Annotated in this window: 58 protein-coding genes (1 of these 58 cut by a window edge); 48 read left to right on the forward strand and 10 right to left on the reverse strand. The window is 70.0% G+C overall.

Features of this window, described 5'->3' with window-relative positions; genetic code table 11:
- Positions 1-356 precede the first annotated feature (356 nt).
- Together CF8_RS22490 and CF8_RS08810 are read left to right on the forward strand one after the other, a co-directional pair.
- On the forward strand, positions 357-473 hold the full coding sequence (locus tag CF8_RS22490; RefSeq protein ID WP_198016984.1) for a cold shock domain-containing protein: 117 nt from the start codon (positions 357-359) through the stop codon (positions 471-473).
- A 766-nt stretch (positions 474-1,239) separates the two neighbouring features.
- Entirely contained in the window at positions 1,240-1,719 is a 480-nt protein-coding gene (locus tag CF8_RS08810) for a cytidine deaminase family protein (RefSeq protein ID WP_010832773.1), read from the forward strand.
- A 169-nt stretch (positions 1,720-1,888) separates the two neighbouring features.
- On the opposite strand, the gene CF8_RS08815 is transcribed toward CF8_RS08810, so the two are convergent.
- On the reverse strand, positions 1,889-2,989 hold the full coding sequence (locus CF8_RS08815) for a tyrosine-type recombinase/integrase (RefSeq protein WP_010832774.1): 1,101 nt from the start codon (positions 2,987-2,989) through the stop codon (positions 1,889-1,891).
- Positions 2,990-3,647: 658 nt separating this feature from the next.
- Here CF8_RS08815 and CF8_RS08820 point away from each other — a divergent pair.
- Positions 3,648-4,001 carry a hypothetical protein gene (locus CF8_RS08820; RefSeq protein WP_036490617.1) on the forward strand — a complete coding sequence of 118 codons (354 nt, stop codon included), beginning with the start codon at positions 3,648-3,650 and terminating at the stop codon, positions 3,999-4,001.
- Positions 4,002-4,244: 243 nt separating this feature from the next.
- On the opposite strand, the gene CF8_RS08825 is transcribed toward CF8_RS08820, so the two are convergent.
- The 3 genes from CF8_RS08825 to CF8_RS08835 form a co-directional block, all read right to left on the reverse strand.
- The gene (locus CF8_RS08825) at positions 4,245-4,742 is read right to left on the reverse strand and encodes a hypothetical protein (protein WP_010832776.1); all 498 of its coding nucleotides are present in this window, start codon (positions 4,740-4,742) and stop codon (positions 4,245-4,247) included.
- A gap of 79 nt (positions 4,743-4,821) precedes the next feature.
- The gene (locus CF8_RS08830) at positions 4,822-6,417 is read right to left on the reverse strand and encodes a phytoene desaturase family protein (protein WP_010832777.1); all 1,596 of its coding nucleotides are present in this window, start codon (positions 6,415-6,417) and stop codon (positions 4,822-4,824) included.
- Positions 6,414-6,848, reverse strand: coding sequence for an SRPBCC family protein (locus CF8_RS08835; protein ID WP_036490619.1), 435 nt, complete (start codon positions 6,846-6,848; stop codon positions 6,414-6,416). The genes CF8_RS08830 and CF8_RS08835 overlap by 4 nt, the downstream gene beginning before the upstream one ends.
- Positions 6,849-7,056: 208 nt before the next feature.
- On the opposite strand from CF8_RS08835, the gene CF8_RS08840 reads away from it, so the two are divergent.
- Together CF8_RS08840 and CF8_RS08845 are read left to right on the forward strand one after the other, a co-directional pair.
- Complete coding sequence (locus CF8_RS08840) at positions 7,057-7,926, forward strand: iron-containing redox enzyme family protein (protein ID WP_010832779.1); 870 nt, start codon at positions 7,057-7,059, stop codon at positions 7,924-7,926.
- Positions 7,923-8,129 (forward strand): CDGSH iron-sulfur domain-containing protein, encoded by a 207-nt coding sequence (locus CF8_RS08845; protein WP_036490623.1) that lies wholly within the window; start codon positions 7,923-7,925, stop codon positions 8,127-8,129. The genes CF8_RS08840 and CF8_RS08845 overlap by 4 nt, the downstream gene beginning before the upstream one ends.
- Before the next feature lie 5 nt (positions 8,130-8,134).
- Here CF8_RS08845 and CF8_RS08850 read toward each other — a convergent pair whose 3' ends face one another.
- Together CF8_RS08850 and CF8_RS22500 are read right to left on the reverse strand one after the other, a co-directional pair.
- Positions 8,135-8,770, reverse strand: a complete 636-nt coding sequence (locus CF8_RS08850) for a methyltransferase (protein ID WP_010832780.1) — start codon at positions 8,768-8,770, stop codon at positions 8,135-8,137.
- Positions 8,767-8,910, reverse strand: a complete 144-nt coding sequence (locus CF8_RS22500; RefSeq protein WP_198016985.1) for a GPGG-motif small membrane protein — start codon at positions 8,908-8,910, stop codon at positions 8,767-8,769. The genes CF8_RS08850 and CF8_RS22500 overlap by 4 nt, the downstream gene beginning before the upstream one ends.
- A gap of 143 nt (positions 8,911-9,053) precedes the next feature.
- On the opposite strand from CF8_RS22500, the gene CF8_RS08855 reads away from it, so the two are divergent.
- Positions 9,054-10,847 (forward strand): ABC transporter ATP-binding protein, encoded by a 1,794-nt coding sequence (locus tag CF8_RS08855; protein WP_232211602.1) that lies wholly within the window; start codon positions 9,054-9,056, stop codon positions 10,845-10,847.
- A 115-nt stretch (positions 10,848-10,962) separates the two neighbouring features.
- On the opposite strand, the gene CF8_RS08860 is transcribed toward CF8_RS08855, so the two are convergent.
- Positions 10,963-11,781 carry an SGNH/GDSL hydrolase family protein gene (locus CF8_RS08860; RefSeq protein WP_010832782.1) on the reverse strand — a complete coding sequence of 273 codons (819 nt, stop codon included), beginning with the start codon at positions 11,779-11,781 and terminating at the stop codon, positions 10,963-10,965.
- 183 nt (positions 11,782-11,964) lie between these two features.
- On the opposite strand from CF8_RS08860, the gene thrS reads away from it, so the two are divergent.
- From thrS to CF8_RS08880, 4 genes are all read left to right on the forward strand, one after another.
- Positions 11,965-13,959, forward strand: coding sequence for a threonine--tRNA ligase (thrS, locus tag CF8_RS08865; RefSeq protein WP_010832783.1), 1,995 nt, complete (start codon positions 11,965-11,967; stop codon positions 13,957-13,959).
- Positions 13,960-14,031: 72 nt separating this feature from the next.
- On the forward strand, positions 14,032-14,991 hold the full coding sequence (locus CF8_RS08870) for an AurF N-oxygenase family protein (RefSeq protein ID WP_010832784.1): 960 nt from the start codon (positions 14,032-14,034) through the stop codon (positions 14,989-14,991).
- Positions 14,992-15,062: 71 nt separating this feature from the next.
- Entirely contained in the window at positions 15,063-15,773 is a 711-nt protein-coding gene (locus CF8_RS08875; RefSeq protein ID WP_010832785.1) for a TetR/AcrR family transcriptional regulator, read from the forward strand.
- Positions 15,770-16,255 (forward strand): HIT family protein, encoded by a 486-nt coding sequence (locus CF8_RS08880; RefSeq protein ID WP_010832786.1) that lies wholly within the window; start codon positions 15,770-15,772, stop codon positions 16,253-16,255. Before CF8_RS08875 ends, CF8_RS08880 begins: the two co-directional genes overlap by 4 nt.
- A 6-nt stretch (positions 16,256-16,261) precedes the next feature.
- On the opposite strand, the gene CF8_RS08885 is transcribed toward CF8_RS08880, so the two are convergent.
- Both CF8_RS08885 and CF8_RS23460 read right to left on the reverse strand, forming a co-directional pair.
- Complete coding sequence (locus tag CF8_RS08885) at positions 16,262-17,404, reverse strand: N(5)-(carboxyethyl)ornithine synthase (protein ID WP_010832787.1); 1,143 nt, start codon at positions 17,402-17,404, stop codon at positions 16,262-16,264.
- Positions 17,401-17,532, reverse strand: a complete 132-nt coding sequence (locus CF8_RS23460) for a hypothetical protein (protein WP_269634810.1) — start codon at positions 17,530-17,532, stop codon at positions 17,401-17,403. The genes CF8_RS08885 and CF8_RS23460 overlap by 4 nt, the downstream gene beginning before the upstream one ends.
- 107 nt (positions 17,533-17,639) lie before the next feature.
- Here CF8_RS23460 and CF8_RS08890 point away from each other — a divergent pair, with 107 nt between their 5' ends.
- The 18 genes from CF8_RS08890 to CF8_RS08975 all read left to right on the forward strand — a co-directional run bounded on the left by CF8_RS08890 (position 17,640) and on the right by CF8_RS08975 (position 33,980).
- Entirely contained in the window at positions 17,640-18,395 is a 756-nt protein-coding gene (locus tag CF8_RS08890) for an inositol monophosphatase family protein (protein ID WP_010832788.1), read from the forward strand.
- Between the two features lie 9 nt (positions 18,396-18,404).
- Positions 18,405-19,058: a phosphatidylinositol phosphate synthase gene (gene pgsA, locus CF8_RS08895; RefSeq protein ID WP_332248905.1), complete on the forward strand. Its 654-nt coding sequence runs from the start codon at positions 18,405-18,407 to the stop codon at positions 19,056-19,058.
- A 42-nt stretch (positions 19,059-19,100) separates the two neighbouring features.
- Positions 19,101-20,006, forward strand: coding sequence for a pyridoxal 5'-phosphate synthase lyase subunit PdxS (pdxS, locus tag CF8_RS08900; RefSeq protein ID WP_010832790.1), 906 nt, complete (start codon positions 19,101-19,103; stop codon positions 20,004-20,006).
- Between the two features lie 72 nt (positions 20,007-20,078).
- Complete coding sequence (locus CF8_RS08905) at positions 20,079-20,930, forward strand: acyltransferase family protein (RefSeq protein WP_010832791.1); 852 nt, start codon at positions 20,079-20,081, stop codon at positions 20,928-20,930.
- 122 nt (positions 20,931-21,052) lie between these two features.
- Positions 21,053-21,577 carry an alternate-type signal peptide domain-containing protein gene (locus CF8_RS08910; RefSeq protein ID WP_051204175.1) on the forward strand — a complete coding sequence of 175 codons (525 nt, stop codon included), beginning with the start codon at positions 21,053-21,055 and terminating at the stop codon, positions 21,575-21,577.
- A gap of 11 nt (positions 21,578-21,588) precedes the next feature.
- Positions 21,589-22,287, forward strand: a complete 699-nt coding sequence (locus tag CF8_RS08915) for a hypothetical protein (RefSeq protein ID WP_156887194.1) — start codon at positions 21,589-21,591, stop codon at positions 22,285-22,287.
- 17 nt (positions 22,288-22,304) lie between these two features.
- Positions 22,305-23,456 carry a hypothetical protein gene (locus CF8_RS08920; protein ID WP_156887195.1) on the forward strand — a complete coding sequence of 384 codons (1,152 nt, stop codon included), beginning with the start codon at positions 22,305-22,307 and terminating at the stop codon, positions 23,454-23,456.
- A gap of 10 nt (positions 23,457-23,466) precedes the next feature.
- A complete protein-coding gene (locus CF8_RS08925) occupies positions 23,467-24,033 on the forward strand; it encodes a signal peptidase I (RefSeq protein WP_198016986.1) in 567 nt (188 codons plus the stop codon).
- Between the two features lie 11 nt (positions 24,034-24,044).
- Positions 24,045-24,692 carry a pyridoxal 5'-phosphate synthase glutaminase subunit PdxT gene (gene pdxT / locus CF8_RS08930; protein ID WP_010832796.1) on the forward strand — a complete coding sequence of 216 codons (648 nt, stop codon included), beginning with the start codon at positions 24,045-24,047 and terminating at the stop codon, positions 24,690-24,692.
- Positions 24,692-25,477, forward strand: a complete 786-nt coding sequence (locus CF8_RS08935; RefSeq protein ID WP_010832797.1) for a YebC/PmpR family DNA-binding transcriptional regulator — start codon at positions 24,692-24,694, stop codon at positions 25,475-25,477. Before pdxT ends, CF8_RS08935 begins: the two co-directional genes overlap by 1 nt.
- A 91-nt stretch (positions 25,478-25,568) precedes the next feature.
- Complete coding sequence (ruvC, locus tag CF8_RS08940) at positions 25,569-26,099, forward strand: crossover junction endodeoxyribonuclease RuvC (RefSeq protein WP_010832798.1); 531 nt, start codon at positions 25,569-25,571, stop codon at positions 26,097-26,099.
- Positions 26,096-26,695, forward strand: a complete 600-nt coding sequence (gene ruvA / locus CF8_RS08945) for a Holliday junction branch migration protein RuvA (protein ID WP_010832799.1) — start codon at positions 26,096-26,098, stop codon at positions 26,693-26,695. Before ruvC ends, ruvA begins: the two co-directional genes overlap by 4 nt.
- A gap of 4 nt (positions 26,696-26,699) precedes the next feature.
- A complete protein-coding gene (gene ruvB, locus CF8_RS08950) occupies positions 26,700-27,788 on the forward strand; it encodes a Holliday junction branch migration DNA helicase RuvB (protein WP_010832800.1) in 1,089 nt (362 codons plus the stop codon).
- Positions 27,789-27,894: 106 nt separating this feature from the next.
- The gene (yajC, locus tag CF8_RS08955; protein WP_010832801.1) at positions 27,895-28,218 is read left to right on the forward strand and encodes a preprotein translocase subunit YajC; all 324 of its coding nucleotides are present in this window, start codon (positions 27,895-27,897) and stop codon (positions 28,216-28,218) included.
- Between the two features lies 1 nt (position 28,219).
- Positions 28,220-29,854, forward strand: a complete 1,635-nt coding sequence (secD, locus tag CF8_RS08960; protein WP_010832802.1) for a protein translocase subunit SecD — start codon at positions 28,220-28,222, stop codon at positions 29,852-29,854.
- The gene (gene secF, locus CF8_RS08965; protein WP_010832803.1) at positions 29,854-31,086 is read left to right on the forward strand and encodes a protein translocase subunit SecF; all 1,233 of its coding nucleotides are present in this window, start codon (positions 29,854-29,856) and stop codon (positions 31,084-31,086) included. Before secD ends, secF begins: the two co-directional genes overlap by 1 nt.
- Positions 31,087-31,118: 32 nt before the next feature.
- On the forward strand, positions 31,119-31,637 hold the full coding sequence (locus tag CF8_RS08970) for an adenine phosphoribosyltransferase (protein WP_036492705.1): 519 nt from the start codon (positions 31,119-31,121) through the stop codon (positions 31,635-31,637).
- Positions 31,638-31,742: 105 nt separating this feature from the next.
- Positions 31,743-33,980, forward strand: coding sequence for a RelA/SpoT family protein (locus CF8_RS08975; RefSeq protein ID WP_010832805.1), 2,238 nt, complete (start codon positions 31,743-31,745; stop codon positions 33,978-33,980).
- Here the strand turns inward: CF8_RS08975 and CF8_RS08980 are convergent.
- Positions 33,977-35,212: a DUF349 domain-containing protein gene (locus CF8_RS08980; protein WP_010832806.1), complete on the reverse strand. Its 1,236-nt coding sequence runs from the start codon at positions 35,210-35,212 to the stop codon at positions 33,977-33,979. The genes CF8_RS08975 and CF8_RS08980 overlap by 4 nt on opposite strands.
- Before the next feature lie 80 nt (positions 35,213-35,292).
- On the opposite strand from CF8_RS08980, the gene CF8_RS08985 reads away from it, so the two are divergent.
- The 20 genes from CF8_RS08985 to aroB form a co-directional block, all read left to right on the forward strand.
- Positions 35,293-36,003: an MBL fold metallo-hydrolase gene (locus CF8_RS08985; protein ID WP_010832807.1), complete on the forward strand. Its 711-nt coding sequence runs from the start codon at positions 35,293-35,295 to the stop codon at positions 36,001-36,003.
- A gap of 1 nt (position 36,004) precedes the next feature.
- Positions 36,005-37,360 (forward strand): histidine--tRNA ligase, encoded by a 1,356-nt coding sequence (gene hisS / locus CF8_RS08990; RefSeq protein ID WP_010832808.1) that lies wholly within the window; start codon positions 36,005-36,007, stop codon positions 37,358-37,360.
- Positions 37,357-39,144 (forward strand): aspartate--tRNA ligase, encoded by a 1,788-nt coding sequence (aspS, locus tag CF8_RS08995; RefSeq protein ID WP_010832809.1) that lies wholly within the window; start codon positions 37,357-37,359, stop codon positions 39,142-39,144. The genes hisS and aspS overlap by 4 nt, the downstream gene beginning before the upstream one ends.
- 213 nt (positions 39,145-39,357) lie before the next feature.
- Positions 39,358-40,386, forward strand: a complete 1,029-nt coding sequence (locus tag CF8_RS09000) for an ABC transporter permease (protein WP_010832810.1) — start codon at positions 39,358-39,360, stop codon at positions 40,384-40,386.
- A gap of 69 nt (positions 40,387-40,455) precedes the next feature.
- Positions 40,456-42,228: an ABC transporter substrate-binding protein gene (locus CF8_RS09005; protein ID WP_084622839.1), complete on the forward strand. Its 1,773-nt coding sequence runs from the start codon at positions 40,456-40,458 to the stop codon at positions 42,226-42,228.
- 120 nt (positions 42,229-42,348) lie between these two features.
- On the forward strand, positions 42,349-43,359 hold the full coding sequence (locus CF8_RS09010) for an ABC transporter permease (RefSeq protein ID WP_010832812.1): 1,011 nt from the start codon (positions 42,349-42,351) through the stop codon (positions 43,357-43,359).
- Positions 43,356-44,456, forward strand: coding sequence for an ABC transporter ATP-binding protein (locus tag CF8_RS09015; protein ID WP_010832813.1), 1,101 nt, complete (start codon positions 43,356-43,358; stop codon positions 44,454-44,456). The genes CF8_RS09010 and CF8_RS09015 overlap by 4 nt, the downstream gene beginning before the upstream one ends.
- Positions 44,453-45,703, forward strand: coding sequence for an ABC transporter ATP-binding protein (locus CF8_RS09020; protein ID WP_010832814.1), 1,251 nt, complete (start codon positions 44,453-44,455; stop codon positions 45,701-45,703). The genes CF8_RS09015 and CF8_RS09020 overlap by 4 nt, the downstream gene beginning before the upstream one ends.
- The gene (locus tag CF8_RS09025) at positions 45,704-47,074 is read left to right on the forward strand and encodes a replication-associated recombination protein A (RefSeq protein WP_010832815.1); all 1,371 of its coding nucleotides are present in this window, start codon (positions 45,704-45,706) and stop codon (positions 47,072-47,074) included. It abuts the gene before it with no gap.
- Positions 47,075-47,076: 2 nt separating this feature from the next.
- The gene (locus tag CF8_RS09030; RefSeq protein ID WP_010832816.1) at positions 47,077-47,649 is read left to right on the forward strand and encodes a class I SAM-dependent methyltransferase; all 573 of its coding nucleotides are present in this window, start codon (positions 47,077-47,079) and stop codon (positions 47,647-47,649) included.
- A gap of 31 nt (positions 47,650-47,680) precedes the next feature.
- Positions 47,681-48,160: a hypothetical protein gene (locus tag CF8_RS09035; protein ID WP_010832817.1), complete on the forward strand. Its 480-nt coding sequence runs from the start codon at positions 47,681-47,683 to the stop codon at positions 48,158-48,160.
- Complete coding sequence (locus CF8_RS09040) at positions 48,160-48,426, forward strand: DUF6167 family protein (RefSeq protein ID WP_051204176.1); 267 nt, start codon at positions 48,160-48,162, stop codon at positions 48,424-48,426. The genes CF8_RS09035 and CF8_RS09040 overlap by 1 nt, the downstream gene beginning before the upstream one ends.
- On the forward strand, positions 48,413-51,076 hold the full coding sequence (gene alaS, locus CF8_RS09045) for an alanine--tRNA ligase (RefSeq protein ID WP_010832818.1): 2,664 nt from the start codon (positions 48,413-48,415) through the stop codon (positions 51,074-51,076). Before CF8_RS09040 ends, alaS begins: the two co-directional genes overlap by 14 nt.
- Before the next feature lie 3 nt (positions 51,077-51,079).
- Complete coding sequence (gene ruvX, locus CF8_RS09050; protein ID WP_010832819.1) at positions 51,080-51,538, forward strand: Holliday junction resolvase RuvX; 459 nt, start codon at positions 51,080-51,082, stop codon at positions 51,536-51,538.
- Entirely contained in the window at positions 51,535-52,683 is a 1,149-nt protein-coding gene (mltG, locus tag CF8_RS09055; RefSeq protein ID WP_051204177.1) for an endolytic transglycosylase MltG, read from the forward strand. The genes ruvX and mltG overlap by 4 nt, the downstream gene beginning before the upstream one ends.
- Positions 52,683-53,504 (forward strand): shikimate dehydrogenase, encoded by an 822-nt coding sequence (locus tag CF8_RS09060; protein ID WP_036490629.1) that lies wholly within the window; start codon positions 52,683-52,685, stop codon positions 53,502-53,504. Before mltG ends, CF8_RS09060 begins: the two co-directional genes overlap by 1 nt.
- Entirely contained in the window at positions 53,501-54,193 is a 693-nt protein-coding gene (locus tag CF8_RS09065) for a prepilin peptidase (RefSeq protein ID WP_010832822.1), read from the forward strand. Before CF8_RS09060 ends, CF8_RS09065 begins: the two co-directional genes overlap by 4 nt.
- A 43-nt stretch (positions 54,194-54,236) precedes the next feature.
- Positions 54,237-55,415 (forward strand): chorismate synthase, encoded by a 1,179-nt coding sequence (gene aroC / locus CF8_RS09070; RefSeq protein ID WP_051204178.1) that lies wholly within the window; start codon positions 54,237-54,239, stop codon positions 55,413-55,415.
- The gene (locus tag CF8_RS09075; protein WP_010832824.1) at positions 55,412-55,912 is read left to right on the forward strand and encodes a shikimate kinase; all 501 of its coding nucleotides are present in this window, start codon (positions 55,412-55,414) and stop codon (positions 55,910-55,912) included. The genes aroC and CF8_RS09075 overlap by 4 nt, the downstream gene beginning before the upstream one ends.
- On the forward strand, positions 55,909-56,549 hold the 5' portion of the coding sequence (aroB, locus tag CF8_RS09080) for a 3-dehydroquinate synthase (RefSeq protein ID WP_010832825.1). It continues 469 nt past the right edge of the window; only the first 641 of its 1,110 coding nucleotides appear in the window; it begins with the start codon at positions 55,909-55,911; its stop codon lies beyond the right edge, outside the window. The genes CF8_RS09075 and aroB overlap by 4 nt, the downstream gene beginning before the upstream one ends.

Here is a 56,549-nt window from a genome sequence, read left to right on the forward strand (position 1 = left end):
CGACCTGGGCCACGCCAGCAGCCTGCCGACACCGTATGGCCCCCGGTGGCCCGCTGCGGCGACCGGTGCGGACCAGCCAGCGGCCGACGCATCTTCCCCGGACATGGCCGCACTGCAGCGACACCTCCTCCAACGATCCCAACAGCGATGCGACCCGCCATCTGGACCCAGCGCGCCCCCGACCGGCTCACCATCGCGCTAGCCAGCGGGCGTGCCATGACACGGTCCACCCCACGACGACGGTTGCCGCTGTGCTCACTCATCCGGACGTACCGACAGCGGATCCCGCACTGGCACGCTCCGCGAGCCGATCGACTTATGACGAGCGAACGCTTCTGCGGACTAGGGTCGCGATGGTGAGCGACGACCTGGACGTACGCCGTCCCGACCTTCTCGACGTGGGTCGCACCGGTACGGTGAGGTGGTTCAAGCAGGAGAAGGGCTACGGCAGGATCACCGCCGACGATGGATAGTTGCTCTTCGTCCACTTCTCGGACATCGTCGCTGAGGGTTACCGGTCGCTCGGCGCAGAGCAACGCGTCGGCTTCGTATGGCGCGGCGAGATCATGGATCACGGTCGCCACAACACTGAAGACGTGCGCGTCCTTCGATAGGGCCTCCGAGTCGTCGCGGCCAGCTCACGTCCGCAAGACGATCGGCTACGGGTGACGGTGGGGCGCACGAGTTCGCATCACCTGTGACCCGGGGCGATCTCGGCGCAGGGAGTGCAGCGCGTGTAAGCCTAGGTTGAGCAGCGCGCTAGCTGCCGCCAGCAGGACGGTCGAGCTGGAGCTGTCCACCACCCCCGGGGCCAGCAACGGCCAACCCCACGGTGATCCGAGCGCGATCAACCACAAGGCGGCTAGGCCTGCGCCGATATTGGCGTCTGGGGTTCTGCTGACGGTCAGTGAGAGTACGAGGTAGGCGAGTCCGAGGAGGACCAGTGCGAGGTGGATGAGTAGGAGAACCCGACGGCTGGTCATGAGCCATACCCTGCAGCGTTCGGGGTGGTCGGGCCTGTGCCCGCATACTCATCATCCTGCAAATGCCGGTGTCACTGGAGTCAAACGCTCAGGGCCGATGATTTTCGGTTGAGGATCCGCGGAGGGACGAGGCGGTTCAACCGTTCAGCCCCGGCGTCGCCGAAAGCGGATCGTCTATCGGACGGGCCGACGGGGTCTCCTGCGCGCCGAGCCCGCGTGGGTTGTCGTAGCCGCGGGCGTGTGCCATCGTCACCGAATGCCGCTGCCGCCCTCCGCCCGGGATCTCACCGACGATGAGCGGGAGCTGGTCGAGCTGGCCCGAGAGACGATTGACGCCAACACCGACGCCGGTCCCGAGGAGGACGGCGTCCATACGATGGGTGCGGCGGTGCGCGCGGCAGACGGGCGCATGTTCGCCGGGGTGAACCTGTATCACTTCACCGGTGGGCCGTGCGCCGAACTGGTCGCTCTGGGTGCCGCCCGCGTCGGCGGAGCAGGCGAGATCACCGCGATTGTGGCCGTCGGAAACCACGGGCGCGGCGCAGTCGGCCCCTGTGGCCGTGACCGACAGGTGCTCTTCGACTACCACTCGAATATCCGAGTGATCTTGCCGACCGGCGAAGGTCTGAAGAGCGTGCTCATCACCGACCTGATGCCGCTGGCCGCCCTGTGGACCGTCGAGGGCGGCACCCAACCGTACGACCCCACAAACTTTCTCGGTCCGCCATCCCGGTAGCGGATCCGTGTTCGGGACGCACAAGCCACTCCCGTCCCGCTCTTGGAGTCAGCGATCGCGCGCGCTGGTTGAGTCGGTTACGGAGAGCGCTGCGTGGCGTGACCAAGTGCAGGACAGGGACGGAAGTGTCTCGTTAGCCCTTCGTTAGCCCCCTGACGTTGGCTCTCGGTCAGAGGCTCTTCGTTGCCAGGTTCGACAAGGCCTGGGCGATCACCTTGTCGCGGTCCTTCGCGGCGTGCTGATACCGCAAGGCCGCGCCGGCGGTGGAGTGTCCGAGGCGGGCCATCAGCTCGGCCAGCGTGGCACCCGTGCTCGCGGCCAGGACCGCGCCGGTGTGGCGGAGGTCGTGGAACCGGAGATCGGGTCTGCCGGCTTCCTCGCGCGCCTTGTAGAAGACCCTGTAGAGGGTGGCGGGCGCCAGGTGCTTCGTCGGGTCGCCCGCGGATGGGAAGAGCAGACCGTCCCGGCCTCCGGTGATGTTGTCGGCCAGGTGCGCCTTCACGATGGGGAGCAGGTGCGGCGGGATCGAGACGTCGCGGCTGCCAGCGTCGGACTTCGGTGTGCCGATGATGAACTCACCGTTGACGCGGACGACGGCTCGGCGGATCTTCACGACGCCGTTGGTCAGGTCGAAGTCGTGGCGGCGTAGTTCGGTGATCTCACCGAAGCGGAGTCCGCACCATGCGGCCAGAAGGATCATGAGCCGGTAGCGCTCGGGCATCGCCAGAGTCAGGGCCTCGAGCTCGGGCAGGGTGGCGGGGCCGATCTGCTTGACGCGCTTGGTGTTGCCCGCGCCCCGGATGTGGCAGGGGTTGAATTCGATGAGTCGGCGTTGCACAGCGTCGCTAAGGATTGTCCTCATGAGGCCGTAGGCGTGCGCGTTGGCTGTCGGGGTCGAGTCGCCCATCCGGTAGTGCCAGTCGTCGATCAGGTCGGCCGTGACGTGCTTCAGGGCGACGTCGCCGAACGTCGGGAGGATCCGCGCGTCGAGGATCTTGCGATAGTGGTAGCGCGTGCGCGGCTTCAACTGGCGGTGCGTGAGCCAGCGCTCGGCGTGCTCCCCGAATGTGAGTGGCGCCTTCGTCGTCGGCGGTGTCCAGTCCTCGTTCTTGATCTCGCGGCGTCGATCGGTGAGCCACGCCTCGGCATCCTCGGCCGTCTCGAACGTGACCGGGGCGATGTGCCGGATCGTGTCGGGGCCGAGGTAGGACGCTTGGTAGCGCTTGCTGGGAAGCTTCCTGATCGCACCGAATCCGCGCCTGCGTGGCATGTCCGCTCCCTAGTTCGTGCAACAACGTGCAACTAGGATGGCAAAACATGTGTGCTTCTGTCCACGCGCCCTAGCGATAGATGGTCCTGTTTCTGCAGGTCAGAGGGCTTTTGTCCACTTTTGGCCAGTATCGCCGCATACGCTGGAATAAGATTCGAACCCAGTATCGCCCACCCACGTTCGTGCACATCAGAGGCCGTTTCCCGTCGGGGAGGCGGCCTCTCGTGCATCTGGCGAGCCCCGTTCGGCTCGAGCGACTTCGCGTGCCCGGGGCGCCCGCGACCACATGGGCAGCGGCCATGTCGAAGCGCCTGCATCTCGCAAACTGGGCGGTAACCCGGTGCTTGGCGTGATCCGTCTCACCTACCCGCGGGTAGTCATGGAAGTGTCCGTAACTTGCGGCCTTGATGCAGGTTGAGAATGCTGTAAACCCGCATCCGGGCTGCTCCACCCCTCCCAGGTAAGTCGGCTCGGCGCCCAGCCCGGCCAGCTCGGGCTGGGCGCAACAGCCCATCTGTCGCCGAATCACCCGTCCACGTGGCAGACCAGCACTCGACCAACTCTTGGGAGAAACATGTCGCCGAGCTCCGATCAAGACCTACGCCCGGTCCAGACGCCGATCGCGGCCCAGGAGACCCCAACGAGTGCCGTTGAGCGGATGCTCGAGCTGGCTGGCCTCACCGCCGACCGGCTCGTCATCGACGCGGGGACGGAGGCCGAATCGCTGGTGAGCGCCGCACAGGCCAAGGCTGACGCGATCCTGGAGGCCAGTCGCAACGAGGCGGATCGGGTCGCAGCCGAACTGGCCAGCCGCAAGTCGGAGCAGGCCGCCGCGCTCGACCGCGAGCGCGTCACGGCACTGGCCGATCTGAGCGATGAGAAGACAACCCTTGAGACACAGATCGCCAAGCTGCGTGAGATGGACAGGCGCCATCGCAGCCAGATGCGACACCTCCTCACCGAGCAGCTCTCAGTGCTTGATGAAACCGCTCACGAGCCATCCGCTGGCTGACGGAGAGACCGTCTCGTTGGGCCGAAAGCTCACTGCGATGACCGCGCCCATGGGCCCGGTTGCACGCGACGTACTGCTTCGCGGTCTCAGCGAAGGCGCGGCCGACCTGCGCGGTCTTCTTGACATGCGCAACGCTCTGCCCTGTGTCGAGAGCGGCGTCCTCCATTAGCTCCGATAGCGCCCTCGCCGAACAGATGCCGCACCGCTCGAAGGGCTAGAGGGGGACCGGCCGGCGCTGCCGACTCACGAGCGGACTGAGCGCGACCAGGAGCACGACGCCGCGAGCGGGAGCAGATCGAGTTCCACGATGATCAGCACGAACCCGACGAGCGCGAGCCAGGCGCTGGAGCGCGGCGCGACCCCGGATCGACCGGCGAGATGGAGCGTGGCGACGAAGCCCAGGACGAACGCGGGCGGGCCGATCAACTTCAGGACGTCCGGCATGCTCGCCCAGTCCTTGAAGTCGGGCGACAGGTCGCCGACGATGACCCAGACGAAGAGAGCGGCACCGAGCACGGTCGTGGCCGTGGTCATCAAGGCGATCCTCGTCGCGACGGTGCGACCGATCGCGACGGTCAGAGTCGCGAACGCGATGAACGCGATGAGGAACGCAGAGTGGCCGAGGTCCCAGGCCAGGCCGGGGCCGTGGTGTCCGTCGCGGCCGTCGAGCCAGCGCAGGACGCTGTAGACCAACAGTCCCGAGGGGGCGATCAGCGCGGCAAGGCGGGTCGTCATGGTCATCTGCTGACTCTCTGCCCTGCTGGCGGAACGGCGCATCGGGGAACGCCCCCGGCTGCCCCTCCTCCTGGTGGCCGGACCCTTAGGGGCTCGCCACACGTCCGGGAAGCACCCGCCGCAGCCGGTCGTGCGCGAGCGCGGCCCGGGCGGCGTTGTCCCCGCAGGCGCCGTGGACCCCTCCGCCCGGATGGGCGGAGGCGGAGCCGAGGAAGAGACCCCGCACCGGCGTCTCGGCCCGCCCGAGCCCCGGCAGCGGACGGAGCACCAGCTGCTGGTGGAGCTGGGCGCTGCCGCCGTTGAGGGAGCCGCCCACCAGGTTGGCGTTGCGCGCCTCCAGCTCCCGCGGACCCAGGATCCGTCGCGCGAGCGCAGCGTCGCCGAAGCCGGGCGCCAGCCGTTCGAGCCGGGCCTGCATGCGATCGGCGAAGCGCTCGCAGTCGTCGCGGTCCCACACCCCACGGATCCCGCCGTCCCCGCCGTCGCTGCTGGTGTGTTGCGGGACGTGCGCGTAGGCCCAGAAGGACTCGGTCCCGGCGGGGGAGCGGGTGGCGTCGGCAGTGGTCATCTGGCCGGAGAGCATGAACGGAGAGGCGGGTACGGCGCCTGCCTGCACCTGCGACATGGCGAGCGCCATGTCGGCCACCGAGTCGGCGACGTGGACGGTGCCGCACGCCGTGTCCGGCGCGACCTGCCACGGGACGGGGCGGGCCAGCGCCCAGTCGACCTTGACCGTCCCGGGGTCGAGCTCGAACGTCTCGAGAGACCTGAAGACCCGTTCCGGCACGTCGGAGCGCTCCAGCAGGCGCGTGTAGAGCGTGGGCGCGAGCACGTCGGCGATGACGGCTCGCCCAGCGGCGTACCTCTCCCCACCGATCGTGCGGACCGCGACGGCGCGACCGCGCGTGACCTCGACGTGCTCGACCTCGGCGTCGGTGCGGATCTCACCGCCACCGGCCAGGAACCGTCGGGCCAGCGAGCGCGAGAGCCCGCCGGCACCGCCCTCGGGGACGGGGAAGCCGACCGTCTGCCCGAGCATCGCCAGCAGCAGCCCCATCAGGCCGGAGCCCGGCGAGTCGAGGGGGATGTCCGCATGCGCGGAGTTGCCGGCGAGCAGCAGGCGCGCGCCCTCGCCACCGAAGCGCTGCCGGACCAGGGTCGTGGCCGGGGTGAGCAGGGTCTTGACGAAGTCGAGGCCGCCGACGTGCCGGAGCGCGGCCAGCAGCCCGACCCCGTGGCGCACGGGTGGGAAGGGCGTGAGCAGGGCGCCGATGAGGTGCGGACCGACGCGGTCCCACTGCTCGCAGAGCTCCAGCCACGCGCGGCCGTCGCCGGGTTGCAGGTCGTCGAGCCCCGCCGCCGTGAGCTCGCGGTCGCGGTGCAGCACCGCCCAGCTGCCGTCCTCGAAGGGGTGGCCGAGCACGGCGGGCGCGTGCTGCCACACCAGCCCATGGTCCTCCAGGTCGAAGGACGCGATGGTGGGGGAGATGGCGGCGAGCGGGTGGAACGCGCTGAACGTGTCGTGCACGAAGCCCGGGTGCACCTCCCGGTCGCTGCGCACGGCACCGCCGACCTCGGGCTGGGCCTCCAGCAGGAGCACCGACCACCCGGCATCGAGCAGCCTGTTGGCTGCGACCAGGCCGTTGGGCCCGGCCCCGACCACCACCGCGTCCCAGGTCATCGACGTCCTTCGGCGACGAACGCCAGGCGCCGGAGGGTCTCGGTGTTGCGCCACTTCAGGCCCAGCGAGCGCGCGGGCCGCGGCACGAGCACGCCCGGCCCGGAGACGGGGTCCTCGACGATGCTGACCTCGGTCTCCGCGCCGACCGGGCTCAGCGAGATGACCACCCGGGCCTCGCCCATCGGCCAGGCGCGAGCGCGCAACGTCAGGCTGTGGTGCGGCCGGCACTCGACGACCTCCGTGTAGTCGTTGATCAGCGCGGGCCAGACACCGACGGAGTGGTGCAGCCTGCTGCCGGCGGCGGGCCAGTCGTCGTCGACCTCCCGCATCCGCGAGGCGCCCACCACCCACACGGGGAAGAGCCAGCCGTCGCTCAGGGTCTCCCACATCTGCTCGGGGGTGACGTGCATCCGTCGGGTGTTCTCGGCCATCACAGCTCCTTGGAGGTCCGGGGTCGGGGTGTCCTTGCGATGGCCGGTACCCGACAAGGCGGTGACCAGTCGTCCGAGGTCACGCCTGATCTGTCGATTTCGGGGTACAACTTCATCCATGTATCTCCCCAAGCCACGCGGAAGCCTCAGTGAAGCGGCCTTCGACCTCTTGCGGTCCCTGCCCGATGGCCAAGCTGCCGAGACAGGAGTGAGCGTCCAGCCGGACAGCATCGAGGACGCCGACCTCACGCTCTGGGCGGTGCACGAGCTGTCGTACGGCGGGTTCGAGGACGTCCACGACCTGGCCGAGACCAGCCCGCCCGTGCTGTTGCTGCGCGCGCGGCTCGAGACCGACCTGGAGGCCCGGCTCCGCGACCGCTGGCCGGGCGCCCAGCCGGCGCCGACCGACGTCCCTGCGGAGCTGGTGCGCCTGGTCGCGGAGGACGACGGTCCCTCCCTCGCCGAGCACGTCCACCGGCGCGCCGACCTCGACCAGGTGATGGAGCTGCTGCGACAGCGCTCCGTCTACCACCTCAAGGAGGCGGACCCGTCCGCCTGGGTCGTGCCCCGGCTCCCGGTCCGGGCCAAGACCGCCCTCGTGGAGCTGCTCTTCGACGAGTACGGCGACGGCGACCCCAACCGCCTGCACGCCCACCTGTTCGCCCAGGGACTCGAGGCCGTCGGCCTGCGGTCCGACTACGGCGCGTACGTCGACGACGCGCTGCCCGAGGTGTTCGAGATGAACAACGCCGCGAGCATGTTCGGCATGCAGCGCCGGCTCCGCGGGGCCGCCATGGGACACCTCGCCGCCTTCGAGGCGACCAGCTCCCTGCCGTCCCGCCGCATGGTGCAGGGGTTCGCCCGGCTGGGGCTGCCGACGGAGATGGTGCGCTACTACGACGAGCACGTGGAGGCGGACGCGATCCACGAGCAGACGGCCCTCCGCGACATCTGCGGCACCTTGGCCGAGGAGCAGCCGGAGCAGGCGGGGGACATCCTGTTCGGCGCCTTCACCTGCCTGGACCTCGAGGCGCGGTTCGCCACGGCGATGCTCGACAGCTGGGGAGTCGCGTCATGAGTCCCCAGGCGTTCGAGCACTCCGAGGTGGTCCTCGTCCCGGACGGGCCGATGCTGGTCCGGGGAGTGCGCAGCATCGAGGACGCCGACGGTCGCGTCCACGCCGTCGAGCGACCGGTCGTCGCACTGTGCCGCTGCGAGAAATCGAGCCGGCTGCCGTGGTGCGACGGCACGCACAAGGTGATCGCGCGCAGGGGCGACTGAGCCGGCTACTCCGCGCTGGCGGCGTCCCGGTCGATCCGCACCAGCACCCCGCGCTCCTGCTGGCGCACCTCACTCAGCGTCAGGGCGTCGGCGAGGTGCAGCTCCTCGTCCGCGAGGACGTCGGCCTGCTCCGTGGTGCCGAGCTGGAGCAGCGCCGAACCCCCGGGCGCGAGGTGCCGGCGGATCACCTGGAGGCAGGCGCGCGCGACGTCGAGGCCGTCAGGACCGCCGTCGATCGCCGACAGCGGATCCTCGGGGAAGCGTCCGGTGTCCAGGCGCGGCACCCACGGCGGGTCCGCGATGACGAGCGCGAACACCTCGGTCGGCCCCACGGCGCTCTCCAGCGGGGCGTGGCGCACGTCGACCTGCTCGGCCAACCCGGCCGCGAGCGCGTTCGTGCGGGCGAACTCGCAGGCCACGTCGCTCGCGTCCACGCAGACCAGCGGACGCCCGGAGCCGGCGACGGCCAGCAACCCGATCTGCCCGGCGCCCGAGCACAGCTCGAGCACCGGTCCGTCCGGCGCCGTACGCAGGATCTGGGCAGCCCACTCGGACTGGGCCACCGTCCACTCGCGTGGGCGCAGGACCCGGTGGTCGAACGCGATCGCCAGCGATCCGAAGGCCAGGCTCTCGGTCGTCACCTGAAGATGCTGTAGCCACCCGGGCCGACGAGCAGGCCCACGACGATGAGCACCGCTCCCATCACCAGCTGTCCGCGCACCAGGGAGACGATTCCGGCGATCACCAGGATCGCGGCGATGATGAAGAGAAGTGTTGTCATGACGCACCTTCTATCTGTGGGGAGTCGTGCGCCGCGGATGGCGCAGGTGGCTGCTGCCACTTGCCGTACCCACCACGCGGCGCTGCATACCGTCGAGCCTACGGTTGCTGCCGCCGAACCCCGACGTTTCGATGGAGGACCGCGTGTCCCAGGCCGTCACCCATGACGCCGACCAGCCCCTGCGCGCGCTCTGGAAGCGCTACCGCGCCTACCGCGGCCGCTTCATCGCTGCCGTCGTGGCCTCGACGGTCAACAAGGTCGCCGACGTCATGCCCGAGCTGCTCATCGGCGCGGCGGTCGACGTCGTCGTACGCGGCGACGCCTCCTTCATCGGCGACCTGCTCGGCGTCGAGTCGCGCTACGCGCAGCTGGGCTGGCTGGCGGTCATCAACGTCGTCGTCTGGGTCATCGAGTCCGCCACGCAGTACGTCGCCGACGTGCTGTGGCGAGGTCTCGCCCAGGGAGTCGAGCACGACCTGCGGGTCGAGGCCTACGACCACGTGCAGCACCTCGACCTCGGCTGGCACGAGTCACGCCCGGCCGGCTCGACGCTGGCCACGCTGAACGACGACGTCAACCAGCTCGAGCGCTTCCTCGACATCGGCGCGCCCGCGATCCTCCAGACCGCGCTCAACATCCTGCTCGTCGGCGGCGTCTTCGCGGTCGCGTCCGGCCAGCTGCTGGTGCTGGCGTTCTTGCCGATCCCCGTCATCGTGCTGGGCTCGCTGGTGTTCCAGCGGCGCCTCGAGCCGCTCTACGTCCGGGTGCGGTCCGCCGTGGCCGACCTGTCCGGGACGCTCAGCGCCAACCTCGCGGGCATCGCCACGATCAAGGCGTTCACGGCCGAGGACCGCGAGCGCGACCGGGTGGCAGCCGTGTCCCGTGCCTACCGCGACGCCAACACCGTGGCCATCCGCTCGTCCGCCGCGTTCGTCCCGCTCGTCCGGATGGCGATCCTGGCCGGCTTCACCTGCACCCTGCTGCTCGGCGGCTGGGCGGCGCTGCGCGGCGACCTCGAGGTCGGCCTCTACTCCGTGCTGGTCTTCATGACCCAGCGACTGCTGTGGCCGCTCACCGACGTCGCCGAGGTGCTCGACCTCTACCAGCGCGGCCGGGCCTCGGCCAGCCGCATCCTCGGCCTGCTCGAGGAGCCCGTGACCGTGCCCGCGGGCGCGACCGCCCTCGCGCGACCGGTGGCCGGGCGGATCGAGCTGCGCGGCGTGCGTTCGGGGTACGGCGACGGGCCGGACGTGCTCCACGACATCGACCTCGTCGTCCCTGCCGGCGAGACCCACGCGATCGTCGGCGCCACGGGCTCGGGCAAGTCGTCGCTGCTGCGCCTCGTGCTCCGCTTCGACGACGCGCGCTCGGGCCAGGTGCTCCTCGACGGCCAGGACGTCCGCGAGCTCGACTGGGACTCGCTGCGCGGGTCGATGGGCTATGTCGCGCAGGACGTCTTCATGTTCGCCGGCTCGATCGCCGACAACATCGCCTACGGCCGGCCCGACGCGACGCGCGAGCAGATCCGGGCCGCCGCCGAGGCAGCTGCCGCGCTCGACTTCATCGAGGCGCTGCCCGACGGGCTGGACGCGTGGGTGGGGGAGCGTGGCGTCACCCTCTCCGGCGGCCAGCGCCAGCGCCTCGCCCTGGCGCGGGCCCTGCTGCGCGACCCGGCCGTGCTCGTGCTGGACGAGGCGACCAGTGCCGTCGACAACGAGACCGAGGCCGCGATCCAGCGCTCGCTGCGCCAGGCGACCGCCCAGTGCACCGCCCTCGTCGTGGCCCACCGGCTCTCGACCGTCCGGCACGCCCACCGCATCTGGGTGCTCGACGCCGGGCGGGTCATCGAGGGCGGAACCCACGACGAGCTGCTCGCGCTCGACGGTGCCTACGCCGCCCTGTGGCGGGTGCAGACGGGCGAGCTCACCGCCCGCTGAGCTGTCGGACGTCCGCCGGGAGGTCCGACGAGGTGGCTGCCGGGGCGACCGGATCGTCGGACGTTGCGATCAACGTCCGACGATCCGGCGGTTGGCAGCCGGTGGTCCAGCTCGATCAGCCGATGACCGCGCGCACCAGCGGGGTGTAGCCGTTGGCGTAGCCGCTGCGCGACGGGTGGTAGGCGTCGGCCAGGTTCCAGGCCTTGCCGTTGACCCAGGGGTCGCTGGCGCAGATGTCGTGCCCGCCGAACGGGGAGATCGCCGACTTGTAGGTGAATCCAGCGGCGGCGACCCGGTTCGAGATCTTCGACTCCAGGTTGGTCACCACGGAGTTGATCGACGTGCGGTTGGCGGTGCTGATGCCGTCCGCGGCCAGGCACGAGAGGTTGGTGCCCAGCGGGTTGGGGTAGCCCAGGACCACGACGGTGGCCGTGGGGGACGCAGCCTTGATCCGGGCGTAGGTGCCGTCGAGGGCGGCTCCCAGCTGGTTGGCGATCTTGCCGTTCGCGGTGTCCGCCGCCGCCTGGCACTGGGCGTCGTCGTTGTAGGCCCAGCAGCTCGTCAGCAGGTTGACGAAGCCGATGTCGTTGCCACCGATCGTGATCGTGACGAACTTCGTCGTCGAGGCCAGCGCGCTGATCTGGTTGTTGTTGACGTCGGTGGTGGTGGCACCGCCGCACGCGACGAACGTCAAGGCCGTGTTGGGGCGCTGCTGGGCCACGAGGTAGGGGTAGGCGTAGGTGTTGCGGTTGCAGAAGAAGTCGAGGTTGGTCGAGTTGGCGCCGTTGCCGGAGGAGTAGGAGTCGCCGAGGGCGACGTAGCCGTCGGGGGTCGCCGCTTTGGCAGCCTGGGCGCCGGGGGTGGCGAGCGCGACGAGTGCCGTGGCACCCGCCACGAGGAGGGCAAGGGTGTTGCGCAGGGGAGTGTGACGCATCGGGGGTGTGTCTCCTAGCGATAGTTGGTGCGCGTGAGCATGGTGGTGCGCGTCACACCGTGTCGAGGGCACTTGCCCGTTTTGAGACGCCGTCGGCCCCAGCGGCAAACTGGGGTGAGCCGGGACGAGACCGGCCGATAGCATCGGCACCGTCCGTTTCTCGCACCACTCAAGGAGCACCACGTGTCCGACATCAAGGTCGTCCGCATCCACGCTGGCCAGCGTCAGGAGCACTCGACCACGACGGGCACCAAGGCCTGGGAGCTCTTCAAGGACGACGCCGACGTCATCGCCGCCCGGGTGGGGGGAGACCTCAAGGACCTCGCCTACGAGCTCCGGGACGGTGACGAGGTCGAGGGCGTCGACATCGCCAGCAACGACGGCCGCGACATCCTGCGCCACTCGACCGCCCACGTGATGGCCCAGGCCGTCCAGCAGCTCTGGCCCGAGGCCAAGCTCGGCATCGGCCCGCCGGTGGAGAACGGCTTCTACTACGACTTCGACGTCGAGACCCCGTTCGTGCCGGAGGACGTCACCAAGATCGAGTCCGCGATGCGCAAGATCATCAAGGAGAACCAGCGCTTCGAGCGCCGGGTCACCACCGACGCCGACGCGATCAACGAGCTCCAGGACGAGCCCTACAAGCTCGAGCTGATCGGGCTCAAGGGCGGCGCCGGGGCCGACGACACCGAGGGTGCGAGCGTCGAGGTCGACAGCGGTGAAGGTGCCGAGCTCACCATCTACGACAACATCGGGCGCAACGGCGAGGCCAAGTGGTCCGACCTGTGCCGCGGCCCGCACATCCCGACCACCAAGCGGATCCCCGCCTTCAAGCTGATGCGGACCGCAGCGGCGTACTGGCGCGGCGACGAGAAGAACAAGATGCTCCAGCGCATCTACGGCACCGCTTGGGAGACAAAGGAGGCGCTCGACGAGCACCTCCACCGCATCGAGGAGGCCGAGCGCCGCGACCACCGCAAGCTCGGGCGCGACCTCGACCTGTTCAGCTTCCCCGACGAGATCGGCTCCGGCCTCGCGGTGTTCCACCCCAAGGGCGGCGTCATCAAGCGGGTGATGGAGGACTACGTCCGCCAGCGCCACATCGAGGAGGGCTTCGACTACGTCGGCACCCCCCACATCAGCAAGGAGGGGCTGTTCCACACCTCCGGACACCTGCCCTACTACAAGGACACGATGTTCCCGCCGATGGAGTTCGAGGGGTCGGACTACTACCTCAAGGCGATGAACTGCCCGATGCACAACCTGATCTTCCGCTCGCGCGGACGGTCCTACCGCGAGCTGCCGCTGCGGCTGTTCGAGTTCGGCTCGGTCTACCGCTACGAGAAGTCCGGCGTCGTGCACGGCCTCACCCGCGTCCGCGGGCTGACCCAGGACGACAGCCACTCCTACGTCACCCCTGAGCAGGCGCCCGCCGAGGTCAAGCACCTCCTGGAGTTCGTCCTCGGCCTGCTGCGCGACTTCGGCATCGACGACTTCTACCTCGAGCTCTCGACGCGCGACGACGCCAAGCCCGACAAGTTCGTGGGCACCGAGGAGGAGTGGGCGGTGGCCACCAAGGTGCTCGAGGACGTCGCGATCGACTCCGGCCTGGAGCTCGTGCCCGACCCGGGTGGCGCGGCGTTCTACGGTCCCAAGATCTCCGTGCAGGCACGCGACGCCATCGGCCGCACCTGGCAGATGTCGACGATCCAGTACGACTTCAACCAGCCCAAGGGCTTCGAGCTCGAGTACAACGGCGCCGACGGTGCCAAGCACCAGCCGGTGATGATCCACTCGGCGAAGTTCGGCTCGCTCGAGCGCTTCTTCGGCGTCCTGGTCGAGCACTACGCCGGAGCGTTCCCGCCCTGGCTCGCGCCGGTCCAGGTGCAGGCGATCCCGATCGCCGACAAGCACAACGACTACCTCCACGACGTCGCGCGGCAGATGAAGGTGGCCGGGCTGCGGGTCGAGGTCGACGACTCCGACGACCGGATGCAGAAGAAGATCCGCAACGCCCAGCTGCAGAAGGTGCCGTTCATGATGATCGCCGGCGACGACGACATCGAGAAGGGCGCTGTGAGCTTCCGCTACCGCGACGGCCGCCAGGACAACGGCGTGCCCCTCGAGGAGGCCATCGCCAGGGTCGCGAGCGCCGTGGCGAGCCGCGAGCAGGTCTGAGCCCGAAATATATGTGACGTCGTGTCGCGCGTATCCATTTACACCGACACGACGTCACGCTAACTTCGGGGTATGACCACGAAGCAGGAGTTCCACGACAGCCTTCGCACGCTCTCGCAAGCCTCGGTCGAGCAGCACTTCGACGCCTTCGTCGACATCGACTGGGACCACCCGGACTTCGCGGTCGACCCGGCAGACCCACGCTGGAAGCTGCCGCGCGAGCACGTGCTCGGGTCGCACGAGTGGTACCTCGGGCTGCCCGAGGAGGAGCAGATCCGCGTCGGTCTCTACCTCCAGGCCAACGTCACCAAGGTCGGCCTGCAGTTCGAGCAGGTCCTGATCGCCGGCATCATGAACTACCTGCACCGCCTGCCGAACGGCTCCCCGGAGTTCCGCTACGCCACCCACGAGGCGACCGAGGAGTGCCACCACACCCAGATGTTCCAGGAGTTCGTCAACCGCTCCGGTGCCGACGTCGCCGGCGGGTCGAGGTTCTTCCGCGGTGTGGCCCCGATCCTGCCGCTCGCCGCCAGCATCGTGCCGTTCGGCTTCTTCATCGGCGTGCTGGCGGGGGAGGAGCCCATCGACCACATGCAGAAGGCCGTGTTGCGCGCCGGCGACGACATGCACCCCTTGCTGCAGCGGATCATGCAGATCCACGTCGCCGAGGAGGCCCGCCACATCGGCTTCGCCCACCAGTTCCTCACCTTCAACGCACCGAGGCTCGGCCCGATCGAGCGCCAGCTGGTCGCCGTCCTCACACCGGTCGTCATGCGCTGGCTGTGCGACGAGATCATCAAGCCGAGCAAGCGCGCGCGCCGCGACATCGGCCTCCCGGACGACGTGTTCAAGGAGGTCTACTGGGCCCAGCCGAGCTCGCGGAAGGTGCTGCGCGACCTGTTCGGCGACGTCCGGATGCTCAGCGAGGACATCGGCCTGATGAATCCCGTCTCGCGCCGGGTCTGGCGGCTGCTCAAGATCGACGGCCGCTCGGCCAGGTTCCGCGGCGAGCCCGCCTCCGCTGCCGCCTGAGCCGCCGGGCCCGGCGACGACCCCGACGAGTAGGCTCCGCGAGACCGTGTAGCCGAACATGCGGAGGGGCGATGAGCGTCGGGCCCACAGATGGCCGCCAGGTCCGCTGGGAGCAGCACAACATCGAGCGCCGCGCCGCCATCCTGGCCGCCGCGCTCGAGGTCATCGAGGCGACGCCGCCCGGTGACGAGGTCAACGTCGCCCACATCGCCGAGCGCGCAGGCGTCGGCCGCACGGTGATCTACCGCCACTTCACCGACCGCGCCGAGCTGGACCGGGCGATCCGGGCCGCGATCCTCAACGACGTGTGGGCCCACCTGTTGCCCGTGCTCACGCTGGAGGGCACGATCCCGCAGATCATCGAGCGCGCCGTGGCGGAGTACGTCAACTGGGCCGCGGCCCATCCCGCGCTGCACGGCGTCGCGGTCACCAGCGAACCCGGTGGCGGCAACCCCCTCGACGAGGGGGTCGCGGTGATCGCCGGCCGCGTCGTCGAGCTGATCGGGACCGCCCTCGAGATCCTGGGGCTCGAGCTCAGCGCCGACGAACGAGCAGCGATCGACCCCCTCGTCCACGGCTTCGTCGGCGGTGCCTTCGGAGTCGTACGGCGATGGCTGGCCCGGCCGGAGCGCGAGCCCAGCGCCGAGGTGCTGGCGGAGCTCACGACGGCCTCCGTGTGGTTCCAGCTCCACGGGCACGCCGGCGCGCTCGGGCTCGAGCTGCGCGCGGACCAGCCGATCGAGGAGCTGCTCGCCGGCCCGGGTCCCGAGGGCGCGCAGTGAGCGACCTCGAACGGCTCTGGACACCGTACCGCATGGCCTATGTCCGCTCGGACATGACGGCCGACGGCTGCCCGTTCTGCCGGATCCCGCAGGGCGACGACGAGGCCAACCTGATCGTCGCGCGCGGGGACGCCGCCTATGCCGTGCTCAACCTGCACCCCTACAACCCCGGCCACCTCATGGTGCTGCCCTACCGCCACGTCGCCGAGCTCGAGGACCTCACGCCCGAGGAGTCGGGCGAGCTGATGGCCATGACCCAGCAGGCGATCCGGGTGATCCGCAAGGTCAGCACGCCGCACGCCTTCAACGTCGGGCTCAACCTCGGCGGTCCCGCGGGCGGGTCGTTGGCGTCGCACCTGCACCAGCACGTCGTTCCGCGCTGGTCGGGCGACGCCAACTTCATCACCGTCATCAGCGACACCAAGATCTTGCCGCAGCTGCTGGAGGACACCCGCCGCCTGCTCGCGGACGCCTGGGGCTGATCGCCGCTAGGCGACCGGGTGCGGGTGGGCCTCCGCGCGTCCCTGGAACGACAGGATCGCAGGATTGCGCACCCGGCCGTCCTGGATCTCGATGGCGCGCGTGATGGTCTCGTCGGCCGCCCACGCGGCGGGGCCGGAGAGCACCGTCTCGACGAACGGCATCAGCGCCTCGCTGTTCTCCCAGGTCGCGGAGTTCCAGAGGTAGGACGGGCTGTGGTCGACCGCGTAGTAGTGCACGCGGCCACCGACGGTGAACATCGGATCGTCGAAGGTCGTCGGCGTGGCCCAGGTGAAGCCCATCGCCTCGTCGCACGACACGTCCACGATCAGGCTGCCCTGGCGGAACGCGGCGAGGTCCTCGGTGGCGAGGTAGGTCAACGGGGCTGCGGTGTCCTGCAGCGTGCAGTTGACGACGATGTCGTTCTCCGCGAGGTACGGCGCCAGCGGGACCCGGCCCCGGTCGGTGATGACCTGGGTGTTGGCCGGGTCGTCCGGGTCGTGGTCGAACTGGCGGATCTGCACGGAGTGGATCGGTGAGCCGACCGCGGCCACGCCCCGCGTGGTGAGCACGGCGACGTCGCTGACCCCGTGGGCCTTGAGGGCGGTGACCGCCCCACGCGCGGTCGCGCCGAAGCCGATGACCACGGCGCTGAGCCGGCGACCGTAGTCGCCGGTGATGCCGACGAGCTCCATCGCCTGCAGCACCGAGCAGTAGCCCGCGAGCTCGTTGTTCTTGTGGAAGACGTGCAGGCCGACCGAGCCGTCGCGAGTCCAGTGGTTCATCGCCTCGAAGGCGATCAGGGTGAGCTCGCGGTCGATCGCGAGCTGCGTCATCGTCGGGTCCTGCACGCAGTGCGGCCAGCCCCACAGGACCTGGCCGGCGTGCATGGCCGCGACGTCCTCGTGCTGGGGCTTCGGGAGCACCACGACGTCGGAGCCGGTGATGATCTCCTCGCGGGTCGCGAACCCGGCGACGAGCGGGGCCAGGTCGGCGTCACTGCGACCGAAGCGTTCGCCGTACCCGTGCTCGAGGGTGGTGCGCGCAGCGATGCGCGGGTCCAGGCGGACGAGGTGGTCGGGGTGGAGAGGCAGTCGGTGCTCGTTCTCCTTGGTGGAGGTGCCGACGATGCCGAGGCTGAGGAGCGTCACTTCTTCTTGCTGCCCAAGCTCTCCACGGCGGCGCTGCCGCCGGCTGCCTTGGCCTGCTTGTCGGCCCGCTTCTCCTTGATGGACTTGGACTTCTTGGTCATGCCTTGCCGTGGCGACTTGTCGGCCATCGGGACTCCCTGGTTGGCGGAGCAAGATTGCTCCGTCTTGCCACAGTACGTTGCGCGTCCACCCACGCTTCACCACGACGAGGTCGTTCCCCGGTAGCGTGCCCGCCGTGGATGACGCAGAGCTGGCCGCACTCCTCGTCCGCGACGCCGGCGCCCTCGCGGCCGGCATGCTGGCCCGCGGGCTCGACGCCGAGACCAAGACCCACGTCTCCGACGTCGTGACGGCCGCCGACCACGCGGCCGAGGCGCAGGTGGTCGAGACGCTGCGCCGCGAGCGCCCCGACGACTCGATCGTGGGGGAGGAGGGCGCCGACCAGGTCGGCACCAGTGGTCGGACCTGGGTGATCGACCCCGTCGACGGCACCTACAACTTCCACCGCGGACTCGACTGGTGGTGCAGCGCCCTGGCCCTGGTCGACCGCGAGGAGCTCGTCCTCGGTGCGGTGCACCACGCGTCCAGCGGCTCGACGTACGTCGGCGGGCCGGCCCTGCCGAGCAGCCACAACGCGCGAGCGATCAGCCCGCTCACGGACCGCCCGCTGCGCGACAGCTGCGCCACGACCTATCTGCACCCGCCGTTCTACGAGGGCGAGATCGGTGCGGCGTTCGTCCGCGCTGTCGAGGGCGTCGCGACCCTGCGGATGATGGGTTCGGGGACGATGGACGCGGTCGCCATCGCCCAGGGCCGCTGCGACGTGCTCTTCCAGCACTCGGTGCCCGACTGGGACCGGCTGCCGGGCGCAGCGATCATCCGCGGGGTGGGCGGCGAGTCCCGCGTCGTGCACGCCGCCGGGGTCGACTGGCACGTGGCCGGGGTCCCGAGCGCGGTCGCCGAGATCTGCGACCGGCTCCTCGACAGGTAGCCTGCGGCCGTGCCTGAGGGAAATGTGCTGACCAGCTCCGTGCTCGACCGCTTCAAGGGCTTCTGGCAGGGCGTGGTGCTGCAGCCCTTCATCAAGCTGTTCATCAAGCTCGGGATCAGCCCCGACGCGGTCACGCTCGTCGGCACGATCGGCGTCTGCGCGGGCGCGCTGATCTTCTTCCCGCAGGGGATGCTGTGGCAGGGCGTGCTGTTCATCACCGCCTTCGTCTTCAGCGACCTGATCGACGGGGCGATGGCGCGAGCCGTCGGCCGCAAGGACACGTTCGGCGCGTTCCTCGACTCCACGCTCGACCGGATCGCCGATGGCGCGATCTTCGCCGGCCTGGCGCTCTACTTCGCCTGGGTGGCCGAGGACCGGCTCTACCTCTGCCTGGCGCTCGTGTGCCTGGTGATGGGCTCGGTCACCTCCTATGCCCGCTGCCGCGGTGAAGGCCTGGGCTTCAACGCCAAGACCGGCATCGCCGAGCGGGCCGATCGCCTCGTCGCGATCCTCGTGCTGACCTTCTTCGGCGACGTCCTCGACCTGCCGATCCTCTACGAAGTCACCCTGTGGCTGCTCGCCGTGGCCAGCACGGTGACCGTCCTCCAGCGGATCCTGCTCGTACGGCGACAGGCGCTCGCCGAGGTCCGCCCGGAGGGCTGATCCCGAATCGGCATGTACGCCGCAGCGCCGTAGGATTGGCCCATGGCTGAAACCCCTGCAACCACGACCGAAACCGGCACCTCGCGCGTCAAGCGCGGCATGGCCGAAATGCTCAAGGGCGGCGTCATCATGGACGTCGTCACCGCCGAGCAGGCGAAGATCGCCGAGGACGCCGGCGCCGTCGCCGTGATGGCCCTCGAGCGGGTCCCCGCCGACATCCGCGCCCAGGGTGGCGTCAGCCGCATGAGCGACCCCGACATGATCGACTCGATCATCGAGGCCGTCTCGATCCCGGTCATGGCCAAGGCCCGCATCGGCCACTTCGCCGAGGCGCAGATCCTGCAGTCGCTCGGTGTCGACTACATCGACGAGTCCGAGGTCCTGACCCCGGCCGACTACGCCAACCACATCGACAAGTGGAACTTCACGGTCCCCTTCGTCTGTGGTGCGACCAACCTCGGCGAGGCGCTGCGTCGCATCACCGAGGGCGCGGCGATGATCCGCTCCAAGGGCGAAGCCGGCACCGGTGACGTGTCCAACGCCGTCACCCACATGCGCACGATCCGCGCCGAGCTGCGCCGCCTCCAGGGCCTGGAGCCCGACGAGCTCTACGTCGCGGCGAAGGAGCTGCAGGCGCCGTACGACCTGGTCAAGGAGGTCGCCGAGGCCGGCAAGCTCCCGGTGGTGCTGTTCACCGCGGGCGGCATCGCCACCCCGGCCGACGCCGCGATGATGATGCAGCTCGGTGCCGAGGGCGTGTTCGTCGGCTCGGGCATCTTCAAGTCCGGCAACCCCGAGCAGCGCGCCGAGGCCATCGTCAAGGCGACGACCTTCTTCGACGACCCCGACGTGGTGGCCAAGGTCAGCCGCGGGCTGGGCGAGGCGATGGTCGGCATCAACGTCGACGAGATCCCGCAGCCGCACCGCCTCTCCGAGCGCGGCTGGTAGTCCGCTCCCGAGTTTGCCTGGTGGTCGCGGCGGCGTTGCCGTCGCGACCACTGGGACGGGCATCCTGCCCGGATGCTGCGCCTCCTGTGGATGGACCGACTCCGTGGTGCGGCGATCATTGCCGTGGTCGTCCTCCACGCCGAGCTGAGCGTTCGCGCCGCCAGCGGCCACGACCTGCCGCTCGTGCACGCGGTCAACGGGCTGCTGGCGCCGTACCGCATGCCGCTGCTGGTCGCCCTCTCCGGCGTCCTGCTCACGCCGGCGCTGGCCAAGCCGTGGCGGAGCTACCTGCGCGGCAAGGTCCGCGCGCTGCTGTGGCCCTACCTCGTGTGGGTCACGCTCGACACGGCCTACGTCGCCGCGCGTGCGGGCGGCCTCGGCTGGGACTACGTCGCGCACCTCGCCTACGACCCGAAGACCTACCTGTGGTTCCTGGCCTACCTCTTCGTCTTCTACGTCGTCAGCCTCGCGCTGCCGTCGTGGCTGCGGATCGCCGGCGGTCCGCTCGTCCTCGTGCTCGCCTGGCAGGCCGACCCCACCGCTGACTGGCACAAGCTCGCCTGGCTGCTCGGCTGGTTCCTGGTCGGCGACACCCTCGGTCGGGTCGTACGCCGCCGGCTGCGCCCGGCACCGGTGCCACCGCGCGACGTGCTCGGGTTCGTCGGGCGCAACTCCCTCGTGTTCTACGTCAGCCACCTGATCGTCATCATCTTCGTGACCGACCTGGGGGCCTGGCTCGGGGTGGGCTCGGCCGCGCTGCTGTTCGTGCCGGCGGTGCTGGTGGCCTTCGTGGTCGGCACCCTCCTGGTCCGGGCTCGCCGCCATGCCCCGGTCGACGCACTGTTCGTGCTGCCGTGGCAGGTGGTTGACACCACCCGTTCGGCCGTCGTGGCTGCCCCGATGGGTGGGCGTCAAGCGGTCTGACTGGTCCGTTGGGATGGTCTTGTCCGGGCCGGCAATATCGGGCTCGGGCTGCCTGTTCGACTGGGTGCCGGCCGAGGGCGATGGCCCTCGACGGATCCCACACACCCAGGAGCACCCACACCATGAACAAGTCCACCAAAGGCGTCATCGCCGCCGTAGCCGGCGTCACCCTCCTCACCGGTGTCGGCGGCACGTTCGCCAACTGGTCCGAGAACGGGTCCGCAGCGCCCGGCACCGTGACCGCCGGCCACCTCACCCTGACGGTCGCCCCCGGCACGTGGAGTGACATCACCACCGCCACGCCCAAGACCCTGACCAACATCTCCGCCTTCCGCATGGTCCCGGGCGACGTGGTCCGCTACACGACCACCGTCACGCCCGACCTCCTGGGCGACAACCTCACCGCCAAGCTGACGGCGACGCTGCCCGCGGGAACCGGCACCCTCGCGGACGACGTGACCGTGGTCGCGCAGTTCGACGGCTCCGCCACCGCGGTCAGGGAGATCACCGAGGCCAACGACGACACCGCGATCCCGATCACCGTCACGGTGACGATGCCCTTCACCAACACGCTCGGCGAGGACGAGGTCCTCAACCTCTCCTCCCTGACCGTGGACCTGGTCCAGAACGCCAACCCGGTCGTCTAGGACTGATCGTCGTGTCTGCTGTGTCGTCGCGCGCGGGCCGGCCCCGGCACCGCGCCGACGGCCGGCAGGGTCGCGGCAGGATGGCCGGCGCGACGCTGGCCACCCTGCTCGGGGTGCTGCTGCTCACCAGCGGCCTCGGCACCTGGAGCGGGCTGCGGGAGCAGGGCCAGCGAGCGGTGGGGAACATCCAGGCCGGCTCGGTCTCCCTGAGCGGCACGCTGCAGGTGCAGCTGCACTCGCGCCAGCCGGTGGGGAGCCGCTCGTTCTCGTCCTCCACCACCTGCGCGCCCACGGCACCGTTCGTCGAGTGCAGGGTGGTGACATCGTCCCTGGCCGCGGAACGGCTCATCCCGGGTGACGCAGTGCGCGTGCTCCGCGACGTCACCCTCGCCGGGAACGGCGACAACCTGCGCGGAGCCCTCGTCGTCGACGCGTCGGCGCTGCTCGACCGGGCACCGACGGCGTCGCTGCTCGCCCGGTCGTCGGCGGTCACCTTGGGTGTCACCCGCCCGGGCGGGGCCGCGGCTCCGGTGAGCGGGCTGGTCTCGACCACCCAGGTCTCACGTGCCGCCGGCGACTTCGGCACCTACCAGGCGGTCGTGACCATCCAGACCCCGCTCGACGACGCGGGAGCCCCGTGGAACGAGGCGCTGTGGACCCAGGTCCTCGACCTCGGCTCGATCAGGGCCACCTTCGACCAGACCAGCTGACCTTCCCGAGGAGCACCATGAGCACGAAACGATTCATGGCGGCCATGGCGGCTGTCCTCGTCGTCGTGCTCGCGCCTGCGCTCCTCACCTCGTCGCACTCGACGCAGGCCGGCTGGCGCGAGGAGCTCGTCGTCACGATCGCCGATGCCCGCAGCGACACCTTCGGCCTGGAGACAGCCGGCACGACCAACACCGTCGACCACGGCCAGGCAGCGCCGGCCGACGTCGCCAACGAGCCGGCCATGACGGTCCAGAACCTCTCCCAGACCCATACGTCGTGGATCGACGTGGTCAGCGCCCGCGCAACGGTGCCGGCCAGCAACACGACCTCGACCCTGCTCGGCAACGTGCGGCTCAACTACGACCCCACGACCACCGGCTGCCTGGCCGGCGCGGCCGGGGTGCCGTACTGGGCGGTGAACGGCGGGAACGCGCTCGCCAGCGGCACCGAGTATCCCCGCGCCTCGGCCAAGGTCGCCGGCGACGTGCTCGCGCCCGGGCAGACGAAGTCCGTGTGCCCGCTGGTGGAGCGGACCGGGACCACCGCCGAGTTCCTGCTCGCCCACGCTGGTCGGCAGCTCGACATCCAGACCAAGGTTCGGCAGCGGTCGGAGGCGCCGGGAACGTGGTCGTCCACGACGGCGACGCTGACCAGCCGCTACCAGGTGAAGCTCCCGCCTGCCACCAGGCCCTCGGCCGACAACGTGGTCTGTGCGCGGACCTTGCTGCTCGGCGCGCGATCCTCGATCGGCCTCTACGGGCGCCTCTACTGGGCGTGGCCGTTCGCCGGCGGCTCGGCGAGCGTCCCGACCGCTGCCGTCAACCGGTTCACCGTCATCCGCTCCACGGACGGCACCACCTGGGCGCCCCTGCGCAGGAGCACCGACCAGACCACGGGCGCCATCGACCAGTACGCCGGCACAGCCAGGATGTCGGACGACATCAACAGCAGCTGGCTCGCTGCCAACGCCTCCACCCCGGTCTACCTCTCGGTGCGCGCCTACCCCTACGCCGGTTCCAGCGTGTACGTCGATGCCGACTGGATGGTCCAGGTGAGCGAGGGGAACGCGCAGCTCGACGACTACTTCACGTGCCGGACCGGTGGGGCGGCCACCTCGACGAGCGCCGGCGTGGCCAACGCGGGCTCCGTGCCGGTCGGGCTCGGCTGAGATGCGCTGGGTGAGGGTGCTCCTGCGCACCGTGATGTCGCTGGTCCTGCTCGTCGCCGTGGCCCTGCTCGGAGCGCTCGTGGTCGTGCCGAGGGCCTTCGGCTGGGTGCCGCTCACGGTGCTGTCGGGCTCGATGACCCCCACCTACCCCGTCGGCAGCCAGGTGGTGGTCGAGCGTGTCGACGGTGCGGAGGACGCCAACGACCTCGAGGTCGGCGACATCATCACGTTCCTGCCGCGGCCGGACGACCCGAGCCTCACGACCCACCGGATCGTGCGCAAGCAGTGGCGACAGGACGGGGTGGCCGTGTTCACCACCCGGGGCGACGCCAACGACACCGACGACGCGTGGGAGCTGACCGAGCAGCAGATCAGGGGCAGGGCGCGGTACCACGTGCCCTACGCCGGCTACGTCGCGACGGCCCTGACCCAGGAGAAGAAGGACACCGGGATCGTCGTGCTCGCGGGCGGCCTCCTCGGCTACGCCGCCTGGCAGCTCGCGCAGGCGGCCCTCCACCGCCGCCCTCGCACGCGGGTGCGAGGCACTCGCGCCGACCGCCCCGCCGGCCGCCTCTAGGATCTCCCGACGTGGACCACACCATCGGCGTGCTCGCCCTCCAGGGCGACGTGCGCGAACACCTCGCCGTGCTCACCCGACTCGGCGAGCGGGCCGTCGCCGTACGCCGCCCGGCGGAGCTGGCCTCGGTGGACGGGCTCATCATCCCCGGCGGGGAGTCGACCACGATGATCAAGCTGGCGAAGATCTTCGAGCTCTACGAGCCGCTGCGGGCGCGCATCCGCGACGGGCTGCCGACGTTCGGCACGTGCGCCGGCATGATCCTGCTCGCCGACCGGATCGAGGGCGGTGCGGTCGGTCAGGAGACCCTCGGCGGGCTCGACATCACCGTGCGCCGCAACGCGTTCGGCCGCCAGGTCGACAGCTTCGAGGGCGACCTCCCGTTGACCGGTCTCGACGAGCCGGTGCACGCGGTCTTCATCCGTGCGCCGTGGGTCGAGGCGGTCGGTGACGGCGTGGAGGTGCTGGCCCGCGTGCCGGCCGATCCCGCGCGGGGGGCGGCCGCCGGTAGGATCGTGGCCGTTCGCCAGGGTTCGCTGATGGCGACCTCCTTCCATCCGGAGGTCGGCGGTGACGCCCGGGTCCACGAGCTGTTCGTCGACCTGGTGCGCCGAGCCCGCGCCGAACGCCCCACCGATCACGAGACGAAGAGGGACTGATGTCTGGCCACTCCAAGTGGGCGACCACGAAGCACAAGAAGGCCGCGATCGACGCCAAGCGCGGCAAGCTGTTCGCCAAGCTGATCAAGAACATCGAGATCGCGGCGAAGATGGGCGGCCCCGACCTCACCGGCAACCCGACGCTCTTCGACGCGGTGCAGAAGGCCAAGAAGCAGTCGGTCCCCAACAAGAACATCGACTCCGCGGTCAAGCGTGGCGGCGGTCTCGAAGGCACCGGCGTCAACTACGAGACGATCATGTACGAGGTCTACGGCCCCGCCGGCGTGGCCTTCCTCGTCGAGTGCCTCACCGACAACAAGAACCGCGCGGCGATGGAGGTGCGCACCGCCGTGACCCGCAACGGCGGCACGCTCGCCGACCCCGGCTCGGTCTCGCGCCTGTTCACCCGCAAGGGCGTCATCGTGCTGCTGAAGTCGCAGGAGAAGGACGGAGCGACCACCGAGGTCACCGAGGACATGGTCCTCGAGGCGACCCTCGACGCCGGCGCCGAGGACGTCAACGACCAGGACGACTCGTTCCGGGTCATCTCCGAGGCCACCGACATGGTCGCCGTGCGCACCGCCCTGCAGACCGCGGCGATCGACTACGACTCCGCCGACGTCGAGTTCGTGCCGAGCATGGAGATCCCCGTCGACAAGGACGCCGCGGTCAAGGTGCTCAAGCTGGCCGACGCCCTCGAGGACCTCGACGACGTGCAGAACGTCTTCACCAACGTCGACATCCCCGACGAGGTGCTGGCCCAGCTCGACGAGGACGAGGACTGAGCTTCCCCGCTCCGCGCGTGTCGTACGCCGCCGCGTCGGCGCTGCAGGTTAGCGTTGGCCCGAACAGACGTTCGGACGAGAGGCTGACTTCATGCGGGTGCTCGGGATCGACCCCGGCCTGACGCGCTGCGGCGTCGGGGTGGTCGAGGGCTCCGTGGGTCGACCGCTCACGCTGGTCGACGTCAACGTGATCCGCACGAGCCACACCGAGCCGATCGCGCAGCGGCTGGTGACGATCGAGCGCGGGCTCGACGCCTGGCTCGACGAGTTCCAGCCCGACGCGGTGGCCGTCGAGCGGGTCTTCGCCCGCTCCGACTCCAGCACCATCATGGGCACCGCCCAGGCCAGCGGCATCGCCCTCGTGGTCGCCGCGCGCCGCGGCCTGCCGATCGCCCTGCACACGCCGAGCGAGGTCAAGGCCGCTGTCTCCGGGAGCGGGCGGGCCAACAAGGCCCAGGTCACCGCGATGGTGACCCGCATCCTGCGCCTGGACGCACCGCCCAAGCCCGCGGACGCGGCCGACGCCCTGGCGCTGGCCATCACCCACATCTGGCGCGGTGGCGCCCAGGCAAGAATCGACGCGGCGGTGCAGGCGCAGGCCGCCGCTAGGAGCAGATCGTGATCGCGTTCGTCCGCGGCGAAGTCGCCGCCCTCACCCTCACCAGCGCCGTCCTCGAGGTCGGCGGGATCGGCCTCGAGCTGATGTGCACGCCCGGCACCCTCGCCACGCTGCGCATCGGGTCGACCGCGACCCTGCCCACGAGCATGGTGGTGCGCGAGGACTCGCTGACCGTCTTCGGCTTCCTCGACGACGACGAGAAGCAGATCTTCGAGCTCGTCCAGACCGCCTCCGGGGTCGGGCCCAAGGTGGCCCAGGCGATGGTCGCGGTGCTCTCGCCCGACGACCTGCGCGCCGCGGTGGCGGGGGAGGACGTCAAGACCCTGACCCGCGTCCCCGGCATCGGCCAGAAGGGCGCGCAGCGGATCATCCTCGAGCTCAAGGACCGCATCGGCGCGCCGACGGGCGCCCGGCTCGCCGGCCAGGCGACCACGCCCGGTGCCCCCTGGCGCGACCAGGTGCACCAGGGGCTCGTCGGGCTCGGCTGGTCGAGCAAGGAGGCCGAGCAGGCCGTCGAGATCGTCGCGCCCGATGCGGGTGCCAGCCCTGACGTCCCCTCCCTCCTGCGCGCCGCCCTGCGCGCGCTGAGCAAGGTGTGACGACGTGAACTGGGAAGCCGACACCGAGGACGAGCTCACGCCCGCCGAGTCCGCGCACCTCCAGCGGCTCACGTCCGCGGACGCCGACGGCGACGACCGCGCGGTCGAGGCAGCGCTGCGACCGCGCAGCCTGGACGAGGTCGTCGGCCAGGTGCGGGTGCGCGACCAGCTCGGGCTGGTGCTGGAGGCTGCCCGACGCCGGGGGAGGGCGCCGGACCACGTGCTGCTCTCCGGACCGCCCGGGCTCGGCAAGACCACCCTCGCCATGATCATCGCCGGCGAGATGTCCGCGCCCCTGCGGCTCACCAGTGGCCCGGCGATCACCCACGCCGGCGACCTCGCCGCGATCCTGTCGGGCCTCAACGAGGGCGACGTCCTGTTCGTCGACGAGATCCACCGCATGTCGCGCCCGGCCGAGGAGCTCCTCTACATGGCGATGGAGGACTTCCGCGTCGACGTCGTCATCGGCAAGGGCCCGGGTGCGACCGCGATCCCGTTGGAGATCCCGCCCTTCACCCTCGTCGGAGCCACCACCCGCGCCGGCCTGCTGCCGGGGCCGCTGCGCGATCGCTTCGGCTTCACCGCACACCTGGAGTTCTACGAGCCCCACGAGCTCGACCTGATCGTGCACCGCTCCGCCGGGCTGCTCGGCGTCGAGCTGACCGACGAGGGCTCGGCCGAGATCGCGGGTCGCTCGCGGGGGACCCCGCGCATCGCCAACCGGCTGCTGCGCCGCGTGCGCGACTTCGCCCAGGTCCGCGCGGACGGCGTGGTGACCCTCGAGGTCGCGCGCGATGCCCTCGAGCTCTACGAGGTCGACGAGTCCGGCCTCGACCGGCTCGACCGCGGCGTCCTGGACGCGCTGTGCCGCCGCTTCGGCGGCGGCCCGGTCGGCATCTCGACGCTCGCCGTCGCGGTCGGTGAGGAGCGCGAGACGGTCGAGGAGGTCGCCGAGCCGTTCCTGGTCCGGCTCGGCCTGCTGGCGCGCACCCCGCGAGGACGGATCGCCACCGCCGCCGCGTGGCACCACCTCGGCCTGACACCGCCCGCGCAGCCGGCCGGTGTCGACTCGCCCCTGTTCGACGACGCGTGACGACCGGGCGTCGCAGCGCCCGCGTACACTCCAGCGTTGGTCGCTCGGGCGCATCCGCGCCTGCGCCGCACCACCCCCATCCCACCGAGACGCTTGAGGTAATTTCGTGGAGCAGTTCGCTTCCCTTCTTCCGCTGGTAGCCATCGCGCTGCTCTTCTGGGTCATGGTGGTGCGCCCCGCATCCCGTCGCCAGAAGGCCATCGCCAAGCTCCAGGCGGACCTCCAGCCCGGACAGCGGGTCATGCTGTCGGCGGGGATCTTCGGCACCGTCCGGTCCCTGGGCGACGACCGCGTCCGGATCGAGATCGCACCCGGCACCGAGATCGAGGTCGCGCGTGCCGCGATCAGCGTCGTCGACAACCAGGTCGCGCCCACCGACCCGACCGACCCGACCGACCCGAGCACTGGACCGGACGACCAGGCACGCTGACGTGGCCGCTCGGAAGCCCAACCCGGGTCGCACCCTCGTCGTCTTCTTCCTCGTCACCGCACTGACCTACGGGCTGGTCGCGCTCGCCGGGGTCTGGAAGCCCAAGCTGGGGCTCGACCTCCAGGGCGGCACCCGGATCACGCTGGTCGCCGAGGGTGACGTGTCCAGCGAGAGCCTGGCCGAGGCCCGCGGCATCATCGAGGACCGGGTCAACGGCTCGGGCGTCGCCGAGGCCGAGGTCTCCACGCAGGGCAACCAGTACATCGTCGTCGAGATCCCCGGCGAGAGCCGGCGCGACCTCGTCGAGACCGTCAAGCGCCAGGCCCAGCTCCGCTTCCGCGTCGTCGCTGCCGTCGCCAACGGCGTGGCCGGCGCCACCGGCTCCGGCCCCCTGCCCAGCTCCGTGCCCGGCACGGGCGTTCCGGGCAGCAAGCGGGCGCCGTACGCCTGGGCGGACGAGAAGGACAAGAAGAAGCCGACCAAGTCCCCGTCCCCGTCCCAGTCACCGTCGCCGGCCACCGAGCAGCCGGCCGCGGGGGACGACGACCCGTTGGTGTGGATGGACAACCCGGACGCCGAGTCCGTGGCGGCGTTCAACAAGTTCAGCTGCCCGGCCGACGGTGCGGTCGCGGACATCGACGACGACCCGGACAAGCCGCTGATCACCTGCGACCAGTTCGGCTCGAAGATGCTGTTGTCGAAGACCCTGATCGAGGGCACCGACCTCAGCTCGGCCTCCACCTTGCCGCCCAGCCAGCAGAGCGTGGAGTGGGGAGTCGACCTCAACTTCAACCGCGCCGGCACCCTCGAGTTCGCCCGCATCTCGCAGGCCCTGGTCAACACCGACAAGCAGTTCGCCATCGTGCTCGACGGCCGAGTCATCTCGGCGCCGACGATGGAGGGGCTGATCACCGACGGCAACGCCCAGATCACCGGGCAGTTCACCGAGGCCGAGGCCAAGAGCCTCGCGACCAGCCTCAAGTACGGCGCCTTGCCGATCTCCTTCGAGAAGGACCCGCCGGTCGAGCTGGTCGGCCCGTCGCTGGCCGGCAACCAGCTCTCGGCCGGCATCACCGCCGGTCTCGTCGGGCTGGTCCTGGTGATGCTCTACTGCCTGCTCTACTACCGCGGCCTCGGCCTGGTCGTGATCGCATCGCTGCTCATGGCGGCGGCCCTGATCTACTCGTTCGTGGTGCTGCTCAGTGAGGGCGTCGGCTTCACGCTGTCCCTGCCCGGGATCGCCGGGCTGATCGTCGCGGTCGGCATCACCGCCGACTCCTTCATCGTCTACTTCGAACGCATCCGCGACGAGATGCGCGACGGCAAGTCGATGCGCGTCGCCGTCGAGGCGGGCTGGGCGCGGGCCCGCAACACCTGCCTGGCGGCCGACACCGTCTCGCTGCTGGCCGCGGTGGTCCTCTACATCTTCGCCGCCGGTGTGGTGAAGGGCTTCGCGTTCGCGCTCGGCCTGTCCACGCTCATCGACCTGGTGGTCTTCTTCTGGTTCACCCACCCGCTCGTGTCGTGGCTGGCGCGCTTCTCGTTCTTCAACCGTGGCCACGCCCTGTCGGGGCTCAGTGCCGACACCCTCGGCATGGACGCCATCGCGACCTCGACCGCTGGAGGCAAGGCCTGATGGGCGCGTTCTCACGACTCGGCAACGACCTCTACTCCGGGCGCCGCTCGATCGACTTCGTCGGTCGCACGTGGGTCTGGTACGCCCTCTCGGCGGTGCTCATCGCGGTGGCGGCCTTCGGGCTGGTGTCCAAGGGCCTCAACATGGGCATCGAGTTCACCGGCGGCGCCGAGTACCGCGTCACGGTCTCGGCCGACAAGGCCACCCAGGACACGGCCGACGACCTGCGGACGGCGGTCGCCGGCACCGGCATCGAGAGCGCGTCGGCCCCCGTCGTCACGACCTCGGGCAGCGAGGCGATCATCGTCCAGACCGAGCCGGTCGACGACGAGGAGAGCGCCGATCTGGTCGCCACGATCCTGGAGGTGACCGGTGCGACCCAGGCGGACATCTCCCAGACGGAGATCGGCCCCAGCTGGGGCAAGGAGGTCGCCGAGCGGTCCCTGATCGGGCTCGTGGTCTTCCTGGTCCTGGTCGTGCTCTTCATCTGGGCCTACTTCCGCGAGTGGAAGATGTCGGTCGCAGCGATCGTCGCGCTGGCCCACGACATCCTCATCACCATCGGGATCTATGCGCTGTCGGGCTTCGAGGTGTCCCCGGCCACGGTGACCGGTGTGCTGACGATCCTAGGTTTCTCGCTCTACGACACCGTCGTCGTCTTCGACAAGGTCCGCGAGAACACCCACCAGCTGAAGCGCTCGCGCCTGACCTACGCCGAGGCGGCCAACCTCGCCGTCAACCAGACCCTGGTCCGCTCGATCAACACCTCGCTCGTCGCGCTCATCCCGGTCGCCGCGATCTTGTACGTCGGCGTCGTGCAGCTGGGATCGGGCTCGCTCAAGGACCTCGCCCTCGCCCTGTTCGTCGGCATGGCGGTCGGTGTCTACTCCTCGATCTTCATCGCCACGCCCCTGCTCGTGCAGCTCAAGGCGCGCGAGAAGGACGTCGACCACGACGAGCGTCGGGCCGCTGCCCGACGCCGCGAGGCCTCGGCCGACGTCTACGCGCGGGTGTCCGCGGCCGACCGCAACGCTGCTCCGCCGCCGGACCCCCGGCGGGTGCGCGCGGACGGGACGGTGGCCACGCGCCCCGCGAAGGCACCGCCGCGACAGACCGAGGCGATCAACAAGGGCCGCGTCGCCCCCAAGCCACACGGTCCGGTCAAGCCGAGCCCGTCGGCCGGCCGTGTCCAGCCCACCCGCCAGCCGCGCTCGAAGCGGGGCAAGAAGTGAGCCGGCAGGCGCTCGAGGCGGCCCGCGACGCGATGTCGCGCCTCGTCCTCGACGTCCCCGACCATCCGCTGCCCGGCGTGATGTTCAAGGACATCACCCCGCTGCTCGCCGACCACGCGGGATTCACCGCCGTCGTCGAGGCCCTGGCGGCGACGGCTCGCGACGCGGCCGGCAACGTCGTGGTGGACAAGGTCGTCGGCATGGAGGCCCGCGGCTTCATCCTGGCCGCGCCGGTCGCGCTCGCGCTCGGGGTCGGCTTCGTGCCCGTCCGCAAGGCCGGCAAGCTGCCGCGCGCCACCCACGCCGTCTCCTACTCCCTGGAGTACGGCGAGGCCACGCTCGAGCTGCACCAGGACGCGATAGCGCCGGGGGAGCGAGTGTTGCTGATCGACGACGTGCTGGCCACCGGCGGCACCGTCGCGGCCACCCGCCAGCTCGTCGAGGCGTGCGGCGGCACCTGCGTCGGAGTCTCGGTGCTCATGGAGCTGACGTTCCTGCCGGGGCGCGCCGCAGCCGGCGACCTGCCGATCAGCGCCATCACGTCCGTCTGACTCCACCCGTCGGTGACCGGTCACTAGACTGGCGCGATGAGCGAAGAGACCAGCACCCCCGTGGCGCAGGAGCGCGCCTCCGAGGTGCCTGTCTCGGCCCGGAGCATGCGCGCACGGCTGGCTCGCATCGGCGCCAAGGCGCCGACCGGCAACCCGGTCCTGGAGCCGCTGTTCCGCTCCGTGCGGGCCAACCACCCCAAGGCCGACCTGGCGCTGCTGGAGCGTGCCTATCTCGTCGCCGAGAAGATGCACGGCTCGCAGATGCGCAAGAGCGGGGACCGCTACATCACCCACCCGCTGGCCGTGACCACGATCCTGGCCGACATCGGCATGACCGAGCCGACCCTGGTGGCGGCGCTGCTCCACGACACGGTCGAGGACACGCCGTACACCCTCGAGGAGCTCCGCAAGGACTTCGGTGACGAGGTCGCCATCCTCGTCGACGGCGTGACCAAGCTCGACAAGGTGCAGTACGGCGATTCCGCGCAGGCCGAGACGATCCGCAAGATGATCGTGGCGATGTCGCGCGACATCCGCGTGCTGGTCATCAAGCTCGCCGACCGGCTCCACAACATGCGCACGCTGCGCTACCTCAAGGCCGAGACGCAGGAGCGCAAAGCCCGCGAGACCCTCGACATCTACGCCCCGCTCGCGCACAGGCTCGGCATGAACACCCTCAAGTGGGAGCTCGAGGACCTCGCCTTCGCGACGCTGCACCCGAAGATGTACGACGAGATCGTGCGCCTGGTCGCCGACCGTGCGCCGTCGCGCGACCAGTTCCTGGCCGAGGTCATCGCCCGCGTCGACGGCGACCTGCGCGAGGCGAAGATCAAGGGCAAGGTCACCGGACGACCCAAGCACTACTACTCGATCTACCAGAAGATGATCGTCGGTGGTCGCGAGTTCTCCGACATCTACGACCTGGTCGGCATCCGCATCCTCGTCGACGACGTCCGCGACTGCTACTCCGTCCTCGGGGTGCTGCACTCGCGCTGGAACCCGGTGCTGGGGCGGTTCAAGGACTACGTCGCGATGCCGAAGTTCAACATGTACCAGTCGCTGCACACCACGGTCATCGGACCGCAGGGCAAGCCCGTCGAGCTGCAGATCCGCACCTTCGCGATGCACCGTCGTGCGGAGTACGGCGTGGCGGCGCACTGGAAGTACAAGGAGGACACCAAGGCCGGGCTCGACACCGACGCCCGCGCCGGCTCCTCCCAGATCGGCGACGACATGTCGTGGCTGCAGCAGCTCCTCGACTGGCAGCAGGAGGTCGAGGACCCGGGCGAGTTCCTGGAGTCGCTGCGCTTCGAGATGAACCAGGCGCAGGTCTACGTCTTCACGCCGCGCGGTGACGTCATCCCGCTGCCGGTCGCAGCCACCCCGGTCGACTTCGCCTACGCCGTGCACACCGAGGTCGGGCACCACACGATCGGTGCTCGGGTGAACGGTCGCCTCGTGCCGCTGGAGTCGTCGCTCGACAACGGCGACGTCGTGGAGGTCTTCACCTCCAAGTCGGCCAACGCCGGCCCCTCGCGCGACTGGCTGAACTTCGTCAAGTCGCCCCGCGCCCGGTCGAAGATCCGCCAGTGGTTCACCAAGGAGCGCCGCGAGGAGGCGATCGAGCGCGGCAAGGAGCAGATCGCCAAGCTGATGCGCAAGGAGGGCCTGCCCCTCAAGCGGTTGATGACCCACGAGTCGCTCATGCAGGCGGCCGAGCACTTCAACCACGCCGACGTCTCGGCGCTCTACGCCGCCGTCGGTGAGAACAACCTGAGCGCACAGGCCGTCGTTCGCCGCGTGATCGACCTGCACGGCGGAGACGACGGTGCTGCCGAGGACCTGTCCGAGGGCGTGACCATCACCCGCCGCTCGCGGGCCACGACCGGAAGCACCGACTCGGGCGTCGTCGTCAAGGGCGTCGACGACGTGTGGGTCAAGCTCGCCAAGTGCTGCACGCCCGTGCCGCCCGACCCGATCCTGGGCTTCGTCACCAAGGGCGGCGGAGTCTCCGTGCACCGGCGCAACTGCACCAACGCCGCCGAGCTCGAGACCCAGCCGGAGCGGCTGATCGAGGTCGACTGGGCGCCGAGCTCACAGTCCACGTTCCTGGTGAACATCCAGGTCGAGGCGCTCGACCGCGCGCGCCTGCTCTCCGACATCACGATCACGCTCTCGGACGCCCACGTGAACATCCTCAGCGCGACGCTCTCGACCAGCCGCGACCGGGTCGCCAAGAGTCGCTTCACCTTCGAGATGGCAGACGCCTCCCACCTCGACAACGTGCTCCGCGCCGTGCGCAGCGTGCCCGGCGTCTTCGACGCCTACCGGGTCACGAACTAGCTGAAGTCCTCGGCGGCCTTGCGCGCCATGTCGAGGAACGCCTGCTTGTTGGCGAGCGAGTCCTCGAGCTGCTTGACCCGCTTGTCGTCACCGGCGGCCTTCGCCTTGTCGAGCTTGCCCTGCTCCTCGGCGATGCCAGCCTCGAGCTTGGAGACGATGTCGTCGGCGCGGGCGGACTTCTCCGGGTCGCTGCGCTTCCACTGGTCGTCCTCGACCGAGCGGATGGTCTGCTCGACCTTGCGCATCCGGCCCTCGAGGTCCTTCATCCGGTCGCGCGGCACCTTGCCGGCGGCGTCCCAGCGGTCGGCGAGGTCGCGGAAGGCGCGCTTCGCGGCGTCGAGATCGGTCACGGGGACGAGCTTCTCGGCCTCGAGGAGGATCTCCTCCTTGACCTCGGCGTTGGCGGCGAACTCCTTGTCGAGCTCGGCGTTGGCGGCGTCGCGGGCGCCGAAGAAGGCGTCCTGCGCACCGCGGAAGCGCTTCCACAGCTCGTCGTCGATGTCGCGCGGCGCCGGGCCGGCGGCCTTCCAGTCGCGCATCAGGTCGCGGTAGCGGCCGGCGGTCGGGCCCCACTCGGTGGACGTCGACAGCGCCTCGGCCTCGGTGGCGAGCCGTTCCTTGATCACGCGTGCGCCGTCGCGGCGCTCGTGCTCCTCGGCGAAGTGCGCCTTGCGGCGCCGGGTGTACGTCGTGCGCGCGCTGCTGAAGCGCTTCCACAGGACGTCGTCGGTGGTCTTGTCGAGGCGGGGGAGGACCTTCCACTGGTCGAGGAGGTCGCGCAGCCGGTTGGCGCCGTTGCGCCAGTCGTTGCCCTGGGCGAGCTTCTCCGCCTCGGCGACGATCTTGTCCTTCTCGACCTTCGACTCAGCGGTCCGCTGGGCCTTCTCGACCCGCTTGGCCTCACGCTGGCTGGCGATGACCGGGGCCGTCGCGTCGAGGCGGGCGGCCAGGCCGGTGAGGTCGCCGACGGCGTTGGCCTCGACGACCTGCTCACGCAGCATCTTGACCGTCGAGGTGGCTTCCTCGGGGCTGAGCTTGCCGGCCGCGATCCGCTGCTCGAGCAGGTGCACCTCGAAGGAGAGCGCATCGAAGCGGTCGGTGTAGAACTTCAGCGCCTCCTCGGGGGTCCCCACGGGGTACTGCCCCACGGTGCGTTCCCCGTCGGGGGTCTTGACATAGACGGTGCCGTCCTCGGCCACTCGGCCCCAGTCGGACTGCTTGTCGGCGCTCATGGTCGCCCATCGTAGTCACGAGCCACCTCGGTAGGCTGACGCCCGTCCCGACCCTGCCACCCGACTAGGACTTCACACACGTGTTCATTGCCGGCTTCCCCGCTGGACCCTGGGGCACCAACTGCTACGTCATCGCCACCGGACCCGGCAGCGAGTGCGTCGTCGTCGACCCCGGCAAGGACGCCGCCGCCGGTGTCGCCGACGTCGTGCGCGAGCACAAGCTCAAGCCCGTGTCGGTGCTGGTGACGCACGGGCACGTCGACCACATGTGGTGCGTGGCGCCCGTGGCAGGCACCTACGACGCCACCGCGTGGATCCACCCGAGCGACCGGCACCTGCTGACCGACCCGATGGCGGGGATGAGTCGCGAGACCACGCAGATGCTGCTCGGCGGCAGCTACGAGTGGGCCGAGCCCGACGACGTGCGAGAGCTCACCGACCTGCAGGAGCTCGAGCTGGCCGGCCTGCGGTTCGTCGTCGACCACACGCCCGGACACACCGAGGGATCGGTCACCTTCCGCACGCCGTACGCCGACGCGGACATCTCCGAGGTGATGTTCTCCGGCGACCTGCTGTTCGCGGGCTCGATCGGTCGCACCGACCTGCCCGGCGGGGACCACGCGACGATGCTGACGAGCCTCGCCTCCAAGGTGCTGCCGCTCGCCGACGACATCGTCGTCCTGCCCGGACACGGCGAGCAGACCTCGATCGGCCGCGAGCGCGCGACCAACCCCTATCTGCTCGACCTGATCGACCGCGGCGACGCGGGCCGCGTGACGCGAGGACTCTGACATGGCCAAGATCGCCCCGCTCAGCGGATTCCCCGAGCTCCTGCCTGAGCAGCGCGTCGTCGAGCGCGAGATCATCGCCTCGCTCGCGCGCACCTTCGAGCTGCACGGCTTCGCCAACATCGAGACCCGCGTCGTCGAGCCGATCGACCGCTTGGCCAAGGGTGGCGAGATCGACAAGGAGATCTACGTCCTCCAGCGCCTGGCCGCGGAGCCGGACGCGAAGGCCGAGCTCGGCATGCACTTCGACCTCACCGTGCCCTTCGCGCGCTACGTGCTGGAGAACGCCGGCAAGCTCGAGTTCCCGTTCCGTCGCTTCCAGATCCAGCCCGCGTGGCGTGGCGAGCGTCCCCAGGAGGGTCGCTACCGCCAGTTCACCCAGGCCGACATCGACATCGTCGGGCGCGACACCCTCGGCTTCCACCACGACGTCGAGGTCGTGCGAGTCATGGTCGAGGCGCTGGGCGCGCTGCCGTTGCCGCCGCTGTCGTTCCAGGTCAACAACCGCAAGCTGATCCAGGGCTTCTACCGCGGCCTCGGCATCAGTGACGTCACCACCGCGATCAAGGTCATCGACAAGCTCGACAAGCTCCCCGCGGAGACCGTCGCCGAGCAGCTCGTCGAGCAGGCCGGCGCCACGCCCGAACAGGCCGAGCTGTGCCTGCGGCTGGCGACGATCCGCGTCCCCGACACCTCGTTCGTCGAGCAGGTCCGCGCCCTCGGGGTCGAGGACGAGCTGCTGGAGACGGGTCTGGTCGAGCTCGCCGCGGTCATCGACGGGTGCGCGAGCGCCACCTCCGAGCGTGTCTCGGTCGAGGCCAACCTGCGCATCGCCCGCGGCCTCGACTACTACACCGGCACTGTCCTCGAGGTCTTCATGGCCGGCTACGAGCGGCTCAAGTCCGTCGGCGGCGGCGGTCGCTACGACGCGCTCGCCAGTGACGGGAAGACGACCTACCCCGGCGTCGGCGTCTCGTTCGGTGTCTCCCGCACCCTCATCCCGCTCATCTCCGACGGCGTGCTCGCGGGCAGCCGCAAGGTGCCGAGTGCGGTCCTGGTGGCCGTCACCGACGAGGAGGCACGCGAGGCGAGTACGGCGATCGCGACCGCCCTCCGCACCCGCGGTGTGGCCTGCGAGGTCTCCGCCGACGCAGCCAAGTTCGGCAAGCAGATCCGCGCGGCCGAGCGCCGCGGCATCCCGTTCGTCTGGTTCAGCCAGGCCGACGGCACCCACCAGGTCAAGGACATCCGTTCCGGTGACCAGGTCGAGGCTGATCCCTCGACGTGGAGCCCACCCGAAGAAGACCTGCGACCGCAGGTCGTCACGACTCGCACCACCACCCTCGAGGAGAACCAGTGATTCGCACTCATGACGCCGGCGCCCTGCGCGCCGAGCACGTCGGACAGACCGTCGTCCTCGCGGGATGGGTCGCGCGCCGCCGTGACCACGGCGGGGTGGCGTTCCTCGACCTGCGCGAGGCGAGCGGTGTGGTCCAGGTCGTCGTGCGCGACGAGGAGGTGGCGCACAGCCTCCGCAGCGAGTTCTGCCTGAAGGTCACCGGTGAGGTCGTCGCGCGCAAGCCCGGCAACGAGAACCCCAACCTGCCGACGGGCGACATCGAGGTCGTCGCGACCGAGGTCGAGGTCCTCGCGGCGAGCGCTCCGCTGCCGTTCCCGATCGACGAGGCCGGCACCGCCAAGGGCGGCGACGTGGGGGAGGAGGCCCGCCTCAAGCACCGCTACCTCGACCTGCGCCGCAGCGGTCCCAACAACGCCCTGCGCCTGCGCAGCAAGGTCAACAAGGCGGCGCGCGACGTCCTCGACCGCCACGACTTCGTCGAGATTGAGACCCCGACCCTGACCCGCAGCACGCCTGAGGGCGCACGCGACTTCCTCGTGCCGGCCCGCCTGCAGCCCGGCAGCTGGTATGCCCTGCCGCAGAGCCCCCAGCTGTTCAAGCAGCTGCTGATGGTCGCGGGCATGGAGCGCTACTTCCAGATCGCGCGCTGCTACCGCGACGAGGACTTCCGCGCCGACCGCCAGCCCGAGTTCACCCAGCTCGACATCGAGATGAGCTTCGTCGAGCAGGACGACGTCCTGGCCGTCGCCGAGGAGATCCTGGTCGCGCTGTGGAAGCTGATCGGCTACGAGATCCCCACCCCGCTGCCGCGGATGACGTACGCCGAGGCGATGGCGCGCTTCGGCAGCGACAAGCCCGACCTGCGGATGGGCCAGGAGCTCGTCGAGTGCACCGACTACTTCAAGGACACCACGTTCAGGGTCTTCCTGGCCGACTACGTCGGTGCCGTGGTGATGCCCGGTGGCGCGAGCCAGCCGCGCAAGAAGCTCGACGCCTGGCAGGAGTGGGCCAAGCAGCGCGGCGCCAAGGGGCTGGCCTACGTCCTGGTCGGCGAGGACGGTGAGCTCGGGGGACCGGTCGCCAAGAACCTCAGCGACTCGGAGAAGGCCGGTCTCGCCGCCCATGTGGGCGCTGAGCCGGGCGACTGCATCTTCTTCGCCGCCGGCCCCGCCAAGAGCAGCCGCGCGCTGCTGGGCGCGGCCCGTCTCGAGATCGGCCGCCGCGGTGGCCTGATCGACGAGAGCGCCTGGAACTTCCTGTGGGTCGTCGACGCACCCCTGTTCGAGCCGGCCGGCGACGCGACCGCGGCCGGTGACGTCGCCGTCGGGAGCGGCGCCTGGACGGCCGTGCACCACGCGTTCACCTCGCCCAAGGACCTCGACGTGTTCGACGCCGACCCGGGCAACGCCCTGGCATGGGCCTACGACATCGTCTGCAACGGCAACGAGATCGGTGGGGGATCGATCCGTATCCACCGCGAGGACATCCAGAAGCGCGTCTTCGCGATCATGGGCCTCGACGAGGCCGAGGCGCAGGAGAAGTTCGGCTTCCTGCTCGAGGCGTTCAAGTACGGCGCCCCGCCGCACGGCGGCATCGCCTTCGGCTGGGACCGGATCGTCGCCCTGCTCGCGGGCACCGAGTCCATCCGCGACGTCATCGCCTTCCCCAAGTCCGGTGGCGGCTTCGACCCCTTGACAGCGGCGCCCGCACCCATCTCCGCCGAGCAGCGGAAGGAAGCCGGTGTGGACGCCAAGGCGACGAAGGATGTCCCGCCCGAGGGGTGAGCTCTCCCCAAGATCTGCGGCCGTTAGGCGGACGGTCGTGTCCGGATCGTTACGCGTCAGTGATCGTCTGTGAGGCCCGCGTCACATAGAGTCCCGTTCGGCGCTGGCGGGAACCCCTGCACATCGAGGGTGTTCTCGGCAGTCCCACCGGGCGAACCCCGGCGCCTCACCAGCATCACGGACCAGCAACCCCGGACCAGTTAAAGGGAGAGCATGTCGCAGCCGACTGCACCGGAGACCTTGGGCACACTGACGGACGAGACGCCCGTCGACCCCAACAGCAAGCGGGCCCAGGAGGTCACCGGCAAGTCGCCGCTGCAGATCGCCTTCGGGCGCCTGCGCCGCGACAAGATCGCGGTGGTCTGCGCGCTCGTGGTGCTGTTCTTCATCCTGGTCGCCGTCTTCGCCGACCTGATCGCCAAGGCGTTCGGGGTCGACCTCGAGACGGTCAGCTCGTGTGAGGTCCTCGAGTGCAACTTCGCCTCGTCCGGCGTCGGCTACCCCAAGACCGGTCCGCCGTACCACGGGTTCGACCCCAGCCACCCGCTCGGCATCGCGCCGCGCACCGGCGCGGACAACCTGGCCCACTGGATCTACGGCTGCCGGACCTCGCTGATCATCGCCGGCGCCGCGACCTTGTTCGCGTCGGTCGTCGGCATCGTCGTCGGGCTCGTCGCCGGCTTCGTGGGTGGCGTGGTCGACAAGGTCCTCTCGTTCATCATCGACTTCTTCCTTACCATCCCGTTCCTGCTGGCGGCCCTGATCATCGCGCCGATCATCATCGACCGGTTCGGCACCAGCGACAGCTACGAGACCATCCAGATCCTCTCCCTGATCGGCATCTTGTCGATGTTCGGCTGGATGACGGTGGCTCGCCTCATTCGTGGCGAGGTGCTCTCGCTGCGTGAGCGTGAGTTCGTGCACGCGGCCCGGGTCCTGGGCATGCCCACCCACCGGATCCTCTTCCGTGAGCTCCTTCCCAACCTCATGGCCCCGATCGTGATCAGCATCTCGCTGATGCTGCCGGCCTTCGTGGCGGCCGAGGCGGGGCTGGCGTTCCTGGGGATCGGTGTCACGGGCAGTGCCTCGTGGGGCCAGACGATCGCCAACGCAGTGCCCTACTGGAGCAACTACTCGCTCTACCTCTGGGCCCCCATGGTGGGCGTGGTGGCGCTGGTCCTCTCACTCAACCTGTTGGGCGACGCGGTACGCGACGCGTTCGACCCGAAGACCCGCCGCTGAGGCGCGTCACAACCCAAGTTGTCACCCCGGGCTACCGGGTGTGCGAACCAGAAAGAGAAAGGCTGGACAATGAGACGTACTAAGGCGATCGCAACGCTCGCTACCAGTGCTGTCCTCGTGAGCCTCGCTGCCTGTGGTGGCGATGGCACTGAGACGGGCGAAGGTGCTGCAGGGGACGGATTCAAGGGCGCTGCCGAGACCATTGCCAAGGACGCAGAGCGTCAGGCTCCCGCGGCGGACGTCGAGGGCGCGACCGAGGGTGGCACCGTCACCGTCTACCTCCCCGACGACCCGGGCCCCGAGGACCTCGACCCGACCAACGGCTGGTCGGTGACGGGCAACTCGATCCAGCAGGCGCTCACGCACCGTGCGCTGACCCAGTACTCCCGCGACGACGAGACCGGCGAGATGGTGCTGGTCCCCGACCTCGCCGTCGACCTGGGCACGCCCAACGAGGACTTCACCGAGTGGACCTTCACGCTGCGTGAGGACGCGACGTGGGAGGACGGCAAGCCGATCACCGCCGAAGAGGTCGCCTGGGGCATCCAGCGCTCCCTCGACTCCGAGGCGTTCCCGTCGGGTCCCGGCACCGAGTACTCCGTGCACTTCTTCGCTGGTGCTGAGGACTACAAGGGTCCCTACACCGACAAGGGCAAGAAGTACGACGCGATCACGTTCGACGAGGCCGCCAACAGCGTCACCATCAAGATGGAGACGCCCTTCCCGGACATGGACTACTGGGGCGCCTTCATGGCGATGGGCCCGGCTCCGCTCGGCAAGGTCTCCGACCCGCCGGAGTACGGCCGCAACCCGCTCTCCAACGGCCCCTACAAGGTCGAGTCCTTCCGCCCCAGCGAGGAGCTCGTCCTCGTCAAGAACGACGCCTGGACTCCCGAGTCCGACCCGGCGCGTCACCAGTACGTCGACAAGTGGGTCTTCAAGTTCGCTGCCGACCCGACGCAGACCGACGAGCTGATGCTCAGCGACAACACCGAGTCGCAGACGTCGATCTCCGCCGCGGTGACGTCCGAGAACTACAGCAAGTTCACCTCGACGCTGGGCGAGCGCCTGGTGCAGCAGTCGTCGCAGTGCACCAGCTTCTGGGCGCCTGACTACACCAAGATCACCGACCTCAACGTCCGCAAGGCACTTGCCTACGCCTACCCGTACGAGAGCGTGTGGCAGGCCTCGGGCGAGGTGCCCGGCGTGACCCGTGTCCCGGCCAACTCGGTCATGCCTCCCGGCATGGCGGGCAAGTCCGACTACCAGGTCGACGGTGAGCAGATCACCTTCAACCCGGAGAAGGCCAAGGAGCTGCTGGCCGAGGCCGGCGCCGAGGGCTACGAGATCCACATGGCCTACGCCACGGGTTCTCCGACCACCGAGGCCGCGCAGAAGCAGATCGAGAAGGGTCTGACCGACTCCGGCTTCAAGGTCAAGTCCTACCCGGTGCCGATCGAGACGTCGCTCTACGTCATCTGGACCGACCCGAACAACAAGATCAACAAGAAGCTCAACCTGCGTGGCGTCAACTGGTGCTCCGACTGGCCGTCGGGCCTCACCATGATCCCGTCCCTGCTCCGCACGGACGCGACCTACAACACCGCCTTCTTCTCCGAGGAGTCGATGGACGCGCGCATGAAGGAGATCCCCACCCTGCCGCAGGATGAGCAGGCTGCTGCCTGGGGCGAGCTCGACGAGCAGATCGCTACCGAGTACTACCCCCTCATCCCGACCGCGTTCCGCAACGACCTCTTCGCCTTCGGGTCGAAGATCGGGAACCCGACGGGTGACGGTGCGCTCGGCGCGCCGAACTACAAGGATCTCTACGTCACTCAGTGATCCTGGGGTCGGCTGACGTCGACCCTCATCTCCACACGGTGTGGGGCTCCGGGACCCGGGGCCCCACACCACCGTGCCGCTAAGGTCGGCATCATCTCCTGACCCCGGAGGAAACTTCTCGTGTTCGCCTATGTCATCAAACGCCTGCTGTCGGGTGTCGTGGTGCTGTTCTTGATCTCCATGAGCGTCTTCCTGCTGTTCTGGTTCGGCCCCTCGGAGCCCGCCCAGACCATCTGCGACAACGACACCAGCAACCGGTGCACGCCGGCCAGGTTGGAGGTCTTCCGAGAGAACCTCGGCTTCAACAACCCGTGGTACGAGGAATACGGCACCTTCATGAAGGGGATCGCGGTCGGTCGCGACATCCAGTTCGGCAGCACCACGGTCTTCGAGTGCAAGGCTCCGTGCCTGGGCTACTCCTACCGCACCAAGGCTCCGGTGTTCGAGGAGATGAAGACCCGCATGCCGGCGACCTTCTCGGTCGCGATCGGCGGCGGGCTGCTCTACCTGGCGCTCGGCGTCCCGATCGGTGTCGCCGCGGCTCGACGACGAGGGACCTTGGCGGACAAGGCGCTGGTGTCGGGGTTCCTGGTGATCTCCTCGATCCCTTACTACCTCTTCGCCCTGCTGACGTGGCTGTTCCTCACCATCAGCTGGGAGATTCCGCTCTTCGCCGATACCGGTTACTTCCCGGTCACCGACAACCCAGCGAAGTGGTTCAGCGGGATGCTGCTGGCGTGGTGCGCCCTGGGCGCCTTCGGCTGCACGCAGTACACCCGCTACACGCGCGGTTCGATGGTCGAGGTGCTCGGTGAGGACTACATCCGCACCGCCAAGGCCAAGGGGTTGGGCGCCAACACTGTCGTCTACAAGCATGGGTTGCGAGCTGCGCTCGTGCCCGTGATCACGATCTTCGGCATCGACTTCGGCACGCTCCTCGCCGGGACCATCTTCACCGAGCGGATCTTCGACATCGACGGGATCGGTTTGTGGGCACTGCAGGCCGTCTTCCAGCGTGACCTGCCCGTCGTGGCCGCCACCGCGCTCTTCGGAGCCGTCGTGCTGATCGTGGCCAACATCCTTGTAGACGTGATCTACAGCATCCTCGACCCCCGAGTGAGGCTCTCGTGACAACCGCACCACTGCGCCCCGGCACCAGCCCTGACCTGGACCACGACGAGCCGCTGCTCGTCGTGGAGGACCTCACCGTGCGCTTCCCGACCCAGGACGGAGAGGTCGCCGCCGTGCAGAACCTCTCCTACTCCGTGGAGCTCGGCAAGACCCTCGGCATCGTGGGCGAGTCCGGCTCCGGCAAGTCCGTCTCCAGCATGGCCGTCCTCGGTCTGCACGACGAGCGCAGCGCCAAGATCTCCGGTTCCATCCGGATCCGCGGCCGCGAGATCGTCGGGCTCCCCGAGAACAAGATGCGCAAGCTCCGCGGCGCCGAGGCCGCGATGATCTTCCAGGACGCGCTCGCCGCGCTGCACCCCTTCTACAAGGTCGGCGACCAGCTCGCCGAGGCCTACCAGGTGCACCACTCGAGCGCCAGCGACCGCGACGCGCGGCGCAAGTCGATCGAGATGCTCGACCGGGTCGGCATCCCGCAGCCCGATCAGCGCATCAACGACTTCCCGCACCAGTTCTCCGGCGGCATGCGCCAGCGCGCGATGATCGCGATGGGTCTCATCAACGACCCGTCGCTGCTGATCGCCGACGAGCCGACGACCGCGCTGGACGTCACGGTGCAGGCACAGATCCTCGACCTGCTCCAGGAGCTGCAGCGCGAGTTCAACTCCGCGGTCATCATCATCACCCACGACCTCGGCGTGATCGCCGAGATGGCTGACGACGTGCTGGTCATGTATGCCGGCCGGTGTGTGGAGTACGGCACCACGAAGGAGATCCTGACCCACCCCGAGATGCCGTACACGTGGGGCCTGCTCTCCAGCGTCCCCGACGTGACCGCGAGCACCGACGCGCGCCTGATCCCGATCCCGGGCACGCCGCCGAGCCTGCTCAACCCGCCGACGGGTTGCGCGTTCCACCCGAGGTGCACCCACCGCGACAAGGTGCCCGGCGACCTGTGCTTCACCGACATGCCGGAGCTCTCGCCCGCCAAGGCGAACGCGGCACACGTCAAGCGCTGCCACCTGCCCGATCCCGACGCGATCTACCAGGACGTCGTGCTGCCGGAGATCGCCCCCGACCTGGTGAAGGACAACAGATGACCGACGAATCCACCGCCAGCCTGCACGAGGAGCACGACGGTTACCTCGACCACGAGGTCGCCCTCCCGAGCGACTCGGCAGCCCACGTCGCCAGCCGCCTCGACCCGGATGCCCCGCCGGTGCTCTCCGTCGAGGACCTCAAGATGTACTTCCCGCTCAAGTCGGGGGGCATGGTGCGCCGTACGATCGGACACGTCCAGGCCGTCGACGGGATCTCGTTCCAGGTGCCGAAGGGCGGATCGCTGGGCCTGGTGGGGGAGTCGGGTTGTGGCAAGTCCACGACGGGCCGGCTCATCACCCGCCTCTACAAGCCCACCGGCGGCTCGATGCAGTTCGAGGGACACGACCTGGCCAAGCTCTCCAACCGCGAGATGAAGCCGCTGCGCCGAGACGTGCAGATGATCTTCCAGGACCCCTACACCTCGCTGAACCCGCGGCACACGGTCGGCACCATCGTGGGAGCGCCGCTCTCGGTGCACAACGTCGTGCCGAAGAAGCAGATCCTGTCGCGCGTGCAGGAGCTGCTCGAGGTCGTCGGCCTCAATCCGGAGCACTACAACCGCTACCCCAACGAGTTCTCCGGCGGCCAGCGCCAGCGCATCGGCATCGCCCGCGCGCTGACGCTCAACCCCAAGCTGCTGGTGGCCGACGAGCCCGTGTCGGCGCTCGACGTGTCCATCCAGGCCCAGGTGATCAACCTCCTGCAGGACCTGCAGAAGGAATTCGACATCGCGTTCCTGTTCATCGCCCACGACCTCGCGATCGTGCGGCACTTCTGCCCGGAGGTGGCGGTGATGTACCTCGGCAAGATCGTCGAGATCGCCGACCGCGACACCATCTACAGCCACTCGCACCACCCCTACACCCAGGCGCTGCTCTCGGCCGTCCCCGACGTCAAGCAGGCAGCACTCGGTGGTCGGCGCGAGCGCATCCGCCTCGAGGGTGACGTGCCGAGCCCGATCAACCCGCCCTCGGGCTGCCGGTTCCGCACGCGGTGCCAGTACGCCCAGGAGATCTGCGCCAAGGTCGAGCCGCCGCTGCTGCAGATCGGCAAGCGGCACAAGGTCGCATGCCACTTCGCCGGCGAGCTCGGTGCCCACCCGGCCACGCCGGTCACGGCCGACCTGCTTGGCGTCGACGACCAGGGCAGCCCCTCCAGCAAGGTGACGGCGACCCCGCTCATCACCGGGCCGGGCTACGAGGACGAGTGGTTCGACCTCAAGTCCAAGCAGCTCACCTCCGCCTGAGTGGACTCCCTCTTCGACATCCCTGAGCACGCCGGCACGGGCGTGCCCGGCGGGGGGTCGCTCGGCGCGAACACCCATGCGTCGGCGCCCCTCGCCGTACGCATGCGCCCGCGCACGCTCGACGAGCTGGTCGGGCAGGCGCAGCTGCGGGCGGCGGGCTCGCCGCTGCGGCAGCTGATCGAGGGCGACCAGTCGATGTCGCTGTTGTTGTGGGGACCGCCCGGCACCGGCAAGACGACCATCGCCTCGATCGTCAGCCAGCAGACGCAGCGGCGGTTCGTCGAGGTCTCTGCCGTGGCGGCGGGCGTCAAGGAGGTACGGGCGGCGATCGACGCGGCCCGTTCCGAGCTGGCCCGCGGCGGCAGCGAGACGGTGCTCTTCGTCGACGAGGTGCACCGCTTCACCAAGGCGCAGCAGGACGCGCTGCTGCCGGGAGTCGAGAACCGGTGGGTGACGCTGGTCGCCGCGACCACGGAGAACCCGTTCTTCTCGGTGATCTCGCCGCTGCTCTCGCGCAGCCTGCTGCTGCGCCTGGAGTCGCTGACCGACGACGACATCGTCGCTGTCGTTGAGCTGGCGCTCGTCGACGAGCGGGGGCTTGCCGGCGTGTTCGAGCTCGACGAGGACGCGCAGGACCACCTCGTCCGGCTAGCCGGCGGTGACGCCCGGCGGGTGTTGACCTATCTCGAGGCGGCAGCCGGCGCGGCCCGCTCGCAGGGCAACACGCTGATCGACCTCGCCACCGCGGAGACGGCCGTCGACCAGGCGGCCGTGCGCTACGACCGGCAGGGCGACCAGCACTACGACGTGATCAGTGCCTTCATCAAGTCGGTGCGCGGCTCCGACGTCGACGCCGCGCTGCACTACCTCGCCCGGATGATGGAGGCCGGTGAGGACCCGCGCTTCATCGCGCGGCGGCTGGTGATCCTGGCCAGCGAGGATGTCGGCCTCGCCGACCCGACGGCGCTCACCACGGCCGTCGCGGCCGCGCAGGCGGTACAGCTGATCGGCATGCCGGAGGCCCGGCTGAACCTCGCCCAGGCGACGGTCGCGCTCGCCATCGCCCCCAAGTCGAACGCGGTCTACCAGGCCATCAACGAGGCCACTGCCGACGTCCGCGCCGGCAGGATCGGAACGGTGCCGCCCCACCTGCGCGACGCGCACTACGCCGGGTCGAAGAAGCTCGGTCACGGCGGCGCTGCCGCCGCGCCGTACAAGTACAGCCACGACGAGCCGTTCGGGATCGCCGAGCAGCAGTACGCCCCCGACGTGATCGAGGACGCGGAGTACTACCGACCCACCTCCCTCGGCGCCGAGGCTGCGATCAAGGACCGCTGGGAGCGGGTCCGCAAGATCATCCGGGGGAAGTAGGGATGGATCGGGAGCTCTGGGACCGCGAAGCAGTCACGTTCGACGACGAGCCGGACCACGGACTGGCGGACGCGGACACCCGCGCGGCCTGGCGCGAGCTGCTGGTCGGCGTACTGCCGCAAGTTCCGGCGCGGATCGCCGACCTCGGCTGCGGCACCGGCACCCTCACGAGACTGCTGGTCGACGAGGGCTACACCGTCGACGGTCTCGACTTCTCGCCCGAGATGATCAGACGGGCGCGGGTGAAGGTGCCGGAGTCGACCTTCGTCGTCGCCGACGCGGCGGACCCGCCGCTCGAGCCCGCCGCCTACGACGTCGTGCTGAGCCGGCACGTCCTCTGGGCGATGCCGGATCCTGGGGCCGCGATGAAGCGGTGGGTCGAGCTGCTGACGCCGTCCGGCGTCCTCGTCCTCGTCGAGGGACGTTGGCACACCGGCGGTGGCCTGAGCGCGGCGGATTCCGAGCAGATCGTGCGCACCGTTCGCGACGAGGTGTTGACGAGGCACCTGCCCGAGTCGGTCTACTGGGGCAAGGAGATCGACGACGAGCGCTACCTGCTGGTCAGCCGGATGTGAGCCACATCAACCGGGTTATAGGGTTTCGCAGGTGAACGGTGAGCAGATCTGGCTGGCGGCGGCCGCAGGTGGCGCGGTTGCGCTGATCCTGCTGCTGGCCTGCGCCCTGCTCTGGCGCACGTCGCGCCGGCTGCACGCGCGCATCGACGAGCTCGAGGCCGAGCAGGGGAGCGCGCCGCGACCGGCCGCTGCCGTGGAGACGGCCGAGCCGGCGACGTACGTCATCACCGCCATCGACGAGGTGCCCGAGACGCACACGGCCGTCGTCCCGGCGCGGATCGACGGCCGGCTGTTCGCCGACATCGTGGCGCGCGAGAGCGTCGTCAAGGCGGCCGGGCTGGCGCACGGCCTGCGCCGCGCGCTGTCCGCGGAGACGCGCAACCGGATCCGCTTCGAGATGAAGCGCGAGGTCAAGCGCTCACGCAAGCAGCGCCGGGCCGACCTCAAGGCGGCGCTGCGCGAGCTGCAGGCGCGCGAGCGTGCCGGGACGCTCGGGGAGGACGCTGCCTGATGGCCAGATCGCTTTGGTTCGTGGCCGGAGCGGGGGCGGGCGTCTATGCGATGTCCCGTGCCCGGCGGGCCGCCGAGGCCCTCACCGCCGACGGCCTGCGGGATCGGCTGAGCGGCGTCGGCGTGGGCATGAGAATGTTCCGCGACGAGGTCGCGGCCGGACAGGCCGAGAAGGAAACCGAGCTGCGGGAGCGGATGGGCCTCGTGCCCCATCGCATTCCCGAGCTCACCACCAGACAGACAGAGGGAACAGATGGACACCAGTGAGATCCGCCGCCGCTTCGTAGCGCACTTCGAAGCGGCCGGTCACACGCACGTTCCCTCGGCGAGCGTGTTGGCCAACGACCCCAACCTGCTCTTCGTGCCGGCCGGCATGGTGCCGTTCAAGCCCTATTTCCTGGGCCAGGAGACGCCGCCGTACGACCGTGCCGTCAGCGTCCAGAAGTGCGTGCGCACCCCCGACATCGAGGACGTCGGCAAGACGACCCGCCACGGCACCTTCTTCGAGATGTGCGGCAACTTCTCCTTCGGCGACTACTTCAAGGAGCGGGCGATCGAGCTCGCCTGGGACCTGATCACCAAGCCCGTCGGCGACGGCGGGTTCGGCCTCGAGGAGAGCAAGCTCTACCCGAGCGTCTACGTCGACGACCACGAGGCCGTCGACCTCTGGAAGAAGGTCTCCGGTCTGCCGGACGACCGCATCGCGCGCCTCGGCAAGAGTGAGAACTACTGGTCGATGGGCGTCCCCGGCCCCGGCGGCCCCTGCTCGGAGATCCTCTACGACCGCGGTCCGGCGTACGGCGCCGACGGCGACTTCGGCGCCGAGGACCGCTACCTCGAGATCTGGAACCTCGTCTTCATGCAGGACGAGCTCTCCGCGGTGCGGTCCAAGGAGGACTTCGACATCGCCGGCTCGCTGCCGAAGAAGAACATCGACACCGGTATGGGCCTCGAGCGGGTTGCCTTCCTGCTCCAGGGCAAGAGCAACATGTACGAGATCGACGTGATGTTCCCCGTCATCCAGCGCGCCATGGAGCTCAGCGGCCGCACGTACGGCGCCAACCACGAGGACGACGTGCGCTTCCGGGTCGTCGCCGACCACGTCCGCAGCTCGATGATGCTCATCGGCGACGGCGTCACCCCCGGCAACGAGGGGCGCGGCTACGTCCTGCGGCGACTCCTGCGCCGCGCCGTACGCTCCATGCGCCTCCTCGGCTACGAGGACCCCGCGCTGCCCGAGCTGATGCCGATCTCCCGCGACAAGATGGGTGAGACCTACACCGACCTCGTCCGCGACTGGGAGCGCATCGCGCGAGTGGCGTACGGCGAGGAGGAGACGTTCCGCAAGACCCTGCAGGCCGGCACCCAGATCTTCGACCTGGCGGCCGGCGAGGCGAAGTCGGCCGGGGCGACCACCCTGGCCGGCGAGCAGGCCTTCGCGCTGCACGACACCTACGGCTTCCCGATCGACCTGACCCTGGAGATGGCCGCCGAGCAGGGCCTCGTCGTCGACGAGCCCGGCTTCCGCGCGCTGATGGCTCAGCAGCGCGACCGTGCCAAGGCGGACGCGAAGTCGAAGAAGGGCCAGCACGCCGACACCACCGTCTACCGCGGCATCCTCGACGCCAACGGTCCCACCGAGTGGCTGGCCTACGAGACCCTCGAGACCGAGTCGCGGGCGCTGGCGCTGCTGTCCGGCGGGGGAGCGGCGAAGGTCCTCGGTGAGGGCGAGATCGGCGAGGTCGTCCTCGACCGCACGCCGTTCTATGCCGAGTCCGGTGGCCAGGCCGCCGACGCGGGTGTCATCGACTTCGACGGCGGCCGCCTCGAGGTGCTCGACGTCCAGCGCCCGATCAAGGGGCTCGTCGTGCACCAGGTGCGCATCACCGAGGGCGAGCTGACCCCCGACGCGATCCTGCACGCCAAGGTGGACCCCGGCTGGCGCATCGGCGCCCGCCAGGCCCACTCCGGCACCCACGTCGTGCACGCCGCGCTGCGGCAGGTGCTCGGTCCGAGCGCGCTGCAGTCCGGCTCGTTCAACCGCCCCGGCTACCTCCGCCTCGACTTCGGCTGGACGCAGGCGCTCAGCCCGGGGCAGGTCCGTGAGATCGAGCAGGTCTCGCAGCAGGCGCTGCGCTCCGACCTGCCGGTGATGTGGGACTACATGACCCTCGAGCAGGCCCGCGACTGGGGCGCGATCGCGCTCTTCGGCGAGACCTACGACAACACCAAGGTGCGCGTCGTCGAGATCGGCGGCCCCTGGTCGCGCGAGCTCTGCGGTGGCACGCACGTCGAGCACTCCTCGCAGATCGGCACCATCGTGGTGACCGGTGAGGCGAGCGTCGGCTCCGGCAGCCGCCGGATCGAGGCGTTCACCGGTGTCGAGGGCTTCGACTACCTCGCCCGTGAGCGCGACGTCGTCGGCCAGCTCACCACCTTGCTCAAGACCCAGCCCGACGACCTCGTCGGCCGCGTGAGCGACCTCGTCGACCGGCTCAAGTCGGTCGAGAAGGAGGTCGAGAAGGCGCGCGTGGCCCAGCTGCTCGCGGGCGGCGGCGCCCTCGCGGCGCAGGCGGCCGACGTCAACGGTGTGGCCGTGGTCGCCCACCGCGTCGACGGAGCGGGCGGCGGCGACGTACGCACCCTGGCCCTCGACGTACGCAGCAAGCTCGACCGCGCCGGCGCGGTCGTCATCGCGGGCGTGCAGGACGGCAAGATCGCCGTCGTCGTGGCCGTCAACGACGCCGCGCGCGAACGCGGAGTGAGCGCCAACCAGCTCGTGCGCACCGTCGGCGAGCTGATCGGCGGCAAGGGCGGCGGCAAGGACGACGTGGCCCAGGGTGGCGGCAGCGACGCCACCCGCCTCGACGAGGCGCTGGCCCTGGTCAGCACCGAGATCGCCCGGACGGCCGGCTGACGCATGCGCTTCGGAACCCGGCTCGGCCTCGATCCCGGAGACGCCCGCATCGGCGTCGCCCGCAGCGACCCCTCGGGCTTCCTGGCGACGCCGGTCGAGACCGTACGGCGAGGCAGGGGAGACGTGTCCCGGCTGCGGCGACTCGTCGAGGAGCTCGAGGCGGTCGAGGTCGTCGTCGGCCTGCCGAAGTCGCTCTCCGGCGGCGAGGGACCGTCCGCGGTCAAGGTGCGCGAGTTCGCGGGTGCACTGGCGCGGCAGATTGCCCCCGTGCCCGTGAGGCTGTGTGATGAGCGCCTGACTACGGTGTCCGCGGAGTCGATGCTCCGCGACCGTGGTCGCAAGGGACAGGATCGACGGTCCGTGGTCGACATGGCCGCCGCCGTACTCATCCTGCAGAACGCACTGGACACCGAACGCGCGAGTGGCAACGCGCCTGGAGAGATCGTCGAGGTCAGCGAGTGAGTGACGAGATGCCCGTCGAGGACGACGGCTACTACGAGGGCGGGACTCGCCGCGCCAGGAAGAAGCGCGGCTTCTCCGGCTGCCTGGCTGTGCTCGTCGCGCTGGCCGTGCTGGTGGGCGGCTTCTACTTCGTCGTCACCAAGGGCGTCGACTGGGTCTCCGACCAGTTCTCCAGCGCCGAGGACTTCCCCGGCCCGGGCCAGGGCGAGGTGACCTTCGAGGTCGCCGAGGGCGACGCGACCGCCGAGATCGGCCGCAACCTCAAGGCCGAGGGCGTGGTCGCCTCCGTGCAGGCCTTCCTCGACGCGGCCGCCGCCGATCCCGACTCCACCGGGATCCAGGTCGGCTTCTATGCCATGAAGCAGGAGATGGCGGCCGAGGACGCGCTCCAGGTGCTGCTCGACCCGGCCAACCAGGTCAAGAGCACCGTGACGGTGCCCGAGGGCCTGCGGGTCGAGGACACGATCTCACTGCTGGCGCAGGAGACCGAGTGGGGCGAGGCGAAGTGGAACGCCGCCCTCAACGACGACGAGGCCATCGGCCTTCCCGACTACGCCGAGGGCAACCCGGAGGGCTACCTCTTCCCGGCGACCTACGAGATCGGTCCGAAGGACAAGCCCAAGGACATCCTCGCCGCGATGGTCGCCCGTTGGCAGCAGGCGGCCGACGAGGCGGGCCTCGAGGAGAAGGCCGCCGAGCTGGGCAAGACGCCGGCCGAGCTGATGATCATCGCCTCGCTGGTCGAGGCCGAGGGGCGTGGCGACGACATGCCGAAGATCGCCCGGGTCATCTACAACCGGCTCGACGGCCCCGGCGACAAGGCCGGCACCAACGGCCTGCTCCAGATCGACGCGTCGGTCAACTACGGCCTCGACCAGGAGCTGGGTGTCGCGCTGACGACCGAGCAGCTCCAGGTCGACACGCCCTACAACACCTACGAGAACGTCGGCCTGCCCCCGACGCCGATCGAGGCCCCGGGCGACGCCGCCATCGCGGCAGCGGCCAACCCGGCGGAGGGCGACTGGTACTACTACGTGACCGTCGACCTGTCGACCGGCGAGACCAAGTTCGCCGAGACCTACGACGAGTTCCTGGGCTACAAGTCTGAGCTCACGGAGTACTGCACCACGTCCGACGCCTGCTGATGGGACGCCGCTGCGGGGTGCTCGGTGACCCGGTCGAGCACTCCCTGTCCCCGGTGCTGCACGCCGCTGGCTATGCAGCGCTCGGCCTGGACTGGTCGTACGCCGCCCACCGAGTCGCCTCCGGTGGGTTGCCGGACTTCCTGGCCGGCCTGGACGAGGAGTGGCGAGGCCTGTCGCTGACCATGCCGCTCAAGCGCGAGGCGGTGCCGCTCGTCGACGAGCTGAGCGAGCGGGCCCGCCTGGCCGGCGCCGCGAACACGATCGTGCTCGACGACGACGGTCGGAGCAGGGGCGACAACACCGACATCCCCGGCGCGATCGCCGCGATCCGCGAACGCACCAGCGCCCCCTTGGCGACAGCCGCGATCATCGGCGGGGGAGCGACCGCGACCTCGGTCGGGCTCGCGCTCGCCGACCTCGGTGTCCGGCGCCTGGAGATCGTCGTGCGCGACCCCGAGCGCGCGTTCGAGACGTGCGAGGCCGTGCGGGCCCACCCCGGCAGGCCCGAGCTGACCGTGAGCCGGCTCGACGAGGTGACGGTCCTCGACGTCGACCTGGTCGCCTCCACGATCCCTGCTGAGGCACAGGACCAGCGCCTCGTCGACGCGTGCGGCGCCGTACCCACCATCTTCGAGATCGTCTACCACCCCTGGCCGACCCCGCTCGTGGCGTCGATCGGCAACCGCGTGCTCGTCAGCGGGTTCGACCTGCTCCTGCACCAGGCGGCCGTCCAGTTCGAGCTGTTCACCGGCGAGGCCGCACCGCTCGCCGCCATGCGCACGGCCGGGGAGCGGGCCCTCATCGCCAGGAGCGTGTCATGAGCGCGGTGCTCGTGGCTGTCCTCTGCGCGGCGCTCGGAGTGCTGGTGCCGCGGCTGATCGCGGCCGTCCCCGAGCCCGACGAGCCGGCCGAGGACAAGCAGCCCTACGCCGACATCGCCGCCAGGCCCGGGCTCGCATGGCAGTCCGCGCTGGTCTGCGGCGTGATCGGCGCGCTCATCGGTGGGGCGGTCGGGCTCGACTGGGCGTTGCTCTTCTTGGTCCCGCTCGTCCCCGTCGGCGTGGCGCTCGCGCTCATCGACTGGCGCACCCGCCTGCTCCCGACGCGGATCATCGCGCCGACCTACCTCGTGCTGGTGCCGCTCGTCGTGATCGCCGCCCTCGCCAGCGGCGAGCCCCGGCTCCTGCTCCTCGCCGCCATCGGCTGGGCCGTGATGGGCGGCCTCTACCTCCTGCTGTGGCTCATCCACCCGGCCGGCATGGGCTATGGCGACGTCCGGCTCAGTGGCATCCTCGGCATCGTGCTGGGCTACCTCGGCTGGCAGCAGCTTGCGCTCGGCAGCTGGTCGGGATTCCTGCTCGGCGGCATCGGAGGGGCGCTGCTCGCCGCGTTCAAGGTGGTCGACAGGCGGCACAACCCGTTCGGGCCGTGGATGCTGATCGGCGCGCTCGCCGGCATCGTCGTGGGCCCGGCGTTCGCGGTGTGGATGTGGGGCGATCTCGCCGCCTGACGGCGGCGCGGTGGCACACGTGCCCACGTGAAAGACTGCGCGCATGCTGCGTTGGCTCACTGCGGGCGAGTCCCACGGCCCCTCCCTGGTCGCCATTCTCGAGGGAATGCCCGCCCACGTCCGGATCACCACTGCCGACATCGACGACGCCCTCGCGCGCCGCCGCCTGGGCTACGGCCGCGGTGCGCGGATGAAGTTCGAGGCCGACGAGGTCACCATCACCGGCGGCGTCCGCCACGGCGAGACGATGGGCGGCCCGGTCGCGATCCAGGTCGGCAACACCGAGTGGCCCAAGTGGGAGAAGGTCATGGCCGCCGACCCGGTCGACCCGGCCGAGCTCGACGTGCTGGCGCGCAACGCCGCCCTCACCCGCCCGCGTCCCGGCCACGCCGACCTCGCGGGCATGCAGAAGTACGACTTCGACGAGGCCCGCCCGATCCTCGAGCGCGCCTCCGCCCGTGAGACCGCAGCGCGGGTCGCGCTCGGTCGCGTGGCCGCCCACTTCCTCTACCAGGCCGTCGGCGCCGAGATCGTCAGCCACGTCATCGAGCTCGGCGGCGTCCGCGCCCCCGACGGACTGATCCCGGAACCGGGTGACGTCGAGCGCCTCGACGCCGACCCCGTGCGCTGCCTCGATACCGACACCAGCGCCGGCATGGTCGCGCGCATCGACCAGGCCCACAAGGACGGCGACACCCTCGGCGGCATCGTCGAGGTCGTCGTGCACGGCCTCCCACCGGGTCTCGGCTCGCACGTCCACTGGGACCGCCGCCTCGACGCGCGCCTCGCCGGCGCGCTGATGGGCATCCAGGCGATCAAGGGCGTCGAGGTCGGTGACGGCTTCGCGACCGCGGCCACCCCCGGCTCCCTCGCCCACGACGAGATCGTCTCCACCCCCGAGGGCCTGCGACGCACGTCCGGTCGCTCCGGTGGCACCGAGGGCGGCATGACCACCGGCGAGATCCTGCGGGTGCGGGCTGCCATGAAGCCGATCGCGACCGTGCCGCGCGCGCTGCGCACGGTCGACGTCGCCACCGGCGAGGACGCCGTCGCGCACCACCAGCGCTCGGACGTGTGTGCCGTGCCGGCCGCCGGCATCGTGGCCGAGGCCATGGTCGCGCTGGTGCTCGCCGACGCCGTGATCGAGAAGTTCGGCGGCGACTCGGTGCGCGAGACCCGCCGCAACGCCGAGTCCTACCTCGACACGCTGCGCTTCCGATGACACCGAAGGTCGTCCTGATCGGGCCCATGGGCGCCGGCAAGACCACCGTGGCGTCGCTGCTCGCCGACGCCTGGGGCGTCGGGGCGCGCGACACCGACGCCGACATCGAGGCCCGCGAGGGCCGCGAGATCTCCGAGATCTTCGTCGACTCCGGCGAGGCGCACTTCCGCGCGCTGGAGGCCACGGCCGTCGCCGAGGCCCTCGCAGCGCACGACGGTGTGCTCTCGCTCGGCGGGGGAGCCGTGCTCGACCCGGCGACCCGCGACCTGCTCGACGGCAGCACCGTGGTCTTCCTGCGCGTCGGCCTCTCCGAGGCGGTCAAGCGCGTCGGGCTCGGCGTCGGACGTCCGCTGCTGCTCGGCAACGTCCGGTCCCGGATCAAGGCGCTGCTCGACGAGCGCACCCCCATCTACGAAGCCGCGGCCACCCACGTGGTCGACACCGACGGGCGGAGTCCCGACGAGGTCGCGGCGGAAGTCCTGGAGCTGCTCGGATGAACGACACGACCCTGCACGTGGGCGGCGCATCGCCGTACGACGTCGTCATCGGGCGCGACCTGGCCGGTCGGCTGCCCGCGATCCTGAGCGACTCGGTCCAGCGCGTCGCGGTGTTGTACGCCGGTGAGCTGGCCGAGCAGGTGCAGCCGCTGGTCGACCTGCTGGTCCAGGACTACGACGTGCTCGCCCTCGGCCTGCCCGACGGCGAGCGCGCCAAGACCGCGCCCGTCGCCTCGGACTGCTGGGAGGCGCTCGGCGAGTCCGGCTTCACCCGCTCCGACGCGGTCGTCACCTTCGGCGGTGGCGCCACCACCGACCTCGGCGGCTTCGTGGCCGCCAGCTGGCTGCGCGGCGTGCGGGTCGTGCACGTGCCGACCACGGTGCTGGCCATGGTCGACGCCGCTGTCGGAGGCAAGACCGGGATCAACACCGGCGCCGGCAAGAACCTCGTCGGCGCCTTCCACGAGCCCGCCGGGGTCATCTGCGACCTGTCGCTGCTCAGCACCCTGCCGCGCGAGGAGTTCGTCGCCGGGCTGGGCGAGGTCGTCAAGTGCGGCTTCATCGCCGACCCGGTCATCCTCGACCTCGTCGAGGCCACCGACCCGGCCGCCCTGACCGCCGACTCCGACGTCACCCG

Source organism: Nocardioides sp. CF8, assembly GCF_000389985.1.
Lineage (GTDB): Bacteria > Actinomycetota > Actinomycetes > Propionibacteriales > Nocardioidaceae > Nocardioides > Nocardioides allogilvus.

Excerpts from the sequence above, each read along its gene's own strand:
- CF8_RS09065 (WP_010832822.1), top strand. The coding sequence starts at position 53,501 with ATGAGCGCGGTGCTCGTGGCTGTCCTCTGCGCGGCGCTCGGAGTGCTG.
- ruvC (WP_010832798.1), top strand. The coding sequence starts at position 25,569 with ATGCGGGTGCTCGGGATCGACCCCGGCCTGACGCGCTGCGGCGTCGGG.
- CF8_RS08815 (WP_010832774.1), bottom strand. The coding sequence starts at position 2,989 with ATGCCACGCAGGCGCGGATTCGGTGCGATCAGGAAGCTTCCCAGCAAG.
- CF8_RS08860 (WP_010832782.1), bottom strand. The coding sequence starts at position 11,781 with ATGCGTCACACTCCCCTGCGCAACACCCTTGCCCTCCTCGTGGCGGGT.
- CF8_RS08845 (WP_036490623.1), top strand. The coding sequence starts at position 7,923 with ATGAGTCCCCAGGCGTTCGAGCACTCCGAGGTGGTCCTCGTCCCGGAC.
- CF8_RS08910 (WP_051204175.1), top strand. The coding sequence starts at position 21,053 with ATGAACAAGTCCACCAAAGGCGTCATCGCCGCCGTAGCCGGCGTCACC.
- CF8_RS08975 (WP_010832805.1), top strand. The coding sequence starts at position 31,743 with ATGCGCGCACGGCTGGCTCGCATCGGCGCCAAGGCGCCGACCGGCAAC.
- CF8_RS23460 (WP_269634810.1), bottom strand. The coding sequence starts at position 17,532 with ATGGCCGACAAGTCGCCACGGCAAGGCATGACCAAGAAGTCCAAGTCC.
- aroC (WP_051204178.1), top strand. The coding sequence starts at position 54,237 with ATGCTGCGTTGGCTCACTGCGGGCGAGTCCCACGGCCCCTCCCTGGTC.
- CF8_RS08875 (WP_010832785.1), top strand. The coding sequence starts at position 15,063 with ATGAGCGTCGGGCCCACAGATGGCCGCCAGGTCCGCTGGGAGCAGCAC.
- CF8_RS09030 (WP_010832816.1), top strand. The coding sequence starts at position 47,077 with ATGGATCGGGAGCTCTGGGACCGCGAAGCAGTCACGTTCGACGACGAG.
- CF8_RS08835 (WP_036490619.1), bottom strand. The coding sequence starts at position 6,848 with ATGGCCGAGAACACCCGACGGATGCACGTCACCCCCGAGCAGATGTGG.
- CF8_RS08810 (WP_010832773.1), top strand. The coding sequence starts at position 1,240 with ATGCCGCTGCCGCCCTCCGCCCGGGATCTCACCGACGATGAGCGGGAG.
- CF8_RS09005 (WP_084622839.1), top strand. The coding sequence starts at position 40,456 with ATGAGACGTACTAAGGCGATCGCAACGCTCGCTACCAGTGCTGTCCTC.
- secF (WP_010832803.1), top strand. The coding sequence starts at position 29,854 with ATGGGCGCGTTCTCACGACTCGGCAACGACCTCTACTCCGGGCGCCGC.
- CF8_RS08905 (WP_010832791.1), top strand. The coding sequence starts at position 20,079 with ATGCTGCGCCTCCTGTGGATGGACCGACTCCGTGGTGCGGCGATCATT.
- CF8_RS08870 (WP_010832784.1), top strand. The coding sequence starts at position 14,032 with ATGACCACGAAGCAGGAGTTCCACGACAGCCTTCGCACGCTCTCGCAA.
- pdxS (WP_010832790.1), top strand. The coding sequence starts at position 19,101 with ATGGCTGAAACCCCTGCAACCACGACCGAAACCGGCACCTCGCGCGTC.
- hisS (WP_010832808.1), top strand. The coding sequence starts at position 36,005 with ATGGCCAAGATCGCCCCGCTCAGCGGATTCCCCGAGCTCCTGCCTGAG.
- ruvX (WP_010832819.1), top strand. The coding sequence starts at position 51,080 with ATGCGCTTCGGAACCCGGCTCGGCCTCGATCCCGGAGACGCCCGCATC.
- CF8_RS22500 (WP_198016985.1), bottom strand. The coding sequence starts at position 8,910 with ATGACAACACTTCTCTTCATCATCGCCGCGATCCTGGTGATCGCCGGA.
- CF8_RS08970 (WP_036492705.1), top strand. The coding sequence starts at position 31,119 with ATGTCGCGCCTCGTCCTCGACGTCCCCGACCATCCGCTGCCCGGCGTG.
- CF8_RS09075 (WP_010832824.1), top strand. The coding sequence starts at position 55,412 with ATGACACCGAAGGTCGTCCTGATCGGGCCCATGGGCGCCGGCAAGACC.
- CF8_RS09040 (WP_051204176.1), top strand. The coding sequence starts at position 48,160 with ATGGCCAGATCGCTTTGGTTCGTGGCCGGAGCGGGGGCGGGCGTCTAT.
- CF8_RS09020 (WP_010832814.1), top strand. The coding sequence starts at position 44,453 with ATGACCGACGAATCCACCGCCAGCCTGCACGAGGAGCACGACGGTTAC.
- CF8_RS09060 (WP_036490629.1), top strand. The coding sequence starts at position 52,683 with ATGGGACGCCGCTGCGGGGTGCTCGGTGACCCGGTCGAGCACTCCCTG.
- CF8_RS08980 (WP_010832806.1), bottom strand. The coding sequence starts at position 35,212 with ATGAGCGCCGACAAGCAGTCCGACTGGGGCCGAGTGGCCGAGGACGGC.
- CF8_RS09000 (WP_010832810.1), top strand. The coding sequence starts at position 39,358 with ATGTCGCAGCCGACTGCACCGGAGACCTTGGGCACACTGACGGACGAG.
- CF8_RS08935 (WP_010832797.1), top strand. The coding sequence starts at position 24,692 with ATGTCTGGCCACTCCAAGTGGGCGACCACGAAGCACAAGAAGGCCGCG.
- CF8_RS08920 (WP_156887195.1), top strand. The coding sequence starts at position 22,305 with ATGAGCACGAAACGATTCATGGCGGCCATGGCGGCTGTCCTCGTCGTC.
- CF8_RS08820 (WP_036490617.1), top strand. The coding sequence starts at position 3,648 with ATGCTCGAGCTGGCTGGCCTCACCGCCGACCGGCTCGTCATCGACGCG.
- CF8_RS08825 (WP_010832776.1), bottom strand. The coding sequence starts at position 4,742 with ATGACCATGACGACCCGCCTTGCCGCGCTGATCGCCCCCTCGGGACTG.
- alaS (WP_010832818.1), top strand. The coding sequence starts at position 48,413 with ATGGACACCAGTGAGATCCGCCGCCGCTTCGTAGCGCACTTCGAAGCG.
- CF8_RS08830 (WP_010832777.1), bottom strand. The coding sequence starts at position 6,417 with ATGACCTGGGACGCGGTGGTGGTCGGGGCCGGGCCCAACGGCCTGGTC.